The organism is Arthrobacter sp. GAS37, from assembly GCF_044908325.1.
GTDB lineage: Bacteria > Actinomycetota > Actinomycetes > Actinomycetales > Micrococcaceae > Arthrobacter > Arthrobacter ramosus.
The window spans coordinates 1-47,441 of the sequence record NZ_JBIYDB010000032.1 but is presented as its reverse complement, the minus strand read 5'-3'; the positions used below and the strand labels follow the sequence as shown (position 1 = coordinate 47,441).

The window sequence follows — 47,441 nt, the reverse complement described above, 5'->3', positions numbered from 1 at the left end:
GCCCTCCAGCACGCCCCCGATCAGCCGGACGCACCCACCCAGCAAAAATCAGGACCCAGACGACCGTTCAGACAACCGATGAAAAATCGAGGCTAAGCTGAAGTTACGTGGGCCTCCTGCCCGGATTCGTTGAATTTCCGGGCAGGGGGCCTCTTTTCACGATTCCGAGCGAGCATGCAGGCAGCCCACACTTCGCCGGCGGAAAGACGCATCTGCCGGAGCATCGTATCCGCTCATCACCGATGGCAGACCTCGACAGCAGTCGGGATTACGCCAGTCGTTCCGTGAGACCCAGCCTGAGGAATTCGATGGCTTCGCTGACGCGGCGCGGGGTGTGTACGGCGGCGGGGTATACGGCATGAATGTCCGCTGCCGGCGTCGGCACGTCTTTCAGGACCTGCTGCAGCAGCCCCTGTCGCAGCATGGGGTTTACGTGCCAGCTGGAGCGCATGATGAGTCCAAGGCCCTGAAGGCACCATCCGGTGACTACTTCTCCGTCGTCGCTGATCATGTTGCCGTTCACCCGCACGCGTTGTTCCCGGCCCTCCGATCCGAATCGCCATAACGCGTAGTCGCTGCTGTCTTGTCGGAGGATGATGCAGTTGTGCTGTTCAAGTTCGGCGACTGTGCTCGGGCGGCCGATGCTGTTGAGGTAGTGCGGGGCTGCGCACACTATCCGGCGGCTTTCCACAAGGCGCTTGGACTTGAGTCTCGAGTCCTCCAGACTGCCGACACGGATGCCAATGTCAAAGCTCGTCCCGGCAATGTTGAGGGGAAGTGCCGAAAGCTCCAGGTCAACGGAAACCCGGGGATGTTTCCGTACGAACTCACCGAGCAAGGGGGCGATGTGGATCCGGCCCAGGCCAATGGTCGAGTGCACGGCAATCCGGCCCTGGAGCTCGCCATATTTTTGTGCCACCCCTTCCTCGAGGTCCGTTTTCTGCTGAAGGATCGACAACGCCCCGGCAGCGTATTGCTCCCCTTCGGGTGTGAGGGTCAGCTTCCGGGTGCTCCTTCGGACGAGCTGCACGCCGAGCCGGGACTCCAGCTGGGTCAGCCGTTTACTAACCGAAGGGAGTGACTTTCCCCAGCTTCTGGCGGCGTCCGTCAGGCTTCTCGATCGGGAGATCTGTTCAAAGAACTCCAGGTCATCCACGCTGTTCAAATCCACTGCCGTTACTTCTTTCTCTGAGAGAAACAATGTGTTGCTGGAATACCTCTAACTCCTGCGCTTCTTCATCCATACACTGGTGTGACAGAAAGCACAACGCACCACTCGGTGCTAACAGGCCCTGCACCTGTGCCCCAACAAGAAAGTCTCACCATGACACAGACGCACAGAATCGCAGTGATTGCCGGTGACGGAATCGGGCAGGAGGTTGTACCCGAGGGGGTCCGGGCACTGGAAGCCGCGGCAGAGGCCTTTGATTTCAAGCTGCAGACCACCGTCTTTGACTATGCCAACGGCGATTACTACCTCAAGCACGGAAAGATGCTTCCCGACAACTGGTTCGATCAGCTTAGCGGCTTCGATGCCATCTTCTTCGGCGCTGTTGGCTCCCCGGAAACCGTCCCGGACCACATATCGCTGTGGGGAAGCGTTCTGCAGTTCCGGCGCCACTTCGATCAGTACGTCAACCTGCGGCCCGTGAAACTGCTGGCCGGCGTCAAGAGCCCTCTGGCGAACCGGGTTCCAGGGGAGATTGACTTCTACGTGGTCCGGGAGAACACCGAGGGTGAATACTCCAGCATCGGAGGCAGGATGTTCGAAGGGACCGACAGGGAAACGGTCCTCCAGGAGACGGTCATGACCAGGACCGGCGTGGACCGCATCCTAAAGTACGCGTTCAGTCTCGCCGACAGCCGCCCGAAGAAGCACCTGACGTCGGCAACAAAGAGCAACGGCATCTCGATAACCATGCCGTACTGGGACGAGCGGGTCGAAGCGATGGCGCAAAACTTCAGCGACGTAAGGACCGACAGCTACCACATCGACATACTGACGGCGAACTTCGTACTGCATCCCGAGAGGTTCGACGTGGTCGTGGCCAGCAACCTTTTCGGAGATATTCTGTCCGATCTGGGACCGGCATGCACGGGAACGATAGGCATCGCACCCAGCGGCAACATCAACCCCGAACGCCGGTTCCCGAGCCTCTTCGAACCGGTCCACGGATCAGCCCCGGACATCGCCGGAAAGGGCATCGCCAACCCCATCGGCCAGATCTGGAGCGCATCAATGATGCTGCAGCACCTTGGCGAAGATGCCGCGGCTGCCGCAGTAGTGCAAGCCTTCGAGAACATCCTGGCAAGGGGAAACCATTCCCTTACGCCTGATCTGGGCGGCAGCGGCAGCACCGAACTCCTGGGGAAGACCATCGCGGACGAAATCCGCACTGTAGCCGCCTCCCGCTGACGGCCAGGCCAGCGGCTCACACTCACCGCCCGCGCGGTTGGCTCCGCCCCGGCAGAACGGGGCACCGACCAACTAGTGGTGTGTCTCCAAAATAGATCTTGGGTGGTGGTTTGAACAACTGGCCCAACAGGCGACATCCCTGACCGGGGCAACATATCCTTCACCACCCTGCCCATAACCGGCTTCGGCGCGTCCCCTGAAGGCGCCTCCATCAACACCGTAGACATCACACCAATACTGGCTACCGGCAAAGAACTCCTCACCCCAGCCACCCCGCCCACACCCGCAAGCAACACCTACGCCGACTCCACAGGGCCCTCCAAGGCGGCGCCATCCCCTGCATCAAATAGGGGTTGGTGCAGAATAGGCGATGAATCAGCTGACCGGCGGATTCAAGCTTAGGCTGTTGCGCCGGGCGTGGCGGGGGCTGGCAGGATCAGTAAACATTCAACCCTGGCCGAGGATCGGGAAGTCCTGAGGTGAGGCGGTATTGTCAGTTGGCACTGACAGCTTCACAGGCTGCTCTCAGCGTGGAACCTTTCTCCATGGGTTCCAGGATTGCGGCCTGCTTATCGACCAATTGCTTCCTGGCCCGCTGACGCATCGCCTCTCTTCAAAACGGGGGTTGCAAGGACCACTTGAGCTCACTATCGACTGATGAGACGCGCCTTAGGAGCTGCGACTACCGCTTCGGACTGCCCGTACCGTTGTGGCAAAGCGCTGGCGGTATTCGGAAGGCGTCGTTCCGTAGGTTCCGGCGAACACCCGGCGGAGGGTTTCGTCGCTGCCCAGTCCGCTCCTGGCGGCCGCGCTGGTTACCGATGATCCTGCCTCAAGAAGGGCTCGGGCCCGCTCCAGGCGTACCTGTTCCACGTAATTGCCGGGTGTCATCCCCAACTCCGAGTTGAACAGGCGTCGAACGTGGCGTTCGCTCATGTGGGCCTGCCGGGCCAGAGCATCGGCGCGGTGATCTGCGGCGGGTTCCAGGATGATCCGGTCCAGGATCGTGCGGATGACGGGAGTCCGTGCGGCGGGGACGCCGGTGCGGACGGAAAACTGGGATTGGCCGCCGGGGCGCTGCATAAACACTACAAGTTCGCGGGCAATGTCCCGGGCCAGGTCCGGGCCGTGGTCCTCTTCGACCAGGGCCAGGGCGAGGTCCAGTCCCGCAGAGACGCCCGCACTGGTAAAGATATGGCCGCTTTTTACGAATATCGCATCGGGTTCCACCGCCACCGCCGGGAAGCGGGACTGGAGCTGTGCGGCATGGCGCCAATGCGTCGTCGCGCGTTGGCCATCCAACATGCCAAGGGCAGCGAGCAGGAAAGCACCGGTACAGACGGATGCAACCCGGCGTGCGCCCGCGGCCAGGGGCTGGATCGCCGATGCCAGATCCACCATGGATCGGTGGTCCGCGACCAGCTTCTCCGAGCCGGCGATGACGACCGTGTCCAGTGGCGGGGCGTCCGAAGCCGCTGAATCGACGCAGAGCCGCACGCCGGCAGAGGAGATGACGTCAGCGCCCGTGGGCGAGAACATCCGCATCCTGTAGGGCGCCCCACGCTTGGCGGCCTCCCCAAAGATTTCAAGGGGTCCGCAGACATCCAGAAGCTGAACGCCGTCGTAGACGAAGAATCCTATGGTGCGTTGTGTCGTAGGCATGTGCCTGCTCCTATGTCCGATATTGGGGGAAGCACGTCCAGATTGACATGGTGCTCTCCAGCGTAGCTGAACCAGACTCGAATCAGAACGGAAAGTACCCGCTCGTCAAACGCCACGGAGGACACCATGTTGGAAACCATCGCCGGTATCAAGATCCCGGATACCGCACTTGTCAGGGATGCAACAGCCCTCGTCAGGGAAGCCGAAAGCGACTTGTTGTTCCACCACTCCCGCCGGGTCTTTCTCTTCGGTGCTCTTCAGGGTCAGCGTCTCGGGCTGGAACCAGATCTTGAACTTCTCTATGTGGGCGCACTTTTCCATGATCTGGGACTGACCGAAAGCTACGGCACGACCGTCCAGCGGTTCGAGGTGGACAGCGCCAACGCGGCGCGCGCCTTCTTGAACGCCCACGGCTATTCAGACACTGACGCGACCACGGTGTGGACGGCTATCGCTTTGCACACGACACCCGGGGTTCCCGAATTCATGTCTCCGGAGATCGCCCTCGTCACCGCGGGCGTTGAAACGGATGTCCTGGGAATCGGGTACCGCGACCTCGCCCCCCGACGCCGTGCACGCCGTCACTCACGTGCATCCGCGGCCTGATTTCAAGCGCCAAATCCTTGAAGCCTTCGCAGCGGGCAATGCAAACCGCCCGGAGACCACCTTCGGCAACGTAAATGCCGACGTCCTGTCGCACTTGATGCCCGGTTTCGAGCGCACCGACTTCGTCGACGTCATTCGCAACTCGGCCTGGTCCGACTGAACCCGGGCACCCGCTGCGCTCGGAGGCGGGCCCGGTTCCGCCGTGCTTTCGGCCTCCGCGATTTGACGCCAAACGCTTCACCCGGCAGCCGGGCCGCGGCCATTTCGAGGCGATCTCCCGGATTCTGCTCGTGCCGGCAAGGCGGATTTCGGTGAACGTGCGAACGACGGCGCGCGAGATCCCGTTCTTGCTTCGTTCGCCTTGGCAATCGGTCAACCCCCAGCGCCACGCTACGGCGCAATTGCAACTCCCAATGACTTAGGTGTTGCAACCACTGGACGCCAAGGCCGTCACAATGGCTCAGTTTTCGACCGTCACCGACACCAGTCCACCGCCCACCCGGGTGGCCAACCCCTGTCCCGGATAGTCCACCCGGCAAGGTAGTAGCCAGCCACACCGCATCTGGAGCGAAACTGAGGTCAGTTCTCGATGTTGTCTGGCTCACACAGTCACATGCCGGGGCCAGCAATCGAGAAAGATGAGAAGGAAAAACGATGAGATCCGCCCTTGGCCTAACCATGGCAATCACCGCGACTGACCGTGCCGGCATGGAACGCCAGCTCGACGAAGCCGTGGCCGTCGCCAGGACCAGGGCAATGCGCGAAGGACGCCAGGGAATTCTCGTCACGAGACACGACTACGATTCCTTCACCGTGGCCCTCAGCGATGCCGTGCCCTTCGGACTGACCCTCGAGCATCAGGATTGGTGAATCAACGATGCGTCTTCGCTTCGGCCGTGGCCGCATTGCCTTCAGGAATTTTCCCTGCCGACATGGCCGCTCAAAGTGCATGGCGTCGTTCGGATGGTTCGCACGAGAGCGGTTTCCTTCCCGCCGATGACCGGTGCGGGCAATACCGCATCTTGCGCAGCGGGCAGACGCAAATCAGTCGCCCGCCTGTGGCTCTTGCCCAGGAGGTTACAGCGCAATGTGGCGCACGAGTTCAATGCACGTTAGATGATTGAAAGAGGATCATGGATTATTCGCTGATGATGGCCGCATGCGCCATCAGCACAATGAAGCACGAGGGCACGAGTGCGTTGCCGGATGCGCCTGTTGTCGTGGAACGACGCGCCGGGCACGCACACAGAAGGCTGCCTCGCCTGCAGGGTTGGCTGGCGAGCGTTCTACACCAAGTCGCGTGGGCAATTGAGCCTGACCCGGCGGCTGTAACTGAGCCCCGGCAGTAAGGCAGCGCTGCCGCGGACGTCGGGTCTGATGGATCTTCAGTCACCGACACGAGTTCAACCGCTCTGGCGGCGGGAGTCCGGTGCCTCGGGGAACCAGCCACAGAAAGCGAAAACACCCGCGCTTTCCACCGACGCCTACGAACACCTCGAAGCACGGACACCCGCCACGAATACCAAAGAAACCGGCCGCACGGCCTCAAGAAGGATAGAGACAATGACCCAATCCCCCAGCACGGAAAAGACCCTCACGGTTTTAGCCACGGGCCAAGAACCAGTGGAAATACAATTGGAAAGTACCGAGTCGCTGACCATACGCGTGGAGACACGGTCCGCCACCTGCACCTGCTCTTCCCGGCCAGGCTCCTACATCGATATGGAACCACCATCCTCCCGCCACTAGCTAACGTCGCCACCGTCCCACGGTGGCCGAGAGCGTGACGACCCATTATGCCCGGGTATCGGCTGGCTGATGGGTAGGAACCGGCCGCGCGGGCAACCGTTCATTGACTGGATGTGCCATTCGGCGTCAAGACGGCGGCCGCTCCTTGACGCGCATCCGACCGCCAGACGGTGTGCAGACCAATATCGAGCAGTTTCCGCTCACCTAAATCCGTGAACACCCAGACAAACCCGTGTTGCGGAAAAGGCACGTCAACCCACCCGCGCCAGACTTCACCGGTTTCGTGATCCAGAACAGTGATTCGGTGCCCTGGCGCAAGTGACAGGTAGGCCTCGACTTCACATCTTGTGAGGGAGTCTTTCGACCCGTTTCGTCCCGACGCGAGGTTGGCAACTGGCTTCGGCAACCAGCACGTAGCTTGGCCGGCCGTGGGGCACGCGCCCAGCACCACGTTGACGGTCGACTCGCCGGAGACCCCGGCGCTATCTTCGATCATCGGAGGACGCGCCCCAGCTTTCCCTTGTCGTGCCCGGGAAGTCCACCGTTCAGCCGAGCCTCGTACCGGCCAGGGGCGAGCCGCCCTACCGAGATGCCGACTCGTTCGGTCATGGCTACGGGCTTCAAGAGATCCACCACCCTGTCCAAGGCGGCATCCAATTCCATTCGTGAATGAACAACTACGACGTGACGATCGGGTGTTGCTTGAATGGTCATAAATCCTTACTCTCACGGCGGGTCAGTTTTCCCGGCCAGGAGGAAGTGTTCGGACCGGCAGCAGTGTCAAACGGCGAGGCTGAGCGGGTTCGTCGCTTGGGTCTGCTGGTCTGCCACGAGCCCGCTATGTGTGAACTTGGGCGCCGTCGCCCGGACGTCCTTGCCAGTTCAGGGCGCCTCGGGATTCCTTCCGAGCTCCCCTGCGATGTCCACGGGGATCAATTGACTGATCTGGGATGTTGTGAGGCCGCATCCGAGCAGGAAGTGAAGCTTGACATGCGCTGCTTCCAAAGTTAGATTTCCACCGTCCGTTACGCCCGCCTCGGCCAGGTTCGTGCCGTGTGGCGTGGCATTGAGCTCCACCCCGCCGTCGATGGACTGGCTGACGGCCACAATTGTTAGACCGCGGGCGGTTCCCCGCGCTATGACATCCAAGAGTCCCGGCGAGCTGGCTGGTACATTTCCGGTGCCATAGCAGTCAAGGACTGCGGCGTGACGTGCGCGGTCGAGGATCGCGCCGGCCGTCTCGGCGGTGATGCCGGGATATACCCTAAGAACGGGTATTTCCTCGGACGTGAACCGCGTAAACGTCAGCCGGGGACGTTTTTCGTCGTGTTCTCCATTCTTTGAAGCCCCGAGGGCGTATCTGTAGCCGGATCCGACGAGAGTTGAATCCTTGACTGCCCGAGTTGCTGGTATCACACGGCCGCCGAAGGCGATTGACGTTCCCGAGCTCGTGCCGTCGGTGGCAGCCGCAACAGCCTCGGTCAGGTTCGCGGTCCCGTCCGAACCTGGGTAGGAGATCGGGCGTTGTGCCCCGGTGAACACAATCCGCCGCCGGGGTCGTGTGAAGGCCAAGGCCGCGGCAGAGTAGGCCATCGTGTCGGTCCCGTGAATGACGAGGATGGGCCCGGACTCGATCTGGTCTACCGCATCGATGAGTCGCTGCCAGGTCTCGGGTGTGGCGTCTGCGCTGTCAATCGGGGGGTCAAACTCATGAACGCTTATGTCCAAATCGCGGCTGGATTCAGCCAGCAGGCCGACTAAGCGGTCGGCAACCGGAGAGGGGGCATATCCCCGGTCTGTGCGCAACCCGCTGAAAGTGCCTCCGGTGGCGATGATTCCAAGCTTCGGTGCCTTCACTGTGACGATTCTTCCTGAAGAAGTGCGATGGCAATGTAGAGGTCTTGAAGGGCGATGCCTGAACTGTCGAAAATGGTGATCTGGTCCTTGTTTGTGCGTCCGGCGGAATCTCCGGTGAGGACGCTGCCGATAGCCGTTGTGGCCGCATGCTGGTCGGGGAGGTGCTGGAACTCTCCGATGACGCGGGATTGTTCGGGGAGGTCACAGAAGAGGCTACCGCGGCTGAAGAGTTCGGGCGGAAGTTCCTGTTTGCCCTGTGCATCGGACCCCATTGTTGCGATGTGGGTGCCGGGCTGGACCCAGCTGGCTTCAAACAGCGGGGCCCGGGCTGTGGTGGCGGTGATGATGATGTCGGCGTCCTCGCATGCGCGCTGCGCAATGGCCGGCTGGGCGGTGAGGCCGTGTTCGGAGAGAGCTCCGATGAATGACTGGACGCGCTCGGGGGTTCGCCCGACGATGCTGATGGTGTCGATGGGCCTGACGCGGCTGACGGCCGCACATTCGTAGATCGCTTGGTGGCCGGTGCCAAAGACGGTAAGGCTTGAGGCATCAGGGCGGGCCAGAGCGTCTGCGGCGACGGCATCCGCGGCCGCAGTCCGGTAGGCGTTAACACCGCCGCCTTCGATGACCGCACCGATACGACCGATTTCCTGGTCGAAGAGCAGGATGAGAGAGCTGTGTCGTGGAAGGTTCTTTTGGCCGTTACCGGGCCAGTACGAGCCGATTTTGATGCCGGCGAGATCACTTGTAGCCCCAGACTTGACCGTGAACCGGTCGCTGGCGGCAGAGCCGTGGCCGATGACCGTGGGAAATGATGCCGACGCCGGCTGGCTGGCGGCAATGAGCGCTTCCCGGGCGGCGTCGAAGGCGAGCGAGTGGGAGATGAGGGAGGAGGATCGCTCCTCGGAGATGAACCGCATCAGAGTCTTCACCATCCCCGGGTCCGCTGCCACACGGCGGCGATCGTCGGGGACTGGCCGTCGTGGACCTGGTAGCGGTCATGCTGAGTGCCCATCGCGCAGGCGTGGTTGGGAAGGATCCGTACGCGGGTTCCCAGCGGCAGGTCCGGCAGTGATGCGCCGCTGCCTTCGCGCACGGACAGGACGCCGTGTTCTTGGCTGGCGCCGCCCATGATGAGATCCGGGTAAAGGGAACCGGAAAGGTCAGCGACCAGACCGTACCCCTGATCCACGGACTGCTCGGCGGTTCCACGATCGCGGGAGGTAGCCGTCCAGCCGCCGTCGATCAGGGTCCATCCGTGTTCGGGGCGGTGCCCGATGACGGTGGCGATAACAGAAAGCGCCAGGTCATCGACGCTGCACACGCCAATTCCGGCCATCACCAGATCGAAGAATACATAGTTCCCGGCACGGACTTCCGTCACGCCCGTCAAGTCGCGAACGGTGAGGGCCGTGGGCGTTGACCCGATACTGACCACTGGCGCCACGTGCCCTGCCTGCCGCAGCCTTTCGGCCGCATCGACGGCGGCGCGTCTCTCATTTTCAGCTGCCGCGACTAGCTCCTCCTCGGTGTAGCAGAAATAAGACTCCCCGGCATGGGCAAGGACGCCGCGCAGCTCCGCCCCGCCGCCGTCCAGGATCGCAGCGATGGAGAGCGCACGAGGGTCATCCGGAAGGATGCCGCCACGGTGACCGTCGCAGTCGATCTCAATCAGGGCGGGAATGGCGATGCCGGCCGCGCGGGATGCTGCCGCGACGGCTTCGGCCTGCTCTGCGCTGTCCAGGAGCACGATGAGATCCACACCGCGGCGCCGCAGTTCCAGGACGCGGTCGAGCTTGCTCGGGGCGATACCGACGGCGTAGAGGATGTCGGTGAACCCGTCATCGGCGAATGCCTCTGCCTCGGCGAGTGTCGAAACAGCCAAGGGACCAGTGCCCCCGTCCCAGAACATTCGCGCAACTTCAGGTGACTTTGCTGTTTTGGCGTGCGGGCGGAGACTCACCGGAAACGGCTCGAGGCGCTCGCGCAGCCGGGTAATATTCCGGCGGACCTTCGCGCGGTCCAGAGCAAGGAATGGGGTCTCTGGATCGTGCAGGGTCAGGGCTGCACGATCGTTCCCGGGGGCCAAGGCGGTCAATGGTGGTCCTTAAAGAGATGGTTAGAAGCGGATGCTTGGGAGGCAGCCGACCTCTGGGCAGACGGGGCACGGGCGATGCCGTAACCCCTACGTATTGTACATATTTAGACATTTTGTAAAAGGGATTTGGATCCAGTTTCCGTCCTGCCGGTCCCGCGATTGTCCGATTGAGCCAAACCGGAGGACGCCCTCAGAACATTATTGACGTTTAGTCTATACTTAGACGAAACGTAACACGTTCGAAAGAGGACTAATGACCGGGCCAGCAGAACCCTTCCTGTACGACAGGAGCGGCGGAAGGTATCCGATTGATAAGCCGCGGTGGAGGGGCGATGACGGATCCCCGCTCATGGTCTCCGCGCTGGCCGGAATCGACCGCGACGATGTCGATACCGGGGAACGCTCCCAGTGGCGGTACCGGGCGGCCTTGCCGTATCGGATTACGCACCACGTTTCGCTCGGTGAGGGCTGCACGCCGCTCCTTGAAGCAAACATCGGCGGCGCGGACGTCTACGTCAAACCGGAATGGTTCAACCCCACGGCCAGTTTCAAGGACCGCGGCACGACGGTGATGCTCTCTGCACTGAGAGACCAGGGAATCCGCCGCGTCCTTGAAGACAGCTCCGGCAACGGCGGGTCCTCGGTCGCCGCGTACGCCGCTGCGGCCGGCATGGCAGCGAAGGTCCTCGTACCGTCAAGCGCTTCGGAGGCCAAGATCGTCCAGTCCCGCCGTCACGGAGCCGAGATCGAACTGATACCGGGGACACGGCAGGCCACGGCCGAAGCGGCCATCGCGCAGTCGGAAGACATCTTCTACTCCAGCCACAACTGGCACCCTTTCTTTCTGCAGGGCACAAAGCTCATCGCCTACGAAATCTGGGAAGACCTGGGATTCCGGGCCCCGGAAAACGTTATTGTTCCGTCGGGTGCCGGTAGTCTCGTGCTGGGATGCTCGATCGGATTCGGCGAACTGCTCCGGGCGGGCCAGATCAAACGCATGCCCCGGATCCTTGCCGTTCAACCCGAGAACTGCAGCCCGCTGGCCCGGGCTTTTGCGCATGGATCCGCTGAACCCATCGAGGGTGACTGGCAGCAGAGTCTGGCCGAAGGAGCATCCATCGCCCGGCCGGTACGCGGACCTGAGGTCCTGGCAGCCGTCGCGGAATCCGCCGGGGCGTTCGAGACGGTGACGGAAGAGCAGATCCGGCGGGCAACACAGGAATTGGCATGGAAGGGGCTTTATGCTGAACCAACGAGCGCCATGGCGGCAGCCGCCGTTCCGGGCTTTACAGCGCGGGGCCTCATGGCCGCCGGAGAGACAACCGTCATGGTCCTGACCGGATCAGCGCTCAAAGCCGCATGAAATTACTGAGTTGGAGAAGCTAGATGCACACCCCGGAGAGCCCCGAAACCGAGCACCTCCTGGCCGAGCTGGATAAGATCACCGTGGCACTCGGACGGACGTTCCCGGGCCTTTGCGAAGTGGTGCTTCATGATCTTCGGGACCCGCTACACACTGTGCGGACAATCGAGAACAATCTATCCGGTCGCACCCAGGGCCAATCGGCAACGGAGCTTGGCCTGGCCCGGATCCAGGACCCGGCTTTTCCTGCAGTCCTGCAGAACTACTCCAACAGCTTCCCCGATGGGCGGGCAGCCAAGAGCACTTCCATAGGGATCAAAGACAGCAACGGCAACTACATCGCCGCGCTGTGCCTGAACGTGGATATTTCCATGCTCAGCACCCTCGCCCACCAGCTGGCTGCCCTGACGCGCATCGATGAGCAAACGGGCCCGCTGGAAGAGAACCTGCGACAAAAGAGCCTGGAAGAAATCCGCGACTACATCACAAAGTACGCGGCCGAGAAAGGCATGACTCCGCTCAGCCTCGATCCGGAATCCGGCCGCGTCTTGACCCGAAAACTCCGGGACGAGGGATACATGAACATCAAAAAATCCATCCCCACCGTCAGTGAGGCGATCGGGGTGTCCAGAGCAACCGTCTACAACTACCTGAAATGAGCAGCCGTGGAACAGGCTGAAGCCGGTAACGCCCTGCAACTGATCAACGCCCCGGACCTGGCCGCCCCCTCTGGGCCACTACAGCCACGCGAGCGTTAGGAGACCACCATCCCGCCCGCGCCGTCGCAGGCGTCAAGGACCTCCACTACGGGGCAGCAGTTGAAGTCGAAGCGGTAGCACTCACGGCCTCCACCAGCCACTAACCCTCTCAGCCGGCGGCATCCACGGTGCGGCCCCACCCCAGCATGGCCAACGTGTCGTGCCCGAACGTGGAAGAACACAGGAATGAGCCCAGGAGGGTGGGTAGCCGGCCGGCGTTGAACACACGCTTCATTCCGGCGTTTGCGCTCGTGTCGATGAGCATCGACAGCCACGCATCAGCCAGTTCGCGCAAGCCGGCGTTCCGCGCCAACGCCGGAAAAGACTGGTGGAGGACACGATCTGCATTGGTGGATCAAGGTTAAAACAAAAGCTGGACAAGTTGGCGGGATTGTTGGAGGTGATTTCGCATTGCCTTTTCCGCTGCCTCCGGGTCCCTGTTCTCCAGTGCAACCAGAAGGTCTGCGTGGGAGAGCATCGCGTCTGTCCGGGGCACCCTGTTTTTCCAATACAACCGCCAGAAGCGCAAGCTGTGCAGCAGGAGGCGGTCGGCGGCGTCCTGGAGAAGAGGGTTCCTGATCATGTGGACCAAAAAAGTGTGCAGGGCATGGTCGTCTTTGAGGAATTGCTCCGGATCCGATGACACGCGTGATTGGTCCACGGTGTCTGCGAGGCGTTTCACAATGGACAGATCCTCCTGCGTCGCGCGAAGGGCAGCGATGTAGGCCACACCGCATTCGATGGCCTCCCGGGCTTCGAACATGTCAAGAACCCCGTCAAGGGTCAGCGGAGTGACGACGATCCCGTGTCTGGGCATGATAGAGACAAACCGATCCTTTGCCAGGCGGGCGAGAGCTTCGCGCACGGGCATGCGCCCAAGTCCAAGGTCCGCGGCCAGGGCCTGCTCGTTCATGAACTCACCGGGGGCGAGGCGAAGGTCGAGAATCCTCGTCTGAAGCTCGCCGTAGGCGATGTCACTTGCCCTCTCAGTACCCAATACAGCCTTCTTTCATCAGCAACGTCCCTATCGCCGGACACGAAATAAGTGGCCTCAGCGACGCGACCAGTTCATCGCCGTCGTTGGTCCCACCATCTCACGGCGGCCTCGTTCAATGGTACGACGATACCGGCACTTGTGAAATATCACTGATATTTTTTTAATAAATCTCTTGATATTTCTATGAGATATGAGCAATCATGTTCAGAGCCAAGTCACCATCTGAAGTGCGCCGTCCGGCTCCCCTCACTGATCCCAACGAAGGAGTTTCGATCGTGTCCGATGAAACGCCAGCCACACCCTCCGGTCCCAAGGCCCCTGCCCTCGAACGTGGCGTTCTGACCATTCCCAATGCGATCGCGCTGTCCGCTGCTGCGATGGCCCCAGTCCTGGCAGTGGTTCTGAACGCACCCGCTGCGGCCGCTGCTGCCGGAGCGGCCCTGCCGCTCTCATTCCTGATTGCGTTCATCGCCGCCGCACTCGTCGGGAATACAGTGGTCCAGTTTTCCCGTCTCCTGCCCTCGGCAGGATCCTTTTACACCTTCAATTCGAAGGGCCTGGGCTCCGGTGCGGGCTTCTTCACCGGATGGCTGTTCTGGATCGGCTACGCCACGCTCGCACCGGGCTTGTTCTCCGCCTTAGGTGCATTTGTCCATGACTATGTTCTGGCGACCTTCAATGCCGACATCCAGTGGTGGCTGTTCAGCCTGGCCGGGATGGCCATCGTTGTCGGCTTGTCATTGCGAAGCATCAAGGCCTCCGTCAGCCTGGACCTGACTCTGCTTGTTATTGAAGTGGTCATTTTCCTAGTCCTGGGCGTGCTGGCGATTTCCACCGCCGGTTCGGGCAACACCGGCGAGGTCTTCTTGATCTCTTCCTCGCCAACAGGTTTCAGCGGAGTCGGCCTCGGCGTGGTGTTCGGGTTGTTGTCCTTCGTCGGCTTCGATGCGGCCGCCACCTTGGGGGAAGAAACCCGTAATCCGAAACGCAGCATCCCACTGGCTGTGATCGGCGCCCTGGGCATCGTGGGCGTGTTCTACGTGTTGATGATGTATTCCCTTACGGCGGGGTACCGGCTCAACGATCCCCAGCAGCTGACAGCGTTTCTGCAGGATGCTAACCCATTTATCACGCTTGGCCAGAACATCGCCCCGTGGCTCCTGCAACCGATCGAAATTTCCGCCATCGCCGGCATCTTCAGCTGTCTTCTGGCCATTCACAACACGACTGTCCGGGTGATCTTCTCCATGGGCCGGGACAAAGTCCTCCCATCCTCCCTAGGGCGCATCCACGCCCGCTGGTTCTCGCCGCACCGCGCCATTTTCGTGCAGACCGTCTTCACCGTCGTCGTCGGGATCGGCGTCGGACTCTGGCTCGGCCCCGGCCCGACAGGTTCCTACGGTTTCACCGGAGCAATCGGAACCGTCGCCATCGTCATCGTCTACATCCTGAGCAACATCGCCCTCATCCGCTACTTTTGGCGAAGGGCTGACCGCAGCCTGGTCAAGCACATCATCGTCCCCGCGCTCGGTGTCCTTGCCCTGGCCTACCCGCTCTACTCAGTCAGCGATCCCACGCAGGCCTACCCGTACAACCTGGTCCCGATCGTCGTGCTCGTATGGATCGCGCTCGGCACCGCCCTCTACCTCTACTACCGGGCCAAGTCCCCGGAGAAAATCGCTGCCATTGGTGCCTTCGTAGCCGAAGACGATCTGCCGCTGGACGAACAACACGAGAGCCTGCTCATCGCACGGGCCTCCTCGGTGCAGCATCCGACGATCGAGGAAGAATTCCAGCGCCACCCCGAAGTCAGCAGGGACTAACGATGATCAACGTAGATGGAAAAGCAGTCTTCACCGAACTTACCGAACTTGTCGACCCCGCCCACACGGCACTGCTGTTGGTGGACATGCAGAGAGACTTCATCGAACCGGACGGCGTGTTCGGGGAACTTGGGATCGATCTGTCGATGTACGCCGGCACCAGGCCTTGCCTTGCAGACCTGCTGGCCGCGGCACGGCATCACGGCGTTCTGGTCGTGCACATCCAGAACACCGCCCTGCCCCGAAGGATGAGCGACTCTCCCGCTCAGATCCGCTTCAACCTGCGGATGCACGATACGGCACGCGGGGAGGCGCCGGCCCTCCAGTACACCGTGCCGGGCACGCCTGGTCACGACTTTGTCCCGGAGTTCCGCCCGGAACCGGAAGAGCTCGTGGTACGCAAGTACCGCTCGAGCGGCTTCTGGGGAACGAATCTGGACCTACTTCTGCGCAGCAACGGCATCGACACCGTGGTCGTCGGGGGCTGCACGACGGAGGGGTGTGTTGAGTCCACCGCACGTGACGCGATGTTCAGCGGCTACTACGTCGTGGTGGCCGAGGACTGTGTCGGCAGTGACGATCAGGAGCAGCACGACGCGTCAATGCTCCTGATGCGCCACCGCTTTGACGTCGCAGCCGGCAGTGATATCGGCCAGGCATGGGAAAAACTTCAGATGTCCGAGATAGAGGAGCGCAGTTGAGAAAGCTAGAAAACCAGGTCGCCGTCGTGACCGGTGCCGCATCCGGCATCGGGAAAGGCATCGCCATTGCGTTTGCCCGCGAAGGAGCCAAGATCGTCGTGGCTGACCTCGTCGACGAGGCGAAGGCAGCCGAGGCTATGACGGAGGTCGCCGCGTACGGAGGGGAAGCCCTGTTCGTGCGCACCGACGTCAGTGACGAGGCCAGCGTGAAGGAGCTGGCCGAGCAGGCACTTGACCGCTTCGGCCGGGTCGACATCCTCGTCAACAACGCCGGCATCTTCACCGAGTCGCGGCTTGAAAGCATGACCGTCGAGGACTGGGATCGCGTCGTCAACACGAATCTCCGCGGTACATTCCTGTGCACCCGGGCGCTGATAAACCAGATGCTCGCCCGGGGTGAGGGCCGCATCATCAACATCGCGTCCCAGCTGGGCCAAATCGGAGGCGGCGCAGTCGCCCATTACGCCGCGAGCAAGGCCGGCATCATCGGATTGACAAAATCTCTTGCCCGGGAAGTCTCCAACCGGGGAGTGCTCGTCAACGCCATAGCGCCCGGGCCCATAGAAACACCGCTCCTGGAGAGCGAAACGGACGAATGGCGCAGCGGCAAACTGGCCGAATTGCCGATCGGCCGTTTCGGAACGGTCGACGAGGTCACGCCCACCGCGGTGCTCCTCGCGTCGGCGGACGGGTCCTACTACGTCGGCCAAACACTGGGGCCCAACGGCGGGGACGTGATGCTGTGAAAATCATCGACGTCCTCTGCGTGCCGGTGCGCACGGGTTTTTACCGGGATGACCAGGCAGCCATCCGTGCCGATGCAACTCACGACGGGTTCCTCTACGAAGGCCGCCCGCTCACTCCCGGCTTCAGCGCTATCCGCGAGCCCGGGACAGCCGTTTCCGTCATGCTGATCCTCTCCGACGGCCAGGTCGCCCTCGGGGATTGCGCGGAGGTGCAATATGCCGGCGCAGGCGGCCGGGCACCAGTTTTCGGTGTTGACGAAGCACTCGCCCAGATCCGGCAACACATCGCCCCCACCCTCATCGGCCGTCCCGTCACCGGGTTTCGCGAGCTGGCCGAGGAAACCGACAGCCTACGGGCCGATGGCCAGCCACTCGCCGCGGCCGTCCGGTACGGCGTGACCCAGGCGCTGCTCCACGCTGCCGCCCTCGCGGCGGGCCTGACCATGGCCGAGGTCGTGCAGCACGAATATGACACCGATGTTCCCTTGCTCCCCGTTCCCCTCTACGCCCAGACAGGCGATGACCGCTACACCAACGTCGACAAGATGATCCTAAAAGAGGTCGACGTCCTGCCCCACGGGCTCATCAACCAGGTGGACACCAAACTGGGTGCAGGCGGGGGCCTGCTGAAAAACTACGTCCGCTGGCTGCGTGAGCGAATCCTGACCACCCGTGCACGGCCTGAATATGCCCCCCGGCTGCACCTCGACACCTACGGGACGATCGGCATCGAGTTCGATCAGGACCTGGACCGCATCGCCCGCTACCTCGATGAACTCGCCGTCCAGGCCTCGCCCTTCAAACTCCGCATCGAACACCCCATCGACGCCGGAAGCCGCGATGGCCAGGTGAATGTCTACACCGAGCTGCGGCGCATGCTCGCCGCACGAGGCATCCCCGTCGACCTGGTCGTGGACGAATGGTGCAACACCCGGGAGGACATCGAGGCTTTTGTCTCCGCAGGTGCCGCGGACGTCATCCACGTCAAAACGCCCGACCTCGGGGGAATCAACAACACCATCGAGGCGCTGCTCTACGTACGGCGCCACGGACTGGCAGCCTATTGCGGTGGAACCTGCAACGAGACCGACATCTCCGCCCGCGTCAGCGCCCATATCGCCATGGCATGCGGCGCCGACCAGGTGCTCGCCAAGCCCGGCATGGGGGTCGACGAGGGACTGATGATCGTCGGCAACGAGATGGCACGCACCGCGGCCCTAGCCCGGAGCCGCGCGGCATCCGGACGAGCCCTCAGCGGCGCCGGGGACGGTGTGCGATGAAGCCGCTGGAAGATGTGCGCATCATTTCACTCGAACAATACGGAGCCGGACCCTTCGGCAGCGTGCAGCTTGCCGACCTCGGCGCCGAAGTCATCAAGATCGAAGACCCCTCGGCCGGAGGCGACGTCGGTAGGTACGTCGTCCCCATGCAACACGGTGAGGACAGCCTCTTTTTCGAGACGTTCAACCGCAATAAGCGCAGCATCAGCCTGGACATCACCACCGCGGCGGGCCGTGCGGTGTTCGAGGACCTGGTCAAGGTCAGCGACGTCGTCTACTCCAATCTTCGCGGGGACGTACCAGCCAAGCTGGGTATCCGCTACGACGACCTCAAACACCTCAACCCCGCTATCGTCTGCTGCTCACTGACCGGCTTCGGCATGACCGGTCCGCGAAGTGCTGAGCCCGGCTATGACTACGTGCTTCAGGGCATTGCCGGATGGATGGATCTCACCGGCGAACCCGACGGACCCCCCACCAAATCAGGGTTATCGGTCGTGGACTTCTCCGGCGGCCTCGTCGCGGCCATCTCCATGCTGGCAGCCCTGCACGCAGCGAAACGCGACGGCACAGGCACGGACTGCGACTTGAGCCTTTTCGACACTGCCATCTCCATGCTCACCTATCCCGCAGCCTGGGCTCTGAACAGCGACTTCGTTCCAGAAAGGACGCACCACTCCGCACATCCTTCGCTAATCCCCTTCCAGGCGTTCCGCTCAGCGGACGGATGGCTCGTAGTCGCGTGCCCCAAGGAGAAATTCTGGAGACGTCTCGTCCGAGTCCTTGAACGACCGGAGCTGGCCGAGGACCCGCGGTTTGGAAGCTTTGCCGCACGTCGTGAAAACTCAACCGTGCTTGTCCCGGTCCTGGAGGAGGCCTTCCTCACCAGGACATCCGAGGCCTGGCTGACGGAATTGCGTGCAGCCAATGTGCCATGCGGGCCGGTGAACACCGTTGCCGAGGCCTTGGCCGACCCCCACACCGACGCACGGAACATGCTCGTTAGGACTGAGCACCCCCGGTTCGGAACGGTCGTCCAGGTAGCAAGCGCCGTCCGGGTCGGAGATGAGCCCAAGGAACACCGACGAGCGCCCCGGCGGAACGAAGACGCTGCCCACGTCATGAGCGACCTTCTGGGCTATACACCGGAGAGACTGAGCTCGCTGCTCGAGCACGGAGCGTTCGGTCCACCTGCAGCCGAAGCCGCAGATCCTTCACCGAGACAAAAGCTCTCGACCAACTAATCGATTCACGAATCAGGAGGCCAAAATGTTCGATCTCACAGGCAAGGTAGCGCTCATCACAGGGGCAGCGTCGGGTATCGGCGCAGCGACGGCACGCATCTACGCAGAGGCAGGGGCAGACCTCGCACTGGCGTGGTACCCGCAGGACGGGCACGATATCGAACCCGTCCGGGAGGCAGCTGAAAAGGCCGGGGCCCGGGTAATCGTAGAGGCTGTTGACGTCACCAAAACCTCCGAAGTCGACGCACTGGCCGCCCGGGCAGCCAACGAGCTGGGCGGACTCCACATCGCGGTCGCGAACGCAGGGATCGCCCGAAAAGTGGAGCTGGAAGACCTCGACGACGAAGCATGGACCCAAGTCGTCGACGTCGACCTCAACGGGGCATGGCGCTGCTTCCGGGCTGCGCTTCCACACATGCGCAGAGCCGGCTTCGGCAGGCTCATCGCCACATCCTCCGTCGCCGGAACCGTATCCGCTTGGCCCCAGCACTCCCACTACGCAGCCGCGAAAGGCGGACTTGTAGGTCTCGTGAAATCTCTCGCGGTGGAGTTCGCTGCGGAAGGCGTCACCGCCAACGCGGTTGCCCCCGGTGTGATCAGGACGCCCCAGGCACTTGACCCCGTCCACTCGCTCGGCCCCGACGGTGTCGACGCAGTCGTTGCCAAGATCCCCGCCGGTCGCGTCGGTATCCCCGAGGACATCGCATACGTCTACCAGTTCCTGGCCAGTGCCGAGGCTTCTTACGTCAACGGCCAGCTTCTTGTCGTCGACGGCGCCCGCAGCCTGGCCGGGCTGGACTGAAGCATCATCCCTTCCAGAATTGGAGAATCAACCCATGACCAGCAACCCCCAGTTCTTCCGCCGAACCGACGTCGACAACATTCCCGGGCCCCCGCGCGACTTGGTTGGGTATGGCGAACACCCTCCGCGCGTGAGATGGCACAACGACGCGAAGGTCGCGGTGCAGATCGTTGTCAACTACGAGGAAGGGTCGGAAAAAACCTACGCCATGGGCGACGGCGTCAACGACGGCATGTATGAACTGCCCTTCGCCGTCGACGATCAACGCGACCTTGCGGTGGAATCCATGTACGAATACGGATCCCGGGCCGGGATCTGGCGTCTGTTCCGCATCTTCGATGCCGCAGATGTACCCGTCACGTTTTTCGCCGCGGCAGTGGCACTCGAACGAAACCCCGACGTTGCCACCAAGTTGGCGCTGCGAGGCGACGAGGCGGCAGGGCACGGGTACCGCTGGAGCAACCACTACGAGATGTCCCGCGATGACGAACACGAGGCGATCAAACTCGCGATAGCGTCCATCGAGAAAACAACCGGCACCCGGCCGGAGGGCTGGTACTGCCGCGAGATGAGCGTCAATACGCGCGATCTCGTCGCGGAGGAAGGCGGCTTCTTCTACGACTCCGACACCTACAACGAGGATCTGCCGTACTGGACCTCCGTCAACGGACGCAACCATCTGGTGGTCCCGTACTCGCTCGTCGTCAACGACGCCCGATACATCATGGGCACCGGTTTTGGGAGCCCCGAACAGTTCTTTGAGACAGCCAAGGCGACCCTGGACAGGTTGCGCAACGACGGCGACGACATCGGACGCATGATGTCCATCGGCCTGCACCCGCGCATCAGCGGCAATCCTGCCCGTGCCGACGCCCTTGCCCGGTTCATCGAGTATGCCCAGGGCTTCGATGACGTCGCCTTCATGCGGCGCATTGACATCGCAAAAACATTTGCCGATCAGGTCCCGCCCGTGCCGTTGGCGGCGGCCGTGCCCGCGGCCCACGGGAAGGAAAAAGAATGACCGACAAATCAGAGCCGTCGACACGCCGGGGCTATCCGCAGGCATCGCGGGTCGCTTCCGGTTGGACAGGACGCCTGTTCGAGGATTTCACCGTCGGAGACTTGTACTACCATCCGTTCGGTAAGACGGTAACCGAGGCCGACAACCAGACGTTCACGCTCATGACACAAAACGTGGCCAAGACCCACGTTGACCGCAATTTCGCCCGAAACACCGAATACGGGCGACCCCTCGTCAACTCGACATTTACTCTGGCCCTGGTCACCGGCCAGTCCACCATCGATCTGTCCATGAACGTGTTTGCGAACGTGGGCTGGGACGAGGTGAGGATGCCAGCCCCGGTATTCGAAGGAGACACCATCTACTCCCGGTCCAAGGTACTCGCCGTGCGCGGGTCGGCTACACGCCCCAACGTGGGACTGGTCACAGTCGCAAGCGAAGGATTCAACCAGGACGGAGTCATCGTTATCAGCTACCGGCGCACCTTCATGGTGTACCGGAAGGGACACATGCCCGTCACAGCCTATGCCCAGCCGGACGAGGCGAGCCTGCCGGACGCGGCTGCTTCACAATGACAGGAACGGCAATGGCAGCCGCAAGGCCGTGCGAGATTGTGTCGGAAGCCGTCACCATGCTGTTTGTCCCCGGAGATCGACCGGAACGGTTTGGAAAGGCCGCAGCGACCGAAGCCGACGTTATCGTCGTCGACCTTGAAGACGCAGTGGCGCCAGAGGCAAAAGCGCCGGCGTTGGATGCCGCGTTGACTGCCCTGGCATCCGGAACCCAGCAGTCGTTCCGGGCGATCGTCCGTATCAACGTACCCGGCTCCCCAAACCACGAGGCTGAGATAGCCGCACTCACCCGGCTCAGCCTCCGGAGTGGGCACGGGTTGCTGGGGATCATGCTACCCAAAGCAGAATCAGTTCGAGAAGTTCAAAAGTTGCGGCAGCACCTGCCGGAAGAGCTCGCCCTCGTTCCGCTGATCGAGTCCGCCGCAGGCTTGGTGAACTCGCTGGAAATCGCCCGAGTTCCCGGGGTCACACGGCTCGGATTCGGCGCAATCGACTTTGCCCTGGATATGAACACCAGCGACACCGGATTGCTCGCCCAGGCGCGATTCCAGCTTGTCCTCTCATCCCGCGCCGCCAACATCGCCCCTCCGCTGGATTCACCGTCCACAGAGATCCGGGACTTGACCCCGGTAGCGGAGTCGGCACGAACCGCGCGCAAACTCGGATTCGGGGGAATGCTGTGTATTCACCCGCGGCAGGTCCCCGTAACCCAACGGGCTTTCATGCCCGATGCGGCCGAAATCCTCTGGGCGCAATCCGTGACAGGCGTCAAGGGGGGTGCAGCCCAGTTGGACGGACAAATGATTGATCGGCCGGTACAGGAACGTGCCGCAAAAATACTGCAATCCGCTAAGCAGAAACAATGACGAAGAGCGGCCGGATGGTGGGCTGTTGAGCGGCGCCGGTTTTCGTTCGACCGTCTGGATTGGGTTCCGGGTGTGTCGGAGTTTCCGGCCTCGTTGGCCGGTATGTACCACAATCAGTCCTTTGGCTGCCTTGGTTCCGGGTACCCCGGCCTCGAAATCCTGCCTGATCCAAGACTGCAACTGATGCTGTCCTGGATCAGGCAGCGGAAGTGCTGAAACCGGCGCCGCCGATGAAGCATTAAGGAACAGCGCGAAGTGGGCAGCCGGGCAGGAGCTCCGCCCAGGGAGTAGGTCCCATACGTATAGGCAGGGTCCCGCCTCGAGTCTTCCACGACGAAAGGCGGCCGTAGTAAATCATCTTGTGCTGTTCCTGCGTGAAGCCCGGACAGACTAGATTTTGGCCTTTTGCATGGAGGCACTGGCATCGTGTGCTCTAATGGACCTCCGCCCCAGGACGGCGGCTGTGAGCAGGATCGCGGCCGCGATGAACAGCCCCAGCGAGAAGTGAACCTTCAGGGTCAGGGCACCCGTTAACGCCCCGAGCACGATTAACAAGACGGCAGCTATCCGCCGCTTCCATGGCTGCACAACAGCGCCTCCGATGGGTGAATCCGCGGCCAGGCCGGTAATGGCGGAGGTCACAACGACGGTCGTGACGTCGCTGACGGCTATGTGGCGAGCGGCGGCGGCCTGGGCTCCCATCGCGAAAGCCAGGACGGCTGTCAGGGCTTGCGCCATCTGCCCCGATGGCGCCCCCGCGGTCAGTGATAGTGCGGCGATCCATGCAACCAGCATTCCGATGACGCCGAAGGTGAGGGTGGCTCTTCGCGTCCACCCGGGGAGGCCTCGGAGCAGCACCCGTCCAACGGTGACCGCTCCGGCCATAAAGGCCGCCAACGCAATAAGGGGACCGAGCACCGGAAGGTTGCCGGCGCCCGCCAGGGCCATCCCGAGGATGACAACATTCCCGGTCATGTTGGCTGTGAAGATTCGGTCCAGGCCGAGGTAGCCGATGGCGTCAATGATCCCGGTGGAGAATGTCAGGGCGAGCATTAGTCCGAGATGGATTCGGTGTTGCCGGCGAGCGGGGAGGTCGTTCAACTGATTTCCTTAAGGTAAGTAGTGGCGGCTTTGGCACTGCGAGTTCTGGGCTCTGGGAGATGGGCGCGGGTTAATAGTTTGTGTAGGTCTGTTGGGTCGCTTGAGCGACAAGCTAGGCAACGTCTTTGAGGTGTCTGTCCATGGCGGCCTCCGCGGCCCAGACGTCATGGGCCTCGACGGCAGCCAGAATGAGCATCAGGACCAGCACCAGATGCAGACGGTCAGGACTGCGGGAAAGTATTGGATTCAATGTAATTTCCTCTTTACATGCTTGAAATAAAGGTATACGAATATGGTGTCCATACACAGATTGTATTCAAAGCCGATGTCGTGTTCGACCCGAGGATTTGGATCCCTATGTCTCTTTTGTTCCGCCCAAGCGCCGTGCTGGCTACTAACCGGGCCGCACCCGTACTGCTGCCCTGCTCGGAGCGATGGCTGTTCTAGCCGTTGCCGCCAGCGGCTGCCAGCCAATCCAGGCGCTGCCCGCAGCGGTAACCCGTACCGACGTGATCTCCGCCCCCATCGGGAACCAGCAGATCGTCGAGGGCGGAAACCTGGTGATGGCGCTTTCGGCCGAGCCGGACCGCCTTGACCCGACGACGTCGTCCGCGCTCTACACCCGCTACGTCATGCAGACGATATGCCGGAAGCTCTGCGACATCGATGACAGGGGCAAAATTGTCCCGCAACTGGCCACCGCGCTTCCCAAGGTCAGCGAGGATGGCCTGACCGTCACTATCCCGGTCCGGACCGGCACCGCCTTTGCCGACGGTACCGCGTTCAATGCCGACGCGGCCTGTGCGACGATCGAGCGCGGCCTCACGATGAAGGGCTCTGCCCGCAAGAGCGAGCTTGGACCCATCAGCAGCGTCAAGACCGTGGACGAGACGACACTTCAGATCACCTACAAGAAGCCGTTCGCTCCGATCCCCGCCGCCCTCGCAGACCGCGCGGGGATGATCCTCTCGCCCAAAGCCGTTGCAGAGGCCGGAGCAAACTTTGGTGACCACCCACCCAGCCCGGGCATCATGCTCTCCGACGCCCAGCAGTACATCTTCCGTTCCCCCACCGCAGCCATCATTCCAGGCGTCGGCATCGCCGTCATCTGCCTGGCATTCAACCTGTTCGGGGACGCCCTGCGCGACGCCCTGGACCCCGCCGCCTCCAGCCGAAAGTAGCAACATGACCTACACACCCCCTAATTCCTTTACCACCCGCCCCACTCTGGAGGGCACCTTCGGCATGACGGCCTCCACACACTGGTTGGCGACAGCCTCCGCCCAGGCGGTGCTCGAACGCGGCGGCAACGCCTTCGACGCCGCCGTCGCCGGCGCCTTTGTGCTGCACGTCGTGGAACCGCACCTGAATGGCCCCGGCGGTGACATGACCGGAGTCTTCGTCACCGCTACCGCACCTGCCGAGCCCGTGGTGCTGATGGGACAGGGCCCGGCGCCTGCGGCAGCAACCCGGCAGCATTACCTGGCCGAGGGCCTGGAGCTGGTGCCTGGCTCCGGGGGACTGGCGGCCGCGGTCCCCGCCGCCGTCGACGCCTGGCTGCTGCTGCTCCGGGACCACGGAACCTGGGAACTCGCCGAGGTGCTCTCCTTCGCCATCGGTTACGCACGGGATGGCCACCCGATCGTGGAGCAGGTGGGCAGCACTATCGCCTCCGTTGCGGAGTTCTTCACAGAGCACTGGCCGACGTCGGCCGCTCTTTGGATGACGGACGGCAAGATTCCGGCCGGGGGAGACCTGGTCAAAAACGGCGCTTACGCCGACGTCCTTGAACGACTTATCGCCGCTGGAGCGGCGCCTGCCGAAGCGGGGGAATCATCAGGATCGCGCGAAGCCCGAATCGACGCCGCACGCCGCGAATGGAGCGAAGGCTTCGTGGCGAAAGCCGCCGTCAAGTTCCTGGCCACGCCGCACCGTCATTCCTCCGGAATGGACCACGCCGCGGTGATTACGGAAGCGGACTTTGCGGACTGCAGCGCCGGCTACGACTCCGCGACCACCTCTGAATTCCGCGGGTACACTATCGCCAAGACCGGTCCGTGGGGGCAGGGCCCGGCACTGTTGCAGACGCTCGCGATCCTGGACGGTTTCCCGGACGAGTACCTGGACCCCTCCACGGCCCTCGGCGCACATACCATCCTTGAAGCGCAGAAACTCGCCATCGCCGACCGTGAGGCGTACTACGGCGATGCCTCCGTTCCGATGGACTACCTGCTGAGCCCGGAGTACGCGGCCCAGCGTCGCGAGCTGATCACCGAGCAAGCCTCGCACGAGTTCCGGCCGGGCACCGTGCCTGGCCACGAGCCGTTCGTTCCACCGCTGCGGACGGAATACCTGCCGCCGTCGCACTCCGGTCGGGGCGAACTCATGTTTGCCGGAGTGGGCGAACCGACGGTGATGCCCACCGGGGAAACCCGCGGGGACACCTGCCATATCGACGTGGTGGACCAGTGGGGCAACATGATCTCCGCCACCCCATCCGGCGGCTGGCTCCAGTCCTCTCCGACCATCCCCGAACTGGGCTTCTGCCTGGGCTCCAGGCTGCAGATGACGTGGCTTGAAGACGGCGCACCCTCAACCCTCACCTCGGGGAAACGCCCGCGCACCACGCTGACACCGACGCTGGTCCTCAAGGATGGCAAGCCGGTTACGGCGCTGGGCTCTCCCGGCGGTGACCAGCAGGACCAGTGGCAGCTGCTCTATCTGCTCCGGACCCTGGTGGGCGGGTACTCGCCGCAGGAGGCCGTGGATGCTCCCGCGCTCCACACCACCTCCATTCCGGGATCGTTCTGGCCCCGGACGTGGACTCCCGGCGGTGCCGTGGTGGAAGACCGTCTCGGTGACGAGGTCATCCACGAACTGGAACGGCGCGGCCACGTGGTCACCCGTGCCGGGGACTGGGCCCTCGGCCGGCTCTCCTCCGTCGTGTCCGATCCCGAAACGGGCCTGCTGAAGGCCGCCGCCAACCCGAGAGGAGCGCAGGGCTATGCAGCAGGGCGCTAGGAATGAAGAGAACACGCTGCTTTCGGTCCGGAACCTGGAGGTCAGCTACGGCGGTGACCCGGTACTGGACAGCGTCACCTTCGAGCTGAAAAAGGGCGAGCGGGTGGCGATCGTAGGCCAGTCCGGCTCAGGAAAGTCCACCGTGATCGGCGCCATTCTTGGCCTGCCCCGGGAGATCCTGCTGGACTCCCCAGGAGGACTACACCGCCCGCATCGTGGCCGCGGCGCCGTCGGCTAGCCTCCTGCCGGGTGCCGGAGTGGCGGCTGACGTGCTCCCCAGCACCGCGCCGGGGCCCGTCCTGATGGTCCGGAACCTCGCCAAGGAATTCAAGCTCGCGGCCAGCGGGGAGGAGTGGTCCGCGCCGTCGACGATGTCTCCTTCACCGTCGACCGCGGCACGACCACCGCGATCGTCGGTGAATCAGGATCCGGCAAAACCACCGTTGCCCGGATCATCCTGGGCCTGGAAACGGCATCAGCAGGGGAAGCGCTGATCAACGGCGGAAGCCTCGACACCAGCAACGTCCGGGCTCGGCGCGCACCGCGCCGGATCGTCCAGCCGGTCTTCCAGAATCCGTACGGTTCCCGGGACCCCCCGTTCAGCATTGAACGGCTGATCAATGAACCGCTGCGGATCTTCGGCATCGGAACTCCGGAAAGCAGGCGGCAGCGTGTGGGCGAACTTCTGGACCAGGTAGCTCTGCCGCGCACTGTCGCCCAGCGACGCCCCAACGAACTCTCCGGCGGGCAACGCCAACGGATGGCTATCGCCCGAGGCTTGGCTTTGGAGCCGGAACTGCTTATCTGCGATGAAACCGTCTCGGCGTTGGACGTACTGGTGCAGGAACAGATCCTCGATTTGCTGGGAGATCTGCAGGATAGGCTTGGACTTAGCTACCTTTTCATTACCCATGATCTGGCGGTAGTTCGCCAGATTGCGCACAATGTGGTGGTTATGAAATCCGGCAAAGTGGTTGAAGCTGGCAGCGTGAACCAGGTCTTCCTGGCACCCGAAGCCGACTACACCCGAGAACTACTTGGAGCGATACCTGGTGCAGCATTCGCTAGTTAGCGGGGATTCTGCCCCGCGTCAGCGCGTCCAAGATGAGATTCGACGCGACATCATCTTCGGCGTGCTGCCGGCGGGCAGCCGCATTACCGAAACGGCGTTGGCGCTGAAATACGGCATCTCCCGGGTGCCGGTCCGGGAAGCACTGCGTGCGTTGGAAGTCGAAGGGTTCGTTGAATCGAAGCCCTTTGCCGGCTCCACGGTATCCGCCATACCCGTGGATGACGCCGACGACCTCTTTGCGATCCGGGAAGCTTTGGAAGCCGCCACCGCACGGCGGGCGGCTCAGAACGCAGCGGCGCAGTTTGCCGCAGGCAGGCCGGACCCAGGCTGGTGGAAAACCCGTCAAGAGCTCGCCGCAGTACTGGAAAAGGGCGACAAGGCCATTGCAGACGGGCGGATCGACCTCCTGCCGGAACTCAACATCCGTTTTCACCTCGGCATCGCGGAGCTCAGCCGTAGCTCGTCCCTGACTGCGCTCCTGCGCCAGATTTCAGGCAAGATCGAATGGCTTTACGCCTCGGACATCGGTTCAAGGGGCAAGAGCTCGTGGACCGAGCACCGCACCATCATGGCGGCCATCGACGCCGGCAACGCGCAGCAAGCCGAACGCGGGATGCGCGCCCATGTCCACAGCTCACGCCTGGGCTACCTCAGCCGGTTTTCGCCGGACGCATCCGCCGGCAGGGTCGTCTGAGCTCTGCCGGACCCGGAGCGCCGTGGTAACCCGCCGCACGAACGCTGTGCGGAGTTGATCCCGTTCATCGTCTACAACATTCGGTCGTCTCCATCGCGGCGCTGGTGAATGGACGCCCGGCCGGTAGCCAAACAGGGAAGAAATTCATAGCCGCTACCCTCTTCCCTCCCCTTGAGGAAGCGCGAGGACCGCCTTTGTGTGCGAGGCACCGGGTACGACTGCGATTTCAGTGCTGCGCCAAACCGGCCCCGTCGTTGGCGCGGCGCGTGCCGATTTTTACGCGGCTTGAGACCGGACATCTCAACTCGGCCAGGAGACTGTGAGCCCGCCATCCACCGACGCCGCGCTCGGCGAGTTCGAGTGCGGCACTCCGGATGAATCCGAGGGCCGTTCCCCTGCGCCCATGATCTCCTTGACCAAAGTGTCGGCATCGTGGGGGTCATCATCGAAAGCCCCCACGTGGAAGCTCCAGCCGGATGTAGCCGCGCGGAGCGCGATAGCTCGGCCGATGCCCCTCGTCGCTCCTGTCGCGAGCAGTGCCCGCTGGCTCACAGCATCACGTCCCCGCTATTCGGTCCCAGGCTCTGCCCGGTGTACAGGTTGCCGCCCGGATCGCTGGCGAGCAGCACCGCGGTCGGGGCCACCTCGAAGGGTTCACCGATTCGCTTCAGCGGAAGCCTGGCCATGAGTGACGTCGTCCACTCCTCGGAGAGTTGACCGCCCAGCGGAGTCTTGATCGGGCCCGGCGCGATGCAGTTAGCAGTGATTCCGGTCCCCCCGACCTCGTGGGCGAGTGAGCGGGTGAACCCAATGACACCGGCCTTGGAGGCGGCATAGTGGGCCAAGCCAGCGCCTCCTCTCTGACCAACCTGAGATGCGATATTGATCACCCGGCCGAAGCCGAGCTCAAGCATCGATGGCAGCGCGGCTCGCGAGCACAGGAACACGCTCCGCAGGTTGACCGAGATCATCTCGTCGAAGAGATCCGCCGACATCCCCACGACGGGGGCTTCGGTCAGGATTCCCGCATTGTTGACGAGCACGTCGATCACTCCGAGCTCGGCACGCGCATCCCGAAACATGAGATCGACGTCGCCCTCGTCGGCGACGTCAGCCTGGAGAACAACGACCTCGTTTCCGAATGATGCACAGCGTTCCCGTACCTGAGCGATCGCGTCCCCTGGTGCCCGGTCGACGAGGCACAACCGTGCGCCTGCTTCGGCATACGCCTCCGCGATGGCCGCGCCGATCCCGCTCGCCGCTCCCGTGACCAGCGCCGTGCGACCAGTAAGAATTCCCTGCTTCGACATCAAATACCTTCCATCGGTCCGAAGAGGCGTTTGGCATTGCCGCCAAAAATGAGACCGCGTTCCGCGCCGCCGAAGTGCGCCAGTTCGACCCTCTTGCGCTCGTAGGCCATGTTGAACTGCGGCGCCGCAGTGGCGAACATGAGACGTTCGGCACCGTATGTGGCAACAACGCGCTCCAGAAAGTCCTCACGGTACATGCCGCTCGTCTGCACAAAAACGTTGTCATTCCGCAGAGCGAGCTCGGCGTCGAACTGCGCCATACCGGAGATGTTCAACTGCCCGCCGTTCGTGAGCACTAGAGGATTCTCGGGGCACCACTGAGCGACCTGCGTAATCTGCACAGGCTCGGAATAGAGGTGGTAGCCGGTCGCGACCATAACGGGGACCCCCAATTCCGCGGCGCACTCCACGATAGGACGTACGCGAGAGTCGTTGATCCTGAAATGCTCCTCCGCCGGGTGCAGGAACACGCCGCGCGCACCCCGCTCGGTGACCGCACGCCTCAATTCGGAAACTGCGAGCTTTTCGTCCCATGGATCGACCCGCGCGAGCGCGACCAACCTGCCATCCGAATCCTGCGCGGCTTGACCCACCTCGTCGTTGACCACAGCAAAATCGCCCCCGCGCGGATGCATCGGCGCGACGATCGCAGCGGAGGCACCGTTGTGCTCAATGGCTTCCAAGGCGTGCGCGGCATCGAGTTGGTAGCCGAAGTGGGACTTCCCCAGAAAGACCAGGCCGTCGATCATCATGCTGCTACTCCCAACAGCTTCGCGGCATTGCCGCCCAGCACTAAACCGGTCGCTTCGGCCCCAAGGTCTGCGAGTGTGACTTTCTGCACCTCGAGCGACGGCGAGCTCACCGGTCCGTCGCTGCCGAAGATCACCCGCCCTGCTCCGATCCGCTCAACGGCAGCGCGGATTTTCTCCGGGTAGGGCATCGCCGACGTCTCGAGGATGATGTTCGGATGCCGTTCGGCGACCTCGATCGCCTCCTCGACGTGGAAGTAGCCGCCCATGTGCCCGAGAATAATTAGTGAGTCGGGGCAGGCCGCCGCCGCAGGTGCAATCGAGAGCGGCGTCGTCATCGGCTCGTCCCCACAATGGAACAGTGTCGGGACTCCGAGTTCACCGGCAAGTCGGATCAGCTCGATGGTCGCCGCTCCGCCTGGATGCTGATTGCTAGAGACCGGATGAAGTTTGAGGCCGCGGAACCCCAATTTCGTGACTGCTTCGGTCAGCAAGGTTTTCGACTCCTCCAGATATGCGGGATTCAACCGAATGAAACCGTACAGACGGCCCGGGTAGCTGTTACACGCTTCGGCGATGAGTTCCAGCGACCGGGAATTGAGGCCGGGCAGGTCGGTGATGGTCATGACCGCCGCCTTGTCCACGCCGGCATCATCCATCGCCTGGATACATTGTTCTGCCGACATTTCCCAACCGAGTGAAGGCACATTGTCAATGTGCATGTGCATGTCAATGATCATTGGTGGTTCCTCCGTTATTCCAGCATTCCGGCGAGCTCGCCGATGGTCTTGTCTACCCAGTCCAGGTCGACCAGTCGCCCGTTGGCGATCACGTGCGCCGGACGCCGCAGTGCCTCGAGATCGCTCCGCGGATCGCCGTTGGCGACCAGCAGGTCCGCCCTGCTTCCGATCGCGATCACACCGACCTCCGGGCTTCCGGTTCCCGGGGCACGCACCAGCGGGCCTGCGTTGACAGTGGCAGTCCGAAGAGCGTCCGCCGCGGTCAATCCACCGTCGACGTACATCTGCATCTCGTCGAGGAGGCCACCGATGGGGTTGAAAGCCGTTCCCGCGTCGGTGCCGGCTGCAATCCTCACCCCGGCCGCGATTGCTCGCGCGGTGCTCTCCCGGAAAATTTCCCGGGCCCGAAGACTCTTGTCCACAGTGGCCGCCGGGATTCCGACGCCTGCTTGGATCGGGTTGAGCGCACTGACCGTCGGCACCAGCATCGTCCCATTGGTCTTCATTATTTCGAAGGACCGATCGCTCGCAAACGCTGCGTGCTCAATCGTGTCGACACCGGCTTCGATGGCGTTGGCGATGCCGTCCGGGGCGTGGGCATGTGCTGCGACGGAGAGTCCCGCCTTGTGCGCTTCCTCCACTGCCACGGACATTTCCTCCACCGTCAACTGCGCGAGCCCGGGGTTGCCTGGAGAGGAGATTCCGCCCGTCGCCATCAACTTGATCACCCTTGCGCCGGCCGCGATTTGCTCACGGACAGCCAGCCGGAGCTCTTCTGCTCCGTCGGCGACCCGCCCGTAGTCGGCACAGTGTCCCCCCGTCATCGTAATCGGGCGCCCGGCCGCGATGACCTGCGGACCGATCAGGTGCCCTTCGCTCACCTGACGGCTGTAATCCACGACCATGTGGTCCACCGATCCAAGATCGCGAACCGAAGTGATGCCGGCGCGCAGTGCCAACAACCCGTTGTGTAGGCACGTCATGGAGCGCACAAACGGCATCCGATCCCAATGACTGAACGGGGCCGGATGCGCAGCCAAGTCGAAGTGGACGTGGCTGTCAATCAATCCTGGGAGCACGAACGCACCATGCACATCGAGTTCGACTGCGTCACCGGAGTCCAGCTCCTCGCTGGAGATTTCGCTGACAAGACCGTTGCGCACGACGAGCGAGGCAAACGGCTCGGACTGCAGATGCTCGCCAACCAAGGCAATACCGTTCCTGAGCAACAAGTCATTCGGGCCGAGAACACTTGACATATCTCGCAACTCCTGAAATTGGGGCGAGTCTCACTGGTGAAATACCAGTATCCGACTTGCGATGTGTGAAAAATATCTTATGAGTAGATCAAAATGGCTAGATCAAATTCGCAAGATGCTGAATCCGTGGGGCCAGCGTAGGAGCATCGGGGCCAGCCCGAAATCAGAGCTAGCCGCCTACGCTCTGACCGATACTTGCAAGTGCAGCTGATATATTACCGTTGGGGCATGGACGATCTAAGACCATCCCTGTGTCGCGAATGCTCACTCAGCACTGGGAAGGACCATCGATTGCCCGCACCAAAGCCCCGTAGCAGCGAACTCGCATATTCACTGCTCCGCGACATGATTCTCGACTTACGTTTGCCCCCGGGCACCGTCGTCAACGAACAATCCTTATCTGTCGAACTCAGCATCGGACGGACTCCCATACACGAGGCGATCGCACGACTTGCCTCAGACGAATTTATTGCCGTGATGCCGCGGCGCGGCACGAGCGTGACCGCGCTGACGCTCAAGGGCGTGCTCGACATTTTCGAGGCCCGCGAGGCAATCGAGTGCGGTATCGCCTACATCGCCGCCCTCCGTGCGACCGATGACGATCTCGCGCACATGGAGAGTCTGGTTGAGTCGGCAGACGAAGCCCGAGAGTCCGCCGACGCCGAAAAATATCTACTGGCCGACTATCAGATTCATCACTTCCTGGTGAAAATGATCGACAACTCGCTGCTGCAAGGCGCGGCAGACCGCCTGCTCCTGCACAATCTGCGCTTATGGCGCTTCTACTTCTCAACGCACCACCCCCATGACACATCAATGCTCTCCCACGCCCCACTGGTCTCCGCGCTGCGGGCCAACGACGCCGAACGCGCACAAACTCTCATGCGCGAGCATATTGCCGCCTCACGACAAATGCTGCGTCTGCTTTTCTGAGTGGTCGACGGGCCGTCCGCTGTCGGTCCTGACGACAACGGGCGGCCCATCCTCAGGCCAATTCCGCAGTGTGGAACAGCGAGTAGCCGGTCGGGCCGAAGTGCAGTCCCTTGAGGTTCGGGGCAGCGGAGTACGAACCGCTGACGTTCCAGAGGGGCAAGAAGATCGCGTCCTTCATCAAAGTCGTGGTGACCTTCTCGAAAGCGGCCGTCCGGGCGGCGGGGTCGACGATGGCGTTCCCCCCCTTCAGCGCGGCATCGATCGCTGGATTGCTGTAGTGCGCCCAGTTGAACCCCGACTTGATCTGCCCGGTCGTGACCAGGTTGTTGAGCATGAAGGGATCGACGTCGTAGTAGAAGATCGCCGAGAGGTTCTGCGCGCCCTGGTTATAGGACGCCATCGCTGTAGTGAACGGCTGCGACGTCGTACTCGACGTGAAACCAACCTGCTTCAGCGCATTGACCACGAACTGGGTGGGCAGGTCGAATCCGTTCGCGGACTGGATCAGGATGCTGAGGTCCAGCGGCGTGCCGTTCTTACTGCGCGTGCCGTCGCTTCCGGCGGTCCACCCCGCCGCATCGAGCAGGCTCTTGGCCTTCTCGGGGTCGTAGGGGTACATCGTGTCGGCCGCCTTGCTGTAGCCCGGGGTGCTCGGCGTGAGTACGTTGTGCGCCGGCGTGTAGGCCCCGCGGAGCGCCGACTTGTTCAGCGCATCTTGGTCGATCGCGTGCAGGATCGCCTGACGGACACGCAGGTCATCGGTCGGTCCCTTCGTGACGTTGATCGGGAAGCCATATGGCTGGCCGGTAGACGGGACGTCGAATTGCGTGAACTGCGACGAACCCTTGATCGTCTGGATCGTGTCCGGATCGAGGTTCATTGCGAGCTGGATCTGACCAGCCCGCAGCGCGTTGTACCGTGCATTTGTGTCGAGCAGGATCTTGAAAGTGACATTCTTCAGCTTGGCCGGTCCCGGCGCACCGAACAGACTCGGTCCCCACTTGTAGCCCGGGTTCTGCGCCAGCGTCACGTGGTCCTGCGACACGTATTCCACGAATTTGAATGGGCCAGTACCGACCGGGTTATTGGCGAAGCCGGTGGGCCCGTACTTCGCGAGGGCTGTTGGGGATGCCATCCCCAACAAAACCGTCGTCATCTCATGCAGGAAGGCCGCGTTCGGCTCACTGAACACGACCTGAGCCGTGTATTTGTCGACGATGACGGTTTCCTTGTACGGGCCGAGCGAGCCGATAGCCGATCGGGATTTCGTCGCTGGATCCACAATGTGGTCCAGCGTCGCCTTGACAGCGGTGGCGTCGAAGTGGGTGCCATCGTGGAAATCGACGTCGTCGCGCAACGAGAAGGTATAGGTCGTAGCATCGGCCGATACCTTGTAAGACTTCGCTAGACCCGGGAAGAACTCGTTCACCCCGGACGCATTCGGCAGCCACCACACAAGCGGGTCGAAGACGCCCGAGATCATCATGCACGACATGGCCAAGCCGGTCGCAGCCGGATCGAGCGAGTCGGGCTCCTGGAAAACCCCGACGGTCAGCGAATCGGAACTCTTACTGGCGGCGGGGGTCGACCCCGAGCACGCGGCGAGCACAGAACTCATGCTTAGTGCAGCCAGCGAAAGACCACCTACTTTCAGGACACTCCGGCGCGAAAAAGCCGACGCCGGTAAAGCGCTACCTATCGGCAGCGCGCCGTGACGAAAGGAGCTTCCGTACGGAGTTGTATCATCGCTCACGATCTACCCTTACTCTCATCATCGTTTCTCTCTTATTGCCCGCTCCAGCGTTCGGAAGCGAGGTGACATATCAGTCGCATCTCAAGTGCGTGTTTTAAATATGTCGCGGTTATGTTAAATCAGTCGACAGTTCCGGCTGCTGTTCCTTTAGTGCACTGGCGCACCAAGGCGGGCCAGCGAACGGATGGCCAGTTCGGCATGTAGTAGAGCGCCGCGTTCGAGCACGTCGTCGTCGAAAGTCGCCAGAGGACTGTGATTGGACGGTGCACTTTCATAGTCCTGGGACATGGAAGCACCGAGGAACATGTAGCTGCCAGGCACCGCTTGCAGTACTCGTGAGAAGTCCTCCGAACCGGTTTCGGGAGTGGCCATAAGCTGGAACTGGTCGGGGCCGAACAGCTCTTCCACGACGTCTGCAACAAAGCCGGCATGGGATGGATCGTTCACAGTCGCCGGGTACTCCCTGACGTAATTTACCTCGACCGACAGACCATGCGCCCTGGCGACCCCCTGGCAAACTTCCGTTGCGGCGCTCCGCATGAGTTCGCTGCTGCGTTCCGAGAAGGTGCGCACCGTCGCCTCGAATTCAATGGCGTCCGGAATGATGTTGCTGCGCGTGCCGGCATGGATGGTTCCAACAGTCAGGACAACGGGATCGAAGACGTCGAATCGCCTCGTAACCGCCGCCTGGAGGGACATAATCATTTCCGCAGCCGCGGTGATCGGGTCCGCACCCAGGTGCGGCGTCGACCCGTGGCCGCCCCGGCCCTGCACCGTCACCTTCAGATGACTACTCGAGGCCATCATCGTGCCGCCGCGCGTCGTGAAGACGCCCGCCGGAGTCTTCCCCGACAGCACATGCATTCCGTACGCGGCGCTGACCATCGGCCCGGCGGCGGTGAGTATACCTTCCTCGATCATCGCGCCGGCACCGTCCCAGCCTTCTTCGCCCGGCTGGAACATGAACACGACATCGCCATCCAGCGAGTCGCGGTGCGCAGCCAGCAATCGGGCGCCTCCGACGAGCATCGCCATGTGCATGTCGTGCCCGCAGGCGTGCATGGCCCCGTCGATCTCGCTTGTGTAGTCCACCCCGCTAAGCTCCTGCACCGGAAGGGCATCCATGTCGGCACGCAGGAGAACTGCACGGCCGGTGCGGCGTTCACTTCGCAAAACGCCGGTGATTGAAGTGAGTTTACGCCCCAGCGTGATCTCCAGGCCGAGGCCCTCGAGCTCACCGAGCAGAGCTTCCTGTGTCTGGGGCAGATGCAGCCCAATTTCAGGCCGACGATGCAGCCGGTGCCGCAACTCGACTAGTTCCGGAGCCAGTTCTTTTGCCTCTGGACGCAGTGATTCATGCAGTGACATCCCAGCCCTCCTCTCTAGATAGTTGCTCCAGCGTAGGATTACGTTTGTTTCCTGTGGGTAACGCTTACTAAATCAACCAAAAGAGGTGACTATATGAAGGAATCCGCCAAATTGAGCATCGAGGATCAGACGTTGATCGGCGCTCTTCAGGTGGCCCCACGCGCTCCGTGGTCGGTGATCGGCAAGGCGCTCGGGATCAGCCCCGTGACCGCGGCGCGCCACTGGCAACGCATCACCGATGAGGGGACGGCCTGGGTGACGGCCTCGCCCGGGATTGCGTGGCGTGCGGAACAGTGCTTCGCCTATGTCGAGATCAACTGTGCGCCGGCTCAGCGGTTCGAAGTCGCCACCAAACTAGCCCAACACGACCTCGTAGTCAGCGTCGAGCTCACCACAGGCAGCGCCGACATCCTCCTCACGATCGCCGCATCGGACCTGGCGACCCTCGCGCACTATCTGCTTGAGCACCTCAGCGTGATGGACAACATCCTTAGCACCCGTGCGCGGGTGGCAACGAAGCTCTACACGGAGGGATCCTCCTGGCGCCTGATCAAATTCGACCAAAACCCGCAACGTATTCTGGAGCGTTCCCGCCTCGAAATGGTCGCCGGCCCGGTAGACGACAATCCGATCACCATGACACAAGAGTTGAAGGCGATCGCGAGGCTACTCGCGATGAACGGCCGCGCCTCGTATTCCGAGCTTGCCAGCCTCACCGGCATCAGTGCGACCAGCGTGCGGCGGCACACGAACCGTCTGATCCGGGGCAGAATCATGCTTCCCCGCACCGATGTGTCGGCTGAACTCTCGGAATGGCCTGTGCAGGTTTACCTCTGGGCGGACGCGCCCATCGACGTTCTCGCCGACTCCGCCCGAGTGCTCAGCCAGTTCCGGCAGGTCAGACTGTGCGCAACCGTCACAGCCGCGTCAAACCTGATTCTCTCCGCATGGTTGAGGACGGTCGAAGAGGTACACAGACTGGAGTTGGCGATCTCCCGGAAGCTTCCTCAGGTGCGAATCGTCGACCGGCTTATCGTGCTGAGAACCGTCAAACGAATGGGCAGGCTGATCGATGCCCAGGGTCGTGCGGTCGGCGTGGTTCCGATCAACATCTGGGAACATCCGCTGGAGCATCCGGCCCATTTGACGGATTAGTAGACGACATAGGCCACTCCTCAGACTTTCCTAGAATCGGAAGTAAAACTCTGATATATCTGAAACATGTCTGTAGCAATGGTGCTGTAGAACGGTACTCAACGAACGAGCACTGAGGGAGACGTCCATGATCCACCAGCAACGCACGACACCGGCACCGCGACCAGCGAACAGCTTCGAGGGCTGAACCATGGCCTTCATACTGCGCCGCCTTTTCGCGTCAATCCCGGTCGTGATCGGGGTGACCATCATCGCGTTCATACTGATCCACATGGTGCCCGGCGATCCCGCACAGGCTATGCTCTTCGGTTCCAATGCGACACCGCAACAGGTCGCCGATCTTCGCACCCAGCTCGGCCTCAGCGATCCGCTCTGGGTGCAGTACGCGAATTTCATTCAGCAACTTCTCCGCGGCGACCTGGGCACCTCGTATGTCACGCACAACCCGGTCGCCAGCGAGTTGCTGTCACGAGCCCCGAGCACCCTGATGCTGACCGGCGCTGCGATGCTCGTCGCTATAGTGATCGGCGTACCGCTGGGCCTGGTCGCCGGCATCCGCCCGAACTCGCTGCTCGACAAGGTTGCCCGGAGCGTCTCGTTCTTCGGCGTCGCCGTTCCCTACTTCTTCCTCGCACTGGTTATGGTGCTCCTCTTCAGCATCCAGATGAACTGGCTCCCGGCGATCGATGACGGCACCCTAAGGTCGCTCGTCCTGCCGGCCATCTCACTTGGCTGGGGCTACTCGGCGATCCTGACGCGCCTCATCCGCGGCCGCGTCATCGAGGAGTACAGGAGCGACTACGTCAAGTCGGCGCGAGCCCGTGGATGCTCGGAATGGCGGGTCCTTCTCGGCCACGTTTTCCGCAATTCCTCCATCCCTGCCGTCACCATGATCGGCCTGCAATTCGGGAACATCCTCACCGGCGCAGCCGTCACCGAAATCATCTTCGGCCGCGCCGGCGTCGGAAGCTTTCTGGCCACCTCGATCACCACCAAGAACATACCCGTCGTCCAAGGCTCAATCGTCTTGATCGGGATCGGGTACATCCTGATCAACCTCATTGTCGATCTCGCCGTCGGTGCCATCGATCCACGCACCCGACTCGCCGCATCGTCGGCATAGCGGAATCACGAACAGCATTCTCAAGAGGAACCAGCCATGATAACTGCAACCATCGCTCGGGCAATGCCCGCTCCCCGGCGTCGCAATATGGGTCGCGCCGCCAAGATCCTGAGCTCAGTCGGGATGCCGATCTCACTACTCCTGCTTCTGGTCCTGCTGATCCGTCCCTCACTGATCGCACCTATTAGCCCCCTCTTCAACGGCCCGGACTTCCTAGCTCAGCCGGATGGAGCGCACATCTTCGGCACCGACCAGCTCGGCAGAGACGTGTTCAGCCGCGTCGTGTACGGCGCCCAACCTGTACTCGCCGCGAGCCTCGGCGGGGTACTGCTGGCAACTCTCCTCGGAGTGACCATCGGTGTCGTGGGTGGCATGGCCCCCCGCGTCCTCAGCATCGCGGTGATGCGGGTAGTCGACGTCCTGTTGGCCCTTCCGGTCCTGCTGATCGCCCTCATCCTGATCGCGTCGATTGGCTCTGGCGTCAACAGCATCATTTTCGCGTTAGGCGTCGCCTACACGCCCGGATTCGCACGGGTCGTCGAGGCCTCGGTGCGCAAACTGCGTTCGATCGAGTATGTTCAGGCCTCCAAAGTCTTCGGATCGAGCGGCCTTCGCACCGCGGTGCGTCACCTGTTGCCGAACCTGGCCTCCGAGGTCATCGTAATGGCCAGCAGCGCGGTCGGCTGGGCTGTGCTGACCGCGACGACCCTGAGCTTCCTCGGCCTCGGGGTCCAGCTCCCCAATCCTGACTGGGGCAGCGACCTCGCGGCCGGCGCTACGAGCCTTTCCACCGCGTGGTGGCTGTCGACGTTCCCCGGTCTCGCCATCACGGCCACCATTCTCATATCGAACTTCGCGGGCGACTGGGTGATGACGCTCATCGATTCCAAGAGCCGCAGGAAGCGAACGCTTTTCCGGCCCTTCAGTTTCAGTCGCCGCACGAACAACGGATCCAAGGAGACGGCATGAGTACAACAACCAAAATCAGCCCTTCGGCTCGTGGGAACGAGAATAATAGAGGGGACGGCGTCCTCCTGGAGATCCGCGACCTACAGGTCGAAATCCGCACGCCGAACGGCCTCGTCCGCCCGGTCGACGGGGTCAGCTTCTCCGTAAAGGCCGGCGAGACCGTCGGGTTGGTCGGAGAATCCGGATCGGGAAAGACGATGACCGGTATGTCCGTGCTGCAGTTACTGCCTCCGGGCGGGTCGATCGCCGGCGGGTCAATCGGGTTCGACGGCCGCGAGCTCACAACGATGCACCAGAAGGAGCTTCGACGCCTCCGCGGCAGTGACATCGCGATGGTCTTCCAGGACCCGATGACGTCGCTGAACCCGACGCGGACGATCGGCAGCCAGTTGCGGGAAGCATATCGCATCCACAATCCCTCGTCGTCAGCCCGCACCGCGGATCAACGTGCAGTGGAGGTGCTTTCCCTGGTCCGAATGCCACAACCCAAGGAGCGCCTGAACGATTTCCCGCACCAGCTCTCCGGCGGCATGCGTCAACGGGCGATGATCGCGATCGCCCTGATCTGCGAGCCACGGCTCCTCATCGCCGACGAACCGACGACGGCACTTGATGTCTCGATCCAGGCGCAGATCCTGGAACTCCTCAACGATCTCAAGAAGCGTCTGGGCATGGGCATCATCCTCGTCACCCACGATCTCGGCGTCATCGCGGGCCACGCCGACAGAGTGGCCGTCATGTACGGTGGACGGATCGTGGAAGAGGCCCCGACACCGGCGCTGTTTGCAGATCCCCGCCATCGCTACACGCAGGCGCTTTTCGAATCGATGCCGACCCTCGACCTCGATTCCCGGCAAGCACTCGCTTCCATACCCGGAACACCGCCCCGGCTGATTGACCTCCCCGCCATGTGCCGTTTCGCGGCGCGCTGTCGATTCGCCGACGAACAGTGCCACACTCAGAACCCCCCGGTCATTGAGGTTGGACCTGTGCACACGCACTCGTGTTTCCACCCGCGCACGGCTGGCTTCGGGAGCGATCCGGTTGGAGACGGATTCGTCACGGCAAGTCTCCCGGAGCCGAAGACTCTGGTCGACGCCGGCACGCCGCTGATGCAACTATGCGCAGTGGAGAAGGAGTTCCACGTCAAGAGTCCGGCCGCGTTCAAGCCACGGCGTGTGCTTCACGCCGTGTCAGGAGTCACCCTTGACGTCTATGAGCGTGAGACCCTGGGCATCGTGGGCGAGTCTGGTTCCGGCAAGACGACGGTCGGCCGGATGCTTGTCGGACTCGAGTCCCCCACCCGCGGGATCGTGAGCTTCGGCGGCGACAACATCGCGCGCCTGTCGCGAAGCGAGTGGCGCGGCCGGCGACGCGACCTCCAAATGATGTTCCAGGATTCCTCGGCCGCTCTCGATCCGCGCATGACCGTCGCCGATCTCGTGGCCGAGCCGCTCGCTGCCCAGGGCATGGGCTCGGCCCGTGACCGCCGCTCCACTGTGAGCGAGCTGCTGGACGCCGTCGGGATGCCCCGCGACGCGGCAGAACGCTACGCGCACGAGTTCTCGGGCGGGCAGCGTCAGCGAATCGCGATGGCCCGAGCTCTGGTGCTGCGACCGAAGGTGATCGTCGCCGACGAGCCGGTGTCGGCCCTCGATGTGTCCATCCAAGCGCAGATCCTGAACCTGATGCGGTCGCTCCAGGCCCAGTTTTCGCTCACCTACGTTGTGATTTCGCACGACCTTTCGCTCTTGAAGTACATGGCAGACCGGATCGGGGTCATGTATCTGGGCAAGCTCGTCGAGATCGGACCGAGCGATGATGTCTACAACGCTCCCCGCCATCCTTACACCGCTGGCCTCATCCGTTCGATTCCGGTGCCGGACCCGGCGCGGGAGCGAAGTAAGCAGAGCGCAGGGCTGTCGGGCGAGATCCCATCCGCAATCGAACCGCCAAGCGGCTGCCGGTTCCGCACCAGGTGCCCTCTGGCGACGGACCTGTGTGCCGTCGAAGAACCGAAGCTCGAAGTGAGCGGCGGCCGCCACGCCGTCGCCTGCCACTTTCCGCTTGCGGCGGCGAAGACAGTGGGATCGTGACCGTCCACCGCATCAGGAATGACTGTATGCCATCTGCGCAGTATCCAGCGACCCAGTATCCAACGACGGCGGGACAGCTGCTCGGCACCAGGAGTTCAGCAAGGAATGACATTGATCAACATTGAGGGTAAAGGTGTATTCACCGAGCTTGCAGAAATAGTCGACCCGGCGCACACAGCGCTGCTTCTGATCGACATGCAACGCGATTTCGTCGACCCGGAGGGCGCATTCGGTGAGCTCGGGGTTGACCTGTCGATGTACACCGAGACGCGTCCTCGCCTAGCTGCATTGCTGGCTTCGGCGCGCCTCCATCGAGCGCTGGTCATACACGTCCAGAACACCGCCCTTCCCGACCGGATGAGCGATTCACCAGCACAGATTCGCTTCAACCTCAGGATGCACGAAGCGGCGCGCCGGGACGCACCCCCGTTGCGGTACACCGTCCCCGGCACTCCGGGTCACGAGTTCGTCGAAGAGTTCACCCCCCTTCCCGGCGAGCTCGTGGTCCCAAAGTATCGCTCCAGCGCGTTCTGGGGGGCCAACCTGGAAATGCTGCTTCGCAGCAACGGTATCCAGACGCTGGTTGTCGGTGGGTGCACCACCGAGGGGTGCGTAGAGTCGACGGCCCGCGACGCGATGTTCAACGATCACTATGTCGTCATTGCATCGGACTGTGTGGGCAGCGACGACAAGGCTCAACACGACGCTTCGATGCTACTCATGGGACACCGATTCGACCTGGCGACAGCTGACGAGATCGGCGCGGCATGGCAGACACTTGCGGCGGATGCCCTCCGGGAGATGTCGTGGCAAATGCTCGGGAGAAGGATCGTGTGGGGCTGACCAAAGGCCAGTGAACGCGCCTACGCCGAGCTGCGCAAACGAGTCGTCCGGCTGGACCTGCCGCCGGACGCTGTTCTGAACGAGCAGGCCATGGCCAACGAACTCGGACTAGGCCGGATGCCGGTTCGCGAGGCGATCGCCCGGCTCGCGACCGATCGCTTCATCACCGTGGTACCGCGTCGTGGTGCCGTCGTCACTCCGGTGGGCCTGGATGATGTGCTGGACATGTTCGAGGCCCGCGAGGCCATCGGGTGCGGTGTCGCGTACACCGTGGCCAAACGCGCAACCAAGGATGACATGGTTACCCTGCGAGGGCTAGTCAATCAGCGGACGATGCGCGCGAGGGGGTGGACCACGAGCAGTACCTCTCCAATGACTACGCGATCCATGCCTTTCTCGTGCACATGGTCCGCAACTCTTTGCTGCAGGACGCCGCGGATCGCCTGCTCCTCCATGATCTTCGGTTCTGGCGAATGTACTGGGCCTCCCGGCCTGCGCACGCAATCCGCGATGATTTCGCATGCCGATCTGGTCTGGGCCCTCGAGGCCCACGACTCAGAGCTCGCGGCTCAGGCGATGCGCGAGCATCTTGCCGCCTCCGCCATCTGCTGCAATCCTCATTCCGAACCTGCGGCCGCGCTCTGCCCTATAGGCAGCTGATCCGAAAGGATTCCCACCGCCATCCTCAGTGAGCTGGGCGAAGAAGGCCTGGCCGTCGAGCTGGTCCCAATCCTCCATCGATATGCCGTCCACTACCCGCCAGATGAAACGCGCTGGCGACAACGCCTTAGATCAGAAAAGCCGCCAATCAAAACCAAAGATTCGCACAGACGACCCCTAACGTTAAATTCGTGCCGATCCCCCTCAGGCCCCGGTTCCCAGCCCGAACAGTCCATCGATCCCGTCGTCCGGGGAGCACATATGGTGGTCAGAATCCAGACGATCGTCTCCAGGGAAATCCATCCGATGAAATCCGCGGTAGTGACAGTCGGAACGTTCCACGGAGGTTGAAGGAGAACATCATTCCGGCCGATGCCGAGTTCACCCTCAACATCAGAACCTTCGACGAGGACTTCCGCACCACAGTTCTGGACGGCGCCTTCCCCCGTAAAAATCGAACAGATTTCCAGCTTCCCAGGTGCTACAACGATCCTGCTGCAGCGAACGCCCTGATCGATGCTTCCATCGGGTCAACAGTGACGGTGCTGTTCTTCGAGGTTCCGCCGGTGATGGGCAGCCAAGACTTCGGGCTCCTGGCCGAGGCGATCGGTATCCCCTCCGTGTACTGGATGTTCGGCGCGTACTCCCAGGAACGCATCGACCGCCGCGGACAGTTCCCTGGAAATCAAGCTCCGTACTTCGCACCTGATATTGAGCCCACCCTCACCACCGGTGTCCGTGCCGCATTGACCTCCCTCCTGTCCAAGGTGGGCAAATGAATACAAAAGAAAAGGACGAGAAATGACAAGCCCCATCAACCTGCTGTCGGCTGTGGTTCTCACCGCGGAAATAAGGAAGAAGAACATTTCCGCGCGCGAAGCTCTGGAAGCGCACTTCGAACAGATTGACGCCGTGAATCCCGCAATCAACGCCGTGGTGACGCAGGACCGGGTGGCCGCCGCCGCTGCTGCTGCCGCCGCCGATAATCTCACGGCCTCCGGTGTGGAGCTTCCGCCGCTGCACGGGGTTCCCATGACTCATAAGGACACACACAACACCAAAGGAATGCGGACGACCCAAGGTTCCCCAATCTTCGCTGACTACATCCCCTCTATCGACGATGTCATCATCCAGCGGTTGAAAAGAGCCGGGGTAGTCAGCACGGGAAAGTCCAATGTTCCTGAATTCGCTGCCGGTGCCCACACATTCAATGACGTGTTCGGCACCACCACCAACCCCTTTAGCACCGGCCTCAGCGCGGGAGGAAGCAGCGGCGGCGTGGCAGCAGCTCTCGCTTCGCGCATCCAGTCCATCGGTGATGGCAGCGACATGGGGGGATCGCTGCGCATCCCGGCCTCCTTCTGCAACGTCGTCGGATTTCGCCCTTCCCTCGGGCTCATCCCCTTGGCGCCGACACGCAACGCCTGGGCATGGCTCGGACGGGCCGGCATCATGGCACGTGAAGTCGGTGATGTCGCTCTCGCGATGTCCGCTGTTAGCGGCCGCGATGCCAGGACTCCGTTTGACAGCCCTGTTCAACGGCGCCGATTTGCCGAACCCCTGGAAACAGACCTAAGCGGACTGCGGATCGGATGGTCACCGGATTTCGGCGTGGGTGTCCCAGTGCAGCGTGAGGTCCTTAGTGTGCTCGAAGCGCAGCTGAATGTGTTCCGGGATCTGGGGGCCCACGTCGAGGAGGCCGCTCCGGACCTTCGAGACGCGGATCTCGTGTTCGCAAATACGAGGGCGTTCGATTTCTTACTCGGCCTCGGTGACGTCGTGGATAAGCACGGCGACCAAGTAAAAGCCGAGGTGCTATGGAATATTGAACGGGGGCGCGGCCTGACCAGTCGTGATCTTGTTGAAACCGCGCTTGCTCGCACAAGACTCCATGACTGTGTCCAAGAATACTTTGGTCGCTACGATGCGTTCATCAGTCCCTGTTCCCAGGTGCTTCCTTTCGAGGCTGCGGCGAGGTATCCGACAGAAATCGAGGGTGTTCCTCTGGATACTTATCTCGATTGGATGCGTTCAGTTTCCCTCGTCTCCGCAGCCGGCATCCCCGCGATTTCCGTCCCTGCCGGCTTCAGCGACGACGGACTGCCCGTTGGTATTCAAATCGCGATGAACCACGGAAAGGATTTTGAACTGCTCCAACTGGGGCACGGCTTCGAGCAGGCCACCGGCTTCGCGCAGAAACTGCCACAGCTGCTGGATGCCCCGAATTCACACTGAAGCAACGGTTCAATGAAGTCGGAGGACCCTGCCTAGCTGGCTATAGGTCGTGCCAAGTGCATGTCCGGGCATGACTGTGCGCGCTCCGCGCCGGACGGGGCCGTTCATAGGTGCGTGTGGCGGCTGACGGTCTGGTGGCTCGATTATGCCCTCAAGGATTTTGGGCTGCCCTCGCCGCGGCTGTGGCGACACCCCGTCCACAACGTTCCGGGAGATTTCGACAGGCCGGGACGGTGCCCGCGGGGAGAAGTGCCGGTAGCATGGTCTCCCAGCGTGCAATCTTCGTCGATGCCGGTTTCCTTCTTGCCGTCGGGCGGCACGCAGGTGGCGGGGACTTTCCTGCGGTCGGCATTCCGTGTCGACTACGAGAAACTCGTACAGGGCATCTTGGCCTGCACTGCGGAGCATTCTGGACTGGACGTGCTGCGCACCTACTGGTACGACGCTTCGAAGGCATGAAGGTCGCCCTGGTTGGGGTCGCCGATAGTACTCGTCCAGGCGCCCAACGTGGGGCCACATCTCAACGATCACCTGCTGCGCACTACCTTCATCCCTGACGTAGATCGCGACGTCATCATCAAGAAGGGCCATCAGTGCAAACATCCCGGACCCACCGAAGTGCTGAAGACCGTCCGTCTCGTACCTTGACGGCACGAAAGGGTTGGTCGTCACCATGACGGTGTCCGCGGGGATCTCCTCGATGCTAATCCGATCGCAATCGAACTCAACAACATAGTCCTCTGGACCCTGACCGCGAGCCTGTCCTCGAATGGGTATGGTGCAATGCGGGCACGGAAGGTAAAACCTCGTCCCGTTCGTTGACTGCGCTCCCATGCGGGCGACGAAGACCCCACCGCACCCACGACAGCCGAGCCCGTACCGCATGATCATGCAGTTAATTCTCCTCTTGCTAGGTTTCTCCCCGTGCGCCGACACACTCTCAGTCCACGACAGTCCGTTGAAGCGGTCGGATTCGTCCAGGAAGCGATCCCTTATCGGGCTCTTCGTTCTGCACAATCGCGCAAGAGAAGGACCTCCACGCTGGAGACATCCACCCAAAGCGGCAAGCGCCAAAGATTGCGGGCTGACTCCGACTAGGATCCCGGCCCATTGACGACGCCGTCGCAGGCAGGTGAATGGGAATAGGCGCTTGGGTTGGCAAGCACTTCCTTCAGAAGCTCGACCGGCACGGCGTACTCGCTACCCCCCCGCCCGCGTAGACGCCGGCCAGGCGCCCGGCATCGTCCGCCATCGTCATGCCTGGCCCGACCAGCCAGTCCCTCATGAGCTCAAGCGAGCGCGTCGGAACTTGTCAAGGTGAATGAGGCCAGCGTGAGTTTAGGCGGCTAGTTTCTTCTGGGTCGTTGACTCCGTGTCGGTCTCCGTTTTCTCGGGAGGTTTGTTGATCCAGGTCGTGCCCGGCAGGGCGAGGATCTTCGGGTCGGCCGTGGTGGTGAAGCGTTCGGGGTTCCGGGCCCGGGCGGCGGCCAGAGTCGCTGACCGGTGAACGGTTTTGGCCGCAGCCAACCCATAATGAACGTCGGCCGCGGTGTTGAGCCCGATCCCGGAGTGGCGGTGGGTGTGGTTTTGTAACCCTCGACGAAGGCGGCCATGAACTCTCTGGCCCCGCCGACAGTTCCAAAGCGTTGCGGGAATGCGGGGGCGAATTTCAACGTCTTGAACCACGCCTCGCTGAACGGGTTATCGTTGGATTAACCGGCTAATCCGGGTCTGGAATTGTCCGCTGTCGTCCTTTTTTGATCTTTATTTCGTGGCCTTGGTCGTGGTGTTGGCTCGTT

At 62.3% G+C, this 47,441-nt stretch carries 49 protein-coding genes and 2 pseudogenes; 31 read left to right on the top strand and 20 right to left on the bottom strand.

Translation table 11 applies throughout. From position 1 onward, the window contains the following. Window positions 1-268 precede the first annotated feature (268 nt). On the bottom strand, window positions 269-1,171 hold the full coding sequence (locus ABH924_RS19410; RefSeq protein ID WP_404501472.1) for a LysR family transcriptional regulator: 903 nt from the start codon (window positions 1,169-1,171) through the stop codon (window positions 269-271). 153 nt (window positions 1,172-1,324) lie between these two features. Here ABH924_RS19410 and ABH924_RS19405 point away from each other — a divergent pair, with 153 nt between their 5' ends. Then, on the top strand, window positions 1,325-2,416 hold the full coding sequence (locus tag ABH924_RS19405; protein WP_404501470.1) for a tartrate dehydrogenase: 1,092 nt from the start codon (window positions 1,325-1,327) through the stop codon (window positions 2,414-2,416). 669 nt (window positions 2,417-3,085) lie between these two features. Here the strand turns inward: ABH924_RS19405 and ABH924_RS19400 are convergent. Then, window positions 3,086-4,078, bottom strand: a complete 993-nt coding sequence (locus ABH924_RS19400) for a GlxA family transcriptional regulator (protein WP_404501468.1) — start codon at window positions 4,076-4,078, stop codon at window positions 3,086-3,088. Window positions 4,079-4,204: 126 nt separating this feature from the next. Here ABH924_RS19400 and ABH924_RS19395 point away from each other — a divergent pair, with 126 nt between their 5' ends. The 3 genes from ABH924_RS19395 (at window position 4,205) to ABH924_RS19385 (ending at window position 5,554) form a co-directional block, all read left to right on the top strand. After that, window positions 4,205-4,684, top strand: a complete 480-nt coding sequence (locus tag ABH924_RS19395) for an HD domain-containing protein (protein WP_404501466.1) — start codon at window positions 4,205-4,207, stop codon at window positions 4,682-4,684. Continuing rightward, entirely contained in the window at window positions 4,668-4,844 is a 177-nt protein-coding gene (locus ABH924_RS19390; protein WP_404501464.1) for a hypothetical protein, read from the top strand. Before ABH924_RS19395 ends, ABH924_RS19390 begins: the two co-directional genes overlap by 17 nt. A gap of 494 nt (window positions 4,845-5,338) precedes the next feature. Beyond that, window positions 5,339-5,554: a hypothetical protein gene (locus ABH924_RS19385; protein WP_404501462.1), complete on the top strand. Its 216-nt coding sequence runs from the start codon at window positions 5,339-5,341 to the stop codon at window positions 5,552-5,554. 1,371 nt (window positions 5,555-6,925) lie between these two features. On the opposite strand, the gene ABH924_RS19380 is transcribed toward ABH924_RS19385, so the two are convergent. The 4 genes from ABH924_RS19380 to ABH924_RS19365 form a co-directional block, all read right to left on the bottom strand. Further along, window positions 6,926-7,147: a hypothetical protein gene (locus ABH924_RS19380; protein WP_404501460.1), complete on the bottom strand. Its 222-nt coding sequence runs from the start codon at window positions 7,145-7,147 to the stop codon at window positions 6,926-6,928. A gap of 168 nt (window positions 7,148-7,315) precedes the next feature. After that, window positions 7,316-8,290 (bottom strand): asparaginase domain-containing protein, encoded by a 975-nt coding sequence (locus ABH924_RS19375; RefSeq protein WP_404501458.1) that lies wholly within the window; start codon window positions 8,288-8,290, stop codon window positions 7,316-7,318. After that, the gene (locus ABH924_RS19370) at window positions 8,287-9,225 is read right to left on the bottom strand and encodes an ornithine cyclodeaminase family protein (protein ID WP_404501456.1); all 939 of its coding nucleotides are present in this window, start codon (window positions 9,223-9,225) and stop codon (window positions 8,287-8,289) included. Before ABH924_RS19370 ends, ABH924_RS19375 begins: the two co-directional genes overlap by 4 nt. Then, window positions 9,219-10,388, bottom strand: coding sequence for an alanine racemase (locus tag ABH924_RS19365; RefSeq protein ID WP_404501454.1), 1,170 nt, complete (start codon window positions 10,386-10,388; stop codon window positions 9,219-9,221). The genes ABH924_RS19370 and ABH924_RS19365 overlap by 7 nt, the downstream gene beginning before the upstream one ends. A 253-nt stretch (window positions 10,389-10,641) precedes the next feature. Between ABH924_RS19365 and ABH924_RS19360 the strand changes: the two genes are divergently transcribed. Further along, window positions 10,642-11,751: a pyridoxal-phosphate dependent enzyme gene (locus ABH924_RS19360; protein ID WP_404501452.1), complete on the top strand. Its 1,110-nt coding sequence runs from the start codon at window positions 10,642-10,644 to the stop codon at window positions 11,749-11,751. Window positions 11,752-11,774: 23 nt separating this feature from the next. Then, window positions 11,775-12,410, top strand: coding sequence for a transcriptional regulator (locus ABH924_RS19355; protein WP_404501450.1), 636 nt, complete (start codon window positions 11,775-11,777; stop codon window positions 12,408-12,410). A gap of 208 nt (window positions 12,411-12,618) precedes the next feature. Here the strand turns inward: ABH924_RS19355 and ABH924_RS19350 are convergent, their stop codons facing one another. Further along, on the bottom strand, window positions 12,619-12,804 hold the full coding sequence (locus ABH924_RS19350) for a hypothetical protein (RefSeq protein ID WP_404501448.1): 186 nt from the start codon (window positions 12,802-12,804) through the stop codon (window positions 12,619-12,621). A gap of 66 nt (window positions 12,805-12,870) precedes the next feature. Further along, window positions 12,871-13,506 carry a GntR family transcriptional regulator gene (locus ABH924_RS19345; RefSeq protein ID WP_404501446.1) on the bottom strand — a complete coding sequence of 212 codons (636 nt, stop codon included), beginning with the start codon at window positions 13,504-13,506 and terminating at the stop codon, window positions 12,871-12,873. A gap of 275 nt (window positions 13,507-13,781) precedes the next feature. Here ABH924_RS19345 and ABH924_RS19340 point away from each other — a divergent pair, with 275 nt between their 5' ends. Genes ABH924_RS19340 through ABH924_RS19300 form a run of 9 tightly spaced genes read left to right on the top strand, consistent with a single transcriptional unit; the run spans window position 13,782 to window position 22,561 of the window. Continuing rightward, entirely contained in the window at window positions 13,782-15,329 is a 1,548-nt protein-coding gene (locus ABH924_RS19340) for an APC family permease (RefSeq protein WP_404501444.1), read from the top strand. Between the two features lie 2 nt (window positions 15,330-15,331). Then, window positions 15,332-16,030 carry a cysteine hydrolase family protein gene (locus ABH924_RS19335; protein WP_404501442.1) on the top strand — a complete coding sequence of 233 codons (699 nt, stop codon included), beginning with the start codon at window positions 15,332-15,334 and terminating at the stop codon, window positions 16,028-16,030. Then, window positions 16,027-16,776, top strand: a complete 750-nt coding sequence (locus tag ABH924_RS19330; RefSeq protein ID WP_404501440.1) for an SDR family NAD(P)-dependent oxidoreductase — start codon at window positions 16,027-16,029, stop codon at window positions 16,774-16,776. Before ABH924_RS19335 ends, ABH924_RS19330 begins: the two co-directional genes overlap by 4 nt. Continuing rightward, window positions 16,773-18,056, top strand: a complete 1,284-nt coding sequence (locus tag ABH924_RS19325; protein ID WP_404501438.1) for a methylaspartate ammonia-lyase — start codon at window positions 16,773-16,775, stop codon at window positions 18,054-18,056. Before ABH924_RS19330 ends, ABH924_RS19325 begins: the two co-directional genes overlap by 4 nt. After that, window positions 18,053-19,300, top strand: coding sequence for a CaiB/BaiF CoA transferase family protein (locus ABH924_RS19320; RefSeq protein ID WP_404501436.1), 1,248 nt, complete (start codon window positions 18,053-18,055; stop codon window positions 19,298-19,300). Before ABH924_RS19325 ends, ABH924_RS19320 begins: the two co-directional genes overlap by 4 nt. Window positions 19,301-19,325: 25 nt before the next feature. Further along, a complete protein-coding gene (locus ABH924_RS19315; RefSeq protein WP_404501434.1) occupies window positions 19,326-20,102 on the top strand; it encodes an SDR family NAD(P)-dependent oxidoreductase in 777 nt (258 codons plus the stop codon). 34 nt (window positions 20,103-20,136) lie between these two features. Then, complete coding sequence (locus tag ABH924_RS19310) at window positions 20,137-21,123, top strand: polysaccharide deacetylase family protein (protein ID WP_404501432.1); 987 nt, start codon at window positions 20,137-20,139, stop codon at window positions 21,121-21,123. Then, on the top strand, window positions 21,120-21,698 hold the full coding sequence (locus ABH924_RS19305) for a MaoC family dehydratase (RefSeq protein WP_404501430.1): 579 nt from the start codon (window positions 21,120-21,122) through the stop codon (window positions 21,696-21,698). Before ABH924_RS19310 ends, ABH924_RS19305 begins: the two co-directional genes overlap by 4 nt. Window positions 21,699-21,709: 11 nt before the next feature. Next, complete coding sequence (locus ABH924_RS19300) at window positions 21,710-22,561, top strand: HpcH/HpaI aldolase/citrate lyase family protein (protein WP_404501428.1); 852 nt, start codon at window positions 21,710-21,712, stop codon at window positions 22,559-22,561. A gap of 390 nt (window positions 22,562-22,951) precedes the next feature. Here ABH924_RS19300 and ABH924_RS19295 read toward each other — a convergent pair whose 3' ends face one another. Further along, entirely contained in the window at window positions 22,952-23,662 is a 711-nt protein-coding gene (locus tag ABH924_RS19295; protein ID WP_404501426.1) for a YoaK family protein, read from the bottom strand. 112 nt (window positions 23,663-23,774) lie between these two features. Further along, entirely contained in the window at window positions 23,775-23,912 is a 138-nt protein-coding gene (locus tag ABH924_RS19290; protein WP_404501424.1) for a hypothetical protein, read from the bottom strand. A gap of 184 nt (window positions 23,913-24,096) precedes the next feature. On the opposite strand from ABH924_RS19290, the gene ABH924_RS19285 reads away from it, so the two are divergent. The 5 genes from ABH924_RS19285 to ABH924_RS19265 all read left to right on the top strand — a co-directional run bounded on the left by ABH924_RS19285 (window position 24,097) and on the right by ABH924_RS19265 (window position 28,449). Next, complete coding sequence (locus tag ABH924_RS19285) at window positions 24,097-24,843, top strand: ABC transporter substrate-binding protein (protein ID WP_404501422.1); 747 nt, start codon at window positions 24,097-24,099, stop codon at window positions 24,841-24,843. A 4-nt stretch (window positions 24,844-24,847) separates the two neighbouring features. Then, window positions 24,848-26,683: a gamma-glutamyltransferase family protein gene (locus ABH924_RS19280; protein ID WP_404501420.1), complete on the top strand. Its 1,836-nt coding sequence runs from the start codon at window positions 24,848-24,850 to the stop codon at window positions 26,681-26,683. Continuing rightward, the gene (locus tag ABH924_RS19275) at window positions 26,667-26,921 is read left to right on the top strand and encodes an ATP-binding cassette domain-containing protein (RefSeq protein ID WP_404501418.1); all 255 of its coding nucleotides are present in this window, start codon (window positions 26,667-26,669) and stop codon (window positions 26,919-26,921) included. The genes ABH924_RS19280 and ABH924_RS19275 overlap by 17 nt, the downstream gene beginning before the upstream one ends. A 114-nt stretch (window positions 26,922-27,035) precedes the next feature. Beyond that, window positions 27,036-27,755 (top strand): ABC transporter ATP-binding protein, encoded by a 720-nt coding sequence (locus ABH924_RS19270; protein ID WP_404501416.1) that lies wholly within the window; start codon window positions 27,036-27,038, stop codon window positions 27,753-27,755. Continuing rightward, window positions 27,736-28,449, top strand: coding sequence for a GntR family transcriptional regulator (locus tag ABH924_RS19265; protein WP_404501414.1), 714 nt, complete (start codon window positions 27,736-27,738; stop codon window positions 28,447-28,449). The genes ABH924_RS19270 and ABH924_RS19265 overlap by 20 nt, the downstream gene beginning before the upstream one ends. A 300-nt stretch (window positions 28,450-28,749) precedes the next feature. Here ABH924_RS19265 and ABH924_RS19260 read toward each other — a convergent pair whose 3' ends face one another. The 5 genes from ABH924_RS19260 to ABH924_RS19240 are packed head-to-tail and all read right to left on the bottom strand — an operon-like array spanning window position 28,750 to window position 32,327. After that, the gene (locus ABH924_RS19260; RefSeq protein ID WP_404501412.1) at window positions 28,750-29,001 is read right to left on the bottom strand and encodes a hypothetical protein; all 252 of its coding nucleotides are present in this window, start codon (window positions 28,999-29,001) and stop codon (window positions 28,750-28,752) included. After that, complete coding sequence (locus ABH924_RS19255; protein WP_404501410.1) at window positions 28,998-29,759, bottom strand: SDR family oxidoreductase; 762 nt, start codon at window positions 29,757-29,759, stop codon at window positions 28,998-29,000. Before ABH924_RS19255 ends, ABH924_RS19260 begins: the two co-directional genes overlap by 4 nt. Beyond that, the gene (locus ABH924_RS19250) at window positions 29,759-30,511 is read right to left on the bottom strand and encodes an amidohydrolase family protein (RefSeq protein WP_404501408.1); all 753 of its coding nucleotides are present in this window, start codon (window positions 30,509-30,511) and stop codon (window positions 29,759-29,761) included. The genes ABH924_RS19255 and ABH924_RS19250 overlap by 1 nt, the downstream gene beginning before the upstream one ends. Further along, on the bottom strand, window positions 30,508-31,248 hold the full coding sequence (locus ABH924_RS19245) for an amidohydrolase family protein (protein WP_404501406.1): 741 nt from the start codon (window positions 31,246-31,248) through the stop codon (window positions 30,508-30,510). The genes ABH924_RS19250 and ABH924_RS19245 overlap by 4 nt, the downstream gene beginning before the upstream one ends. 14 nt (window positions 31,249-31,262) lie before the next feature. After that, entirely contained in the window at window positions 31,263-32,327 is a 1,065-nt protein-coding gene (locus ABH924_RS19240) for an amidohydrolase family protein (RefSeq protein WP_404501474.1), read from the bottom strand. Between ABH924_RS19240 and ABH924_RS19235 the strand changes: the two genes are divergently transcribed. After that, on the top strand, window positions 32,259-32,504 hold the full coding sequence (locus ABH924_RS19235; RefSeq protein WP_404501476.1) for a hypothetical protein: 246 nt from the start codon (window positions 32,259-32,261) through the stop codon (window positions 32,502-32,504). The two genes, ABH924_RS19240 and ABH924_RS19235, sit on opposite strands and share 69 nt — an antisense overlap. Window positions 32,505-32,798: 294 nt before the next feature. After that, window positions 32,799-33,440: a GntR family transcriptional regulator gene (locus ABH924_RS19230; protein ID WP_404501404.1), complete on the top strand. Its 642-nt coding sequence runs from the start codon at window positions 32,799-32,801 to the stop codon at window positions 33,438-33,440. A 52-nt stretch (window positions 33,441-33,492) separates the two neighbouring features. Here the strand turns inward: ABH924_RS19230 and ABH924_RS19225 are convergent, their stop codons facing one another. After that, complete coding sequence (locus ABH924_RS19225; RefSeq protein WP_404501402.1) at window positions 33,493-35,193, bottom strand: ABC transporter substrate-binding protein; 1,701 nt, start codon at window positions 35,191-35,193, stop codon at window positions 33,493-33,495. A gap of 147 nt (window positions 35,194-35,340) precedes the next feature. After that, window positions 35,341-36,561, bottom strand: a complete 1,221-nt coding sequence (locus tag ABH924_RS19220; protein ID WP_404501400.1) for a M20 family metallopeptidase — start codon at window positions 36,559-36,561, stop codon at window positions 35,341-35,343. A gap of 93 nt (window positions 36,562-36,654) precedes the next feature. On the opposite strand from ABH924_RS19220, the gene ABH924_RS19215 reads away from it, so the two are divergent. The 6 genes and pseudogenes from ABH924_RS19215 to ABH924_RS19190 all read left to right on the top strand — a co-directional run. Next, on the top strand, window positions 36,655-37,716 hold the full coding sequence (locus ABH924_RS19215; RefSeq protein ID WP_404501398.1) for an Lrp/AsnC family transcriptional regulator: 1,062 nt from the start codon (window positions 36,655-36,657) through the stop codon (window positions 37,714-37,716). Between the two features lie 190 nt (window positions 37,717-37,906). Next, window positions 37,907-38,839 (top strand): ABC transporter permease, encoded by a 933-nt coding sequence (locus ABH924_RS19210; RefSeq protein ID WP_404501396.1) that lies wholly within the window; start codon window positions 37,907-37,909, stop codon window positions 38,837-38,839. A 36-nt stretch (window positions 38,840-38,875) separates the two neighbouring features. Beyond that, window positions 38,876-39,808 carry an ABC transporter permease gene (locus ABH924_RS19205; RefSeq protein ID WP_404501394.1) on the top strand — a complete coding sequence of 311 codons (933 nt, stop codon included), beginning with the start codon at window positions 38,876-38,878 and terminating at the stop codon, window positions 39,806-39,808. Further along, window positions 39,805-41,904 carry a dipeptide ABC transporter ATP-binding protein gene (locus ABH924_RS19200; RefSeq protein ID WP_404501392.1) on the top strand — a complete coding sequence of 700 codons (2,100 nt, stop codon included), beginning with the start codon at window positions 39,805-39,807 and terminating at the stop codon, window positions 41,902-41,904. The genes ABH924_RS19205 and ABH924_RS19200 overlap by 4 nt, the downstream gene beginning before the upstream one ends. Window positions 41,905-42,015: 111 nt before the next feature. Next, window positions 42,016-42,747 (top strand): cysteine hydrolase family protein, encoded by a 732-nt coding sequence (locus ABH924_RS19195; RefSeq protein ID WP_404501390.1) that lies wholly within the window; start codon window positions 42,016-42,018, stop codon window positions 42,745-42,747. Window positions 42,748-42,768: 21 nt separating this feature from the next. Beyond that, window positions 42,769-42,930, top strand: a pseudogene (locus tag ABH924_RS19190) (GntR family transcriptional regulator); the annotation flags it as partial. A gap of 140 nt (window positions 42,931-43,070) precedes the next feature. Here ABH924_RS19190 and ABH924_RS19185 read toward each other — a convergent pair. Further along, the gene (locus ABH924_RS19185; RefSeq protein WP_404501388.1) at window positions 43,071-43,202 is read right to left on the bottom strand and encodes a hypothetical protein; all 132 of its coding nucleotides are present in this window, start codon (window positions 43,200-43,202) and stop codon (window positions 43,071-43,073) included. Between the two features lie 100 nt (window positions 43,203-43,302). Further along, window positions 43,303-43,485: a hypothetical protein gene (locus ABH924_RS19180; RefSeq protein WP_404501386.1), complete on the bottom strand. Its 183-nt coding sequence runs from the start codon at window positions 43,483-43,485 to the stop codon at window positions 43,303-43,305. A 269-nt stretch (window positions 43,486-43,754) separates the two neighbouring features. On the opposite strand from ABH924_RS19180, the gene ABH924_RS19175 reads away from it, so the two are divergent. From ABH924_RS19175 to ABH924_RS19165, 3 genes are all read left to right on the top strand, one after another. Further along, the gene (locus tag ABH924_RS19175; protein ID WP_404501384.1) at window positions 43,755-44,186 is read left to right on the top strand and encodes a hypothetical protein; all 432 of its coding nucleotides are present in this window, start codon (window positions 43,755-43,757) and stop codon (window positions 44,184-44,186) included. Window positions 44,187-44,208: 22 nt separating this feature from the next. After that, the gene (locus ABH924_RS19170; RefSeq protein WP_404501382.1) at window positions 44,209-45,642 is read left to right on the top strand and encodes an amidase; all 1,434 of its coding nucleotides are present in this window, start codon (window positions 44,209-44,211) and stop codon (window positions 45,640-45,642) included. Between the two features lie 288 nt (window positions 45,643-45,930). After that, window positions 45,931-46,101: a hypothetical protein gene (locus ABH924_RS19165; RefSeq protein WP_404501380.1), complete on the top strand. Its 171-nt coding sequence runs from the start codon at window positions 45,931-45,933 to the stop codon at window positions 46,099-46,101. 879 nt (window positions 46,102-46,980) lie between these two features. On the opposite strand, the pseudogene ABH924_RS19160 reads toward ABH924_RS19165, so the two are convergent. Further along, window positions 46,981-47,354, bottom strand: a pseudogene (locus tag ABH924_RS19160) (integrase core domain-containing protein); the annotation flags it as partial. Window positions 47,355-47,441 lie beyond the last annotated feature (87 nt).

Coding starts and splice junctions, on each gene's coding strand:
- ABH924_RS19405 (WP_404501470.1), top strand. CDS start 1,325: ATGACACAGACGCACAGAATCGCAGTGATTGCCGGTGACGGAATCGGG.
- ABH924_RS19400 (WP_404501468.1), bottom strand. CDS start 4,078: ATGCCTACGACACAACGCACCATAGGATTCTTCGTCTACGACGGCGTT.
- ABH924_RS19395 (WP_404501466.1), top strand. CDS start 4,205: ATGTTGGAAACCATCGCCGGTATCAAGATCCCGGATACCGCACTTGTC.
- ABH924_RS19385 (WP_404501462.1), top strand. CDS start 5,339: ATGAGATCCGCCCTTGGCCTAACCATGGCAATCACCGCGACTGACCGT.
- ABH924_RS19380 (WP_404501460.1), bottom strand. CDS start 7,147: ATGACCATTCAAGCAACACCCGATCGTCACGTCGTAGTTGTTCATTCA.
- ABH924_RS19370 (WP_404501456.1), bottom strand. CDS start 9,225: ATGGTGAAGACTCTGATGCGGTTCATCTCCGAGGAGCGATCCTCCTCC.
- ABH924_RS19360 (WP_404501452.1), top strand. CDS start 10,642: ATGACCGGGCCAGCAGAACCCTTCCTGTACGACAGGAGCGGCGGAAGG.
- ABH924_RS19355 (WP_404501450.1), top strand. CDS start 11,775: ATGCACACCCCGGAGAGCCCCGAAACCGAGCACCTCCTGGCCGAGCTG.
- ABH924_RS19335 (WP_404501442.1), top strand. CDS start 15,332: ATGATCAACGTAGATGGAAAAGCAGTCTTCACCGAACTTACCGAACTT.
- ABH924_RS19320 (WP_404501436.1), top strand. CDS start 18,053: ATGAAGCCGCTGGAAGATGTGCGCATCATTTCACTCGAACAATACGGA.
- ABH924_RS19315 (WP_404501434.1), top strand. CDS start 19,326: ATGTTCGATCTCACAGGCAAGGTAGCGCTCATCACAGGGGCAGCGTCG.
- ABH924_RS19310 (WP_404501432.1), top strand. CDS start 20,137: ATGACCAGCAACCCCCAGTTCTTCCGCCGAACCGACGTCGACAACATT.
- ABH924_RS19305 (WP_404501430.1), top strand. CDS start 21,120: ATGACCGACAAATCAGAGCCGTCGACACGCCGGGGCTATCCGCAGGCA.
- ABH924_RS19300 (WP_404501428.1), top strand. CDS start 21,710: ATGGCAGCCGCAAGGCCGTGCGAGATTGTGTCGGAAGCCGTCACCATG.
- ABH924_RS19285 (WP_404501422.1), top strand. CDS start 24,097: ATGGCTGTTCTAGCCGTTGCCGCCAGCGGCTGCCAGCCAATCCAGGCG.
- ABH924_RS19280 (WP_404501420.1), top strand. CDS start 24,848: ATGACCTACACACCCCCTAATTCCTTTACCACCCGCCCCACTCTGGAG.
- ABH924_RS19275 (WP_404501418.1), top strand. CDS start 26,667: ATGCAGCAGGGCGCTAGGAATGAAGAGAACACGCTGCTTTCGGTCCGG.
- ABH924_RS19255 (WP_404501410.1), bottom strand. CDS start 29,759: ATGTCGAAGCAGGGAATTCTTACTGGTCGCACGGCGCTGGTCACGGGA.
- ABH924_RS19250 (WP_404501408.1), bottom strand. CDS start 30,511: ATGATGATCGACGGCCTGGTCTTTCTGGGGAAGTCCCACTTCGGCTAC.
- ABH924_RS19245 (WP_404501406.1), bottom strand. CDS start 31,248: ATGATCATTGACATGCACATGCACATTGACAATGTGCCTTCACTCGGT.
- ABH924_RS19235 (WP_404501476.1), top strand. CDS start 32,259: ATGACTGAACGGGGCCGGATGCGCAGCCAAGTCGAAGTGGACGTGGCT.
- ABH924_RS19220 (WP_404501400.1), bottom strand. CDS start 36,561: ATGTCACTGCATGAATCACTGCGTCCAGAGGCAAAAGAACTGGCTCCG.
- ABH924_RS19215 (WP_404501398.1), top strand. CDS start 36,655: ATGAAGGAATCCGCCAAATTGAGCATCGAGGATCAGACGTTGATCGGC.
- ABH924_RS19210 (WP_404501396.1), top strand. CDS start 37,907: ATGGCCTTCATACTGCGCCGCCTTTTCGCGTCAATCCCGGTCGTGATC.
- ABH924_RS19205 (WP_404501394.1), top strand. CDS start 38,876: ATGATAACTGCAACCATCGCTCGGGCAATGCCCGCTCCCCGGCGTCGC.
- ABH924_RS19200 (WP_404501392.1), top strand. CDS start 39,805: ATGAGTACAACAACCAAAATCAGCCCTTCGGCTCGTGGGAACGAGAAT.
- ABH924_RS19185 (WP_404501388.1), bottom strand. CDS start 43,202: ATGGAGGAGCAGGCGATCCGCGGCGTCCTGCAGCAAAGAGTTGCGGAC.
- ABH924_RS19180 (WP_404501386.1), bottom strand. CDS start 43,485: ATGGAGGATTGGGACCAGCTCGACGGCCAGGCCTTCTTCGCCCAGCTC.
- ABH924_RS19170 (WP_404501382.1), top strand. CDS start 44,209: ATGACAAGCCCCATCAACCTGCTGTCGGCTGTGGTTCTCACCGCGGAA.
- ABH924_RS19165 (WP_404501380.1), top strand. CDS start 45,931: ATGCCGGTTTCCTTCTTGCCGTCGGGCGGCACGCAGGTGGCGGGGACT.